General features: G+C 64.3%; 42 protein-coding genes (1 of these 42 only partly in view). 28 read left to right on the top strand and 14 right to left on the bottom strand.

The genetic code is table 11. The annotated features are described in order from the left end of the window. From CRO75_RS13065 to CRO75_RS13055, 3 genes are all read left to right on the top strand, one after another. A partial coding sequence (locus CRO75_RS13065; protein ID WP_143503916.1) for an IS3 family transposase occupies positions 1-272 on the top strand: 272 nt, incomplete at its 5' end. Between the two features lie 320 nt (positions 273-592). Further along, positions 593-1,567, top strand: coding sequence for a hypothetical protein (locus CRO75_RS13060; RefSeq protein ID WP_097135805.1), 975 nt, complete (start codon positions 593-595; stop codon positions 1,565-1,567). Beyond that, positions 1,567-2,253 carry a hypothetical protein gene (locus CRO75_RS13055; RefSeq protein WP_097135802.1) on the top strand — a complete coding sequence of 229 codons (687 nt, stop codon included), beginning with the start codon at positions 1,567-1,569 and terminating at the stop codon, positions 2,251-2,253. The genes CRO75_RS13060 and CRO75_RS13055 overlap by 1 nt, the downstream gene beginning before the upstream one ends. A 99-nt stretch (positions 2,254-2,352) precedes the next feature. On the opposite strand, the gene CRO75_RS13050 is transcribed toward CRO75_RS13055, so the two are convergent. The 7 genes from CRO75_RS13050 to CRO75_RS13020 form a co-directional block, all read right to left on the bottom strand. Then, complete coding sequence (locus CRO75_RS13050; protein WP_097135801.1) at positions 2,353-2,823, bottom strand: GNAT family N-acetyltransferase; 471 nt, start codon at positions 2,821-2,823, stop codon at positions 2,353-2,355. A 66-nt stretch (positions 2,824-2,889) separates the two neighbouring features. Then, entirely contained in the window at positions 2,890-3,543 is a 654-nt protein-coding gene (locus tag CRO75_RS13045; RefSeq protein ID WP_097135799.1) for a DUF2931 family protein, read from the bottom strand. A gap of 77 nt (positions 3,544-3,620) precedes the next feature. Continuing rightward, the gene (locus tag CRO75_RS13040) at positions 3,621-4,274 is read right to left on the bottom strand and encodes a DUF2931 family protein (RefSeq protein WP_085531413.1); all 654 of its coding nucleotides are present in this window, start codon (positions 4,272-4,274) and stop codon (positions 3,621-3,623) included. Further along, a complete protein-coding gene (locus CRO75_RS13035; protein ID WP_097135797.1) occupies positions 4,274-5,848 on the bottom strand; it encodes a DUF2235 domain-containing protein in 1,575 nt (524 codons plus the stop codon). The genes CRO75_RS13040 and CRO75_RS13035 overlap by 1 nt, the downstream gene beginning before the upstream one ends. A gap of 198 nt (positions 5,849-6,046) precedes the next feature. After that, positions 6,047-6,871 carry a sulfite exporter TauE/SafE family protein gene (locus CRO75_RS13030; RefSeq protein WP_097135795.1) on the bottom strand — a complete coding sequence of 275 codons (825 nt, stop codon included), beginning with the start codon at positions 6,869-6,871 and terminating at the stop codon, positions 6,047-6,049. Continuing rightward, positions 6,868-8,145, bottom strand: a complete 1,278-nt coding sequence (locus tag CRO75_RS13025) for an FAD/NAD(P)-binding oxidoreductase (protein ID WP_097135793.1) — start codon at positions 8,143-8,145, stop codon at positions 6,868-6,870. Before CRO75_RS13025 ends, CRO75_RS13030 begins: the two co-directional genes overlap by 4 nt. A 34-nt stretch (positions 8,146-8,179) precedes the next feature. Further along, positions 8,180-9,064 carry an MBL fold metallo-hydrolase gene (locus CRO75_RS13020; protein WP_097135791.1) on the bottom strand — a complete coding sequence of 295 codons (885 nt, stop codon included), beginning with the start codon at positions 9,062-9,064 and terminating at the stop codon, positions 8,180-8,182. 240 nt (positions 9,065-9,304) lie between these two features. Here CRO75_RS13020 and CRO75_RS13015 point away from each other — a divergent pair, with 240 nt between their 5' ends. Then, the gene (locus CRO75_RS13015) at positions 9,305-10,627 is read left to right on the top strand and encodes a sigma 54-interacting transcriptional regulator (protein WP_097135789.1); all 1,323 of its coding nucleotides are present in this window, start codon (positions 9,305-9,307) and stop codon (positions 10,625-10,627) included. Positions 10,628-10,915: 288 nt separating this feature from the next. On the opposite strand, the gene CRO75_RS13010 is transcribed toward CRO75_RS13015, so the two are convergent. Further along, positions 10,916-11,470 carry an N-acetyltransferase gene (locus CRO75_RS13010; protein WP_009043361.1) on the bottom strand — a complete coding sequence of 185 codons (555 nt, stop codon included), beginning with the start codon at positions 11,468-11,470 and terminating at the stop codon, positions 10,916-10,918. A 191-nt stretch (positions 11,471-11,661) separates the two neighbouring features. Here CRO75_RS13010 and CRO75_RS13005 point away from each other — a divergent pair, with 191 nt between their 5' ends. From CRO75_RS13005 to CRO75_RS12995, 3 genes are all read left to right on the top strand, one after another. Continuing rightward, positions 11,662-13,161, top strand: a complete 1,500-nt coding sequence (locus CRO75_RS13005) for a helix-turn-helix transcriptional regulator (protein WP_097135787.1) — start codon at positions 11,662-11,664, stop codon at positions 13,159-13,161. A gap of 165 nt (positions 13,162-13,326) precedes the next feature. Continuing rightward, positions 13,327-13,578 (top strand): CsbD family protein, encoded by a 252-nt coding sequence (locus tag CRO75_RS13000; protein ID WP_097135785.1) that lies wholly within the window; start codon positions 13,327-13,329, stop codon positions 13,576-13,578. A gap of 11 nt (positions 13,579-13,589) precedes the next feature. Next, positions 13,590-13,838 (top strand): DUF1652 domain-containing protein, encoded by a 249-nt coding sequence (locus tag CRO75_RS12995; protein ID WP_097135783.1) that lies wholly within the window; start codon positions 13,590-13,592, stop codon positions 13,836-13,838. Positions 13,839-13,868: 30 nt separating this feature from the next. Here the strand turns inward: CRO75_RS12995 and CRO75_RS12990 are convergent, their stop codons facing one another. Together CRO75_RS12990 and CRO75_RS12985 are read right to left on the bottom strand one after the other, a co-directional pair. Continuing rightward, a complete protein-coding gene (locus CRO75_RS12990) occupies positions 13,869-15,263 on the bottom strand; it encodes a HAMP domain-containing sensor histidine kinase (RefSeq protein WP_085531397.1) in 1,395 nt (464 codons plus the stop codon). After that, entirely contained in the window at positions 15,241-15,924 is a 684-nt protein-coding gene (locus tag CRO75_RS12985) for a response regulator transcription factor (RefSeq protein ID WP_009043366.1), read from the bottom strand. Before CRO75_RS12985 ends, CRO75_RS12990 begins: the two co-directional genes overlap by 23 nt. Before the next feature lie 183 nt (positions 15,925-16,107). Between CRO75_RS12985 and CRO75_RS12980 the strand changes: the two genes are divergently transcribed. The 5 genes from CRO75_RS12980 to hcnC all read left to right on the top strand — a co-directional run bounded on the left by CRO75_RS12980 (position 16,108) and on the right by hcnC (position 20,259). Then, positions 16,108-16,446 (top strand): hypothetical protein, encoded by a 339-nt coding sequence (locus CRO75_RS12980; RefSeq protein ID WP_097135781.1) that lies wholly within the window; start codon positions 16,108-16,110, stop codon positions 16,444-16,446. Between the two features lie 90 nt (positions 16,447-16,536). Then, positions 16,537-17,076, top strand: coding sequence for a hypothetical protein (locus CRO75_RS12975; RefSeq protein ID WP_085531393.1), 540 nt, complete (start codon positions 16,537-16,539; stop codon positions 17,074-17,076). A gap of 210 nt (positions 17,077-17,286) precedes the next feature. Then, the gene (gene hcnA, locus CRO75_RS12970; RefSeq protein ID WP_097135779.1) at positions 17,287-17,604 is read left to right on the top strand and encodes a cyanide-forming glycine dehydrogenase subunit HcnA; all 318 of its coding nucleotides are present in this window, start codon (positions 17,287-17,289) and stop codon (positions 17,602-17,604) included. Then, positions 17,601-19,010: a cyanide-forming glycine dehydrogenase subunit HcnB gene (gene hcnB, locus CRO75_RS12965; RefSeq protein ID WP_097135777.1), complete on the top strand. Its 1,410-nt coding sequence runs from the start codon at positions 17,601-17,603 to the stop codon at positions 19,008-19,010. Before hcnA ends, hcnB begins: the two co-directional genes overlap by 4 nt. Beyond that, complete coding sequence (gene hcnC / locus CRO75_RS12960) at positions 19,003-20,259, top strand: cyanide-forming glycine dehydrogenase subunit HcnC (RefSeq protein WP_097135775.1); 1,257 nt, start codon at positions 19,003-19,005, stop codon at positions 20,257-20,259. The genes hcnB and hcnC overlap by 8 nt, the downstream gene beginning before the upstream one ends. Positions 20,260-20,340: 81 nt before the next feature. Here the strand turns inward: hcnC and CRO75_RS12955 are convergent, their stop codons facing one another. Together CRO75_RS12955 and CRO75_RS12950 are read right to left on the bottom strand one after the other, a co-directional pair. Next, a complete protein-coding gene (locus CRO75_RS12955; RefSeq protein WP_097135773.1) occupies positions 20,341-20,946 on the bottom strand; it encodes a glutathione S-transferase in 606 nt (201 codons plus the stop codon). Between the two features lie 374 nt (positions 20,947-21,320). Then, positions 21,321-21,788, bottom strand: a complete 468-nt coding sequence (locus CRO75_RS12950; protein WP_097135771.1) for an NUDIX hydrolase — start codon at positions 21,786-21,788, stop codon at positions 21,321-21,323. A gap of 270 nt (positions 21,789-22,058) precedes the next feature. On the opposite strand from CRO75_RS12950, the gene CRO75_RS12945 reads away from it, so the two are divergent. Next, a complete protein-coding gene (locus CRO75_RS12945) occupies positions 22,059-22,925 on the top strand; it encodes a patatin-like phospholipase family protein (RefSeq protein WP_097135769.1) in 867 nt (288 codons plus the stop codon). A 3-nt stretch (positions 22,926-22,928) separates the two neighbouring features. On the opposite strand, the gene CRO75_RS12940 is transcribed toward CRO75_RS12945, so the two are convergent. Together CRO75_RS12940 and CRO75_RS32540 are read right to left on the bottom strand one after the other, a co-directional pair. Beyond that, a complete protein-coding gene (locus CRO75_RS12940; RefSeq protein WP_009043375.1) occupies positions 22,929-23,849 on the bottom strand; it encodes a MurR/RpiR family transcriptional regulator in 921 nt (306 codons plus the stop codon). Positions 23,850-23,936: 87 nt separating this feature from the next. After that, positions 23,937-24,173 carry a hypothetical protein gene (locus CRO75_RS32540; RefSeq protein ID WP_143503914.1) on the bottom strand — a complete coding sequence of 79 codons (237 nt, stop codon included), beginning with the start codon at positions 24,171-24,173 and terminating at the stop codon, positions 23,937-23,939. Here CRO75_RS32540 and iolC point away from each other — a divergent pair. From iolC to CRO75_RS12865, 15 genes are all read left to right on the top strand, one after another. Then, positions 24,172-26,127 carry a 5-dehydro-2-deoxygluconokinase gene (gene iolC / locus CRO75_RS12935; protein WP_097135766.1) on the top strand — a complete coding sequence of 652 codons (1,956 nt, stop codon included), beginning with the start codon at positions 24,172-24,174 and terminating at the stop codon, positions 26,125-26,127. The genes CRO75_RS32540 and iolC overlap by 2 nt on opposite strands. 225 nt (positions 26,128-26,352) lie before the next feature. Beyond that, positions 26,353-27,246: a myo-inosose-2 dehydratase gene (gene iolE / locus CRO75_RS12930; RefSeq protein ID WP_097135764.1), complete on the top strand. Its 894-nt coding sequence runs from the start codon at positions 26,353-26,355 to the stop codon at positions 27,244-27,246. Next, positions 27,243-28,067, top strand: coding sequence for a 5-deoxy-glucuronate isomerase (iolB, locus tag CRO75_RS12925; protein WP_092418353.1), 825 nt, complete (start codon positions 27,243-27,245; stop codon positions 28,065-28,067). The genes iolE and iolB overlap by 4 nt, the downstream gene beginning before the upstream one ends. Positions 28,068-28,111: 44 nt before the next feature. Next, positions 28,112-29,611 (top strand): CoA-acylating methylmalonate-semialdehyde dehydrogenase, encoded by a 1,500-nt coding sequence (locus tag CRO75_RS12920; RefSeq protein ID WP_097135762.1) that lies wholly within the window; start codon positions 28,112-28,114, stop codon positions 29,609-29,611. Positions 29,612-29,646: 35 nt separating this feature from the next. Beyond that, positions 29,647-30,468 (top strand): TIM barrel protein, encoded by an 822-nt coding sequence (locus CRO75_RS12915; protein WP_097135759.1) that lies wholly within the window; start codon positions 29,647-29,649, stop codon positions 30,466-30,468. 147 nt (positions 30,469-30,615) lie between these two features. After that, positions 30,616-32,550 carry a 3D-(3,5/4)-trihydroxycyclohexane-1,2-dione acylhydrolase (decyclizing) gene (gene iolD / locus CRO75_RS12910; RefSeq protein WP_097135757.1) on the top strand — a complete coding sequence of 645 codons (1,935 nt, stop codon included), beginning with the start codon at positions 30,616-30,618 and terminating at the stop codon, positions 32,548-32,550. Between the two features lie 34 nt (positions 32,551-32,584). Continuing rightward, positions 32,585-33,595 (top strand): Gfo/Idh/MocA family oxidoreductase, encoded by a 1,011-nt coding sequence (locus tag CRO75_RS12905; RefSeq protein WP_097135755.1) that lies wholly within the window; start codon positions 32,585-32,587, stop codon positions 33,593-33,595. 182 nt (positions 33,596-33,777) lie between these two features. Continuing rightward, entirely contained in the window at positions 33,778-34,161 is a 384-nt protein-coding gene (locus tag CRO75_RS12900) for a sugar phosphate isomerase/epimerase (RefSeq protein ID WP_097135753.1), read from the top strand. A gap of 226 nt (positions 34,162-34,387) precedes the next feature. Then, complete coding sequence (locus CRO75_RS12895; protein ID WP_097135751.1) at positions 34,388-35,446, top strand: Gfo/Idh/MocA family oxidoreductase; 1,059 nt, start codon at positions 34,388-34,390, stop codon at positions 35,444-35,446. Between the two features lie 142 nt (positions 35,447-35,588). After that, entirely contained in the window at positions 35,589-35,786 is a 198-nt protein-coding gene (locus CRO75_RS12890; RefSeq protein ID WP_097135750.1) for a hypothetical protein, read from the top strand. Between the two features lie 54 nt (positions 35,787-35,840). Beyond that, the gene (locus CRO75_RS12885) at positions 35,841-36,767 is read left to right on the top strand and encodes a sugar ABC transporter substrate-binding protein (RefSeq protein ID WP_009043386.1); all 927 of its coding nucleotides are present in this window, start codon (positions 35,841-35,843) and stop codon (positions 36,765-36,767) included. 85 nt (positions 36,768-36,852) lie between these two features. After that, complete coding sequence (locus tag CRO75_RS12880) at positions 36,853-38,433, top strand: sugar ABC transporter ATP-binding protein (protein ID WP_092418580.1); 1,581 nt, start codon at positions 36,853-36,855, stop codon at positions 38,431-38,433. Between the two features lie 70 nt (positions 38,434-38,503). After that, the gene (locus CRO75_RS12875; RefSeq protein WP_007923642.1) at positions 38,504-39,526 is read left to right on the top strand and encodes an ABC transporter permease; all 1,023 of its coding nucleotides are present in this window, start codon (positions 38,504-38,506) and stop codon (positions 39,524-39,526) included. 350 nt (positions 39,527-39,876) lie between these two features. Continuing rightward, positions 39,877-40,281, top strand: coding sequence for a TraR/DksA C4-type zinc finger protein (locus CRO75_RS12870; RefSeq protein WP_023968960.1), 405 nt, complete (start codon positions 39,877-39,879; stop codon positions 40,279-40,281). A gap of 215 nt (positions 40,282-40,496) precedes the next feature. Then, positions 40,497-41,975, top strand: partial view of a methyl-accepting chemotaxis protein gene (locus CRO75_RS12865; RefSeq protein WP_097135748.1) — the 5' portion only. It continues 147 nt past the right edge of the window; the window shows 1,479 of its 1,626 coding nt (coding positions 1-1,479); the start codon lies at positions 40,497-40,499; its stop codon lies beyond the right edge, outside the window.

Below are 41,975 nucleotides of genomic sequence, written 5' to 3'. Positions count from 1 at the left end.
ATTGGCGCAGTTTTTTGAAGGCGAATAATTTGGTTGCCAGCATGAGTCGCCGAGGCAACTGTCATGACAACGCCGTAGCCGAGAGCTTTTTCCAGCTTCTAAAGCGGGAGCGTATCAAGCGGAGAATCTACACCACGCGGCAAGATGCTCGTAGCGATGTGTTCGACTACATCGAGATGTTCTACAACGCAAAACGCCGTCATAGTTTCAACAATCAGCTGTCACCGGTAGAGTTTGAAAAGCGTTACGCAATGAGCTTGCAAGGTGTCTAGAGAATCCGGGGCGATTCAAACTATAGGTCTGGGCTGCTTTAGGAACAACGGCGGGGCTGTAGGAAAGGTCTCGATTGTGGGTAGGGCGAGGCTGAGTCGTTGATCCTTGTCGCAAGCAGAATGGTTGCTAACGCTCCGTAGCGGTTACCGCAGGTCCAGGCCGTGACGCCATTCAGCTGTTGAGGTGTAGCTGGATAATCGGGGTGTGCCGGTTTGGGGGCGCTGCGCGCCCCATCGCAGCCTCGCGGGCTCGGCAGCGGCTACAGGGCGTAAGACTTTGCTATCCTGCGCGCCTTTTACCCATTGCAAGGAGCGCAGGCATGACCCAGTCCGTTGGTGGCGGGAGGCGAGTAGGGGCAGGGACGCGGGGTGGTGTGTCTCGCCTGGGGCATTTTCTATCCCGGTTGGCGCCGGCGCTTTTAGTGGGTTGGGCGCTGAGTGTGCCCACGGCCAGCGCCAACCCGGTCACCACTTATCGCGGCACGCTCGGCGATACGCCGGTGGAGCTGGCACTGGTGTATGACTCGCAATATGGCGGCGGGATGTCCGGCTACTGGTTTAGCGGGGCCGAGCGCTTGCCGATGCCTTTGGAGCTCACGCCGTTTTGGCCGGACAGGGGGCTGTTGATCAATATCATGGATAACCCGACGCTGCCGGCGGCGGCTGTGTCGTTGCAGCCCTTTGCCGAGGGGGCCGAGGCGTTGCAGGGGGCCTTGGTCGATTTGCGTACGGGCGTACAGCAGCCGTTGCAGTTGCAGCGGGTGATGCGTTTTGGCGGGAGTCAGCGCGAGGCTTTTGACGGTGAGTTGTTGCAGCCGGCGGCCGACCAGCAGTTCTATTTCAGTGTGCATGCCGTGCGCAATGCCGGGGAGGACAGGGGGCGGGTGGACACTATCCGGGTGCTGAGCCGGGCTACCGGCGAGGTGGTGCAGGAGGTGGGCGGGCAGTGGTGCCTGGCTCCGACCGGGACCCGCACCCTGACCTTCGAGCATTTCGATGCCGATTCCACCCTTGATTTCCAGGTGCAGGGCTACAGCTTGAACGGCCCGTACGGCAGTGTGCTGTGCGCGCCGACCCAGTATTACCTGTACCACCCACAGACCCAGGCGTATCTGCGCCATCCGCAGTTGGAGCAGTTGGCCGTCGAGGGCACTGTGCGCTTTGCCGGCGGGCAGATGGAGTTTAGCAAGCAGGACTTTATCAACTTCAGTGCGGGCACCCAGCGTAGGGACTATTACCGCGTGATCAGCCCTGACCGGCTGGAATTCATTCAGTCTCTCGAGGGGCGTTTCTGATGCGGCGGGTTAATGTTTTTCGCGGGTTGGCGGCGGTGCTGCTGGTGTCGTGGCTAGTGCCGGCGCAAGCGGCCCATGGGGTGTACCAGGGCACCTTGGGCAAGCAGGCCATTGTGCTGACGCTGGGCAGCCAGAACGCGCTGTACCAGGGGACCTATGCCTACCAGCGCTATCGCACGCCGATCCGCCTCAAGCCGACCTTCAGTTTCAGCAACAAGGTGCTGGCCATGGACGAGCTGGACGAGCAGGGCCTGCCGGTGGCGCGCTTGCAGTTCAACGACCTGATGGTCAGCCGCCAGAGCGAGCAGGTGCGTGGCAGTTGGACCAGCTATCGCACCGGCAAGACCTTGCCCATCAGCCTGAAGCTGGTGGCGCTGGTGGACTCGGACCGTTCGTGGCCGCAGCCGAACACCACGCTGTTGCAGAGCGCATCCACCAAGCGCTGGTATTTCCAGGTGCCGATGCAGGGCAATGACCAGCGGATAACGGCGATCGAGGTGGTGGACAAGGCCAGCGGCAAACCGCTGCAGACCCTGACGCTGGCGGCGCCGGGTTGTCTGTATCAAGGGGTGGATATGTTGCAGGTGCAGGCCGAGGGGCAGAGCCTGCGGCTCAGTTTGAGCGACTGCAAGTTGCCGGGGTTTCAGTGGAATGAGGGGAGTGGGCGGTTTGAGGCTTTGCCTTGAGGTGTTGTCGGTCGACTTGGTGTCTATTCAGATAGATCGTATTTGCAGGTTTGGCGACTGCTGCGCAGCCGATCGCAGCCTCGCGCTGCTCGGCAGCGGCTACAGGGTGTGCGTTGTCTGACCCAGCTCGCGTTGCATGATCAGGGTGCGTTCTTCGCCGTGGTATTGCTCGCGCAGGGTGCGAAAGCCCAGGTTGGCGTAGAAGCCTTCGGCGGTGATCGAGGCGGGCACGGTCAGCTGGGTGAGGCCGGCGCCCAGAGCCTGGCGCTCGAGTTCGGCCATCAGTTGGCGGCCGACGCCCTGGCCTTGCCTATCCGGGGCGACGAAGACCGAGCGCACTACAGGGCCGTCGAGGCTGGCGGTGCCGACGATTTCACCGGCCGCCTGTGCCACCCAGACCTGGCGTTTGCTCAATAGCTGGCGCACGGCGTGCGGGCTGAAGTTTTCCTGTACCTGGGCAATCACCGCGGCGGGGTAGTCCCGGGCATTACTGGTCTGCAGGGCGGCGATGATCAGGCGGCTGATGGCGTCGGCGTCCTGCGTGTGGGCGGGGCGGATTTCACAGTCCATGTGGAGGAGTCCTTTGAGGGGTAGGTCTGGACACTAGCCTTGGTGGGGATTGTTCGCTAGGGGGGGTTACCAACTGCCATAGGGAATGCCGTATTTCTCTATGTAGCGTTTGGAGTTCTCGGGTAGCGGGTAATAGTGTCCGTTGGATTTACCCAGGTGCGGTCCCAGCGGTTCAATCTCCGCCTGGACACGAGCGACCTTGACCGGACGATAGCATTCATCTCTGATCCACACTTGAACTATGCCGCCAGGGGCCAGCCCCAAATAGAGGGATGCCAGATAAGAAGAGCTACGTTCAGGGTACAGAGAGCAGCGTTGGGCAGTTGCCTTGCGCATGATCTGTAGGGCTTCTTCCGGGATATCCACCCACGCCCGATACGTCTGTGGCTCTACCACGGATTGCCAACGGACAAAAATACGTTTCGGGAGATCAGCCCCCACCACTGGTTTGCCAGTATCCCCAACGGCATCCCAGCCTCTGGCCCATTCCTTGTTGTAGCCTGGGTTGCCGCCAGCAGCAGAAGCACTGCCAGTCCGGCGGAACAGTATGCCGTTGATATCCTCTACCGCTGTGTCTTCAACCCATACCTTCATGTAATACGGCTCGGTGAAGTTCAGGCTCCACCAAGGCAAGTGTGGGTCATTCTTTCCGGATAATGGGTGGGTGACTTGACAGCCAGTCAACAGCAGTGCACCCAGCAGAGCGATGAATGCTCTCATTACCAAAGCGTCCAGTCAGTTGCATGAGTGGATAGGGTTTATTAGCAACCTGCTCTTCATATACAGAAGGAAGTTGATTACCAACTGCCATAGGGAATGCCGTACTTCTCTATGTAGCGTTTGGACTCTTCACTGATCTGGTAGGCGTAACGGCCATTGGTTTTGCCTTGGCTCGGCCCTAAAGGCTCAACGTCGGCTTGGACGCGGGTGACTTTGATCGGGTGATGACATTCATCTCTTACCCAGACCTGAACAATGCCCCCTGGCGCCAATCCCAGATTGACTGAGGCCATATAGCTGGCGGTTTGCTGTGGCGTTTCTGGACACCGACGGGCGGTGGTCTTGCGCATGATCTGTCGGGCCTCTTCCGGGATGTCGATCCATACCCGATAGGTTTGCGGTTCAACCACCGATTGCCAGCGCACGAAAATGCGTTTGGGCAGGTCGGCACCGACCACGGACTTGCCATCAATACCAACTCCGTCCCAACCTCTGGCCCATTCCTTTTTGTAACCAGGGCGGCCACCCGCAGCAGTCCCACCCGTGCGGTGAAACTGTTTTCCGTTGATGTCCTCTACCGCGCTGTCCTCGACCCAGACTTTCATGTAATAGGGTTCGGTAAATCCAAGTTCCCACCAAGGGTTTTTTGGGTCGTTTTTACCTGAAAGTGGATCGCTGGCCAGGCAGCCAGTCAACAGCAGTGCGCCCAGGAGGGCGATGAATACTCTCATTACCAAAGCGTCCAGTCAGGTACGTGAGGGTGTTGCACACGCACGGCATCCGCCGTGGGGGCGTTGATATAGACGACTTTAAGGCTGCCGCCATCCTGCTTGCCAAGCGGGTGGTTCCAGTGGGCCGAGAGATGGATGTAACGCAGCTTGAGCAGGGTCTCCTCGGCTGGAGTTGTACTGTAGTCACCGGCGATAAATCTGTCACAAAGCGCTTGAAGCTCCAATGGAATCGCATATTCGGTTGTTTCTGGGATGTCCTCGAACTGCACACCGTTCTCCTTGGCCAGTTCATACATGACGCGCAGATACACCTTCGCCAGCTTGTTGCTCATGGGCCTCTTGAGCTGTACACCGACATACACCCGCTTTTGTCGTAAGCCGAGGCGATCCTGTGAATTCTGCGGCAGAACCATCGGCTCCGGTGTGATGATTTCCAGCCATTGTGCGGGCCAGCCCTTGGCCAACCAGCGTTTTCTGATCTGGGTTGCGTCCCGGTAAATCGAGGTCTGGGTCACGTCAGTATTGAGTGGTACCTCCAGCGCCTGCATCGGACTGACCAGTACACATTCCTGCACCTCATCCAGATAACCGCCGCCGATATCCGAATGCGCACCGGGCAGGGTGATCTCCATATGGTCGGGTTTGACTCGGCTCAGGGCGAAGTTGGATCGATGCTCATCCCGGGCGACCAACTGGACGACTGAGCGAAAGTAGCGGCGGTCGAGGTGCAGCTTGATACCCGGAGCAATGGCGCTGCGCACGTTGCCCAGATTACTCACGCCGGCAACCGACGGCACCGTATCGAACAGGCCGATAAAACCCATATCAACATCGTGGCCGTACTGCCGGTTGAAACGGGGGCTGAAGGCATTGGAGTGGTCGTGCAGAATCAGTTCAAGCGGCCCCAGCCAGCGCACGACTTCATTGGCAAAGTGCCGAGCCGCTGCGGCGCCTCGGCTAAAGCCGAAAGTGTCAAAGGTCAGGGATAAGATTTCGCTGTCCGGGTTCTGCTCGAAGAAAAGACCAATACGTTGCTTGATCGCAATAAATGCCTTCTGCACACATCCTGATATTCCCGTATCGCCGCGCCCTGTTCCCGAGGTAATCAGACTGTCCTTTTCGCCAGTCCGCGTTCCGATACCTTCGATATAAATGGAGTGAAAGGCACGTTTTTGCAGACCTTCACCCTCAGGCGTCTGAGTGGAATAGTACAAATCACTCAACCGCTTAACATTGCTCACATCATTCCCATAACTACTCTCCGGATCCCTCATATACGGCTTGCAGCTGCCATCGATATCCCTGGTTTCAATGGCATGCTGCGCGCCGCAAAGCTGGCCCATGGCCGAGTTGCTGGCGTTGTTACCGGTACCGTCAAAGAACACGCCGATGCGCAGCGCCACCTGGACCTTTTCAGGCGGTGGCGCAGGCTCTTTGGCGTATTTCTCGTACTGGGCCCAGAGCTGTTCGCCGTAGCTGGGTTGGTCGGTTTCGGCGGCGCGTTCGGCGGGGCTTTGGTTGGGATTGGCGGGCCGTAGAAGATTGGGCATCGGCCCGGGTCCGTTGCTGGCCATGGCAGGTCCTGGTTCAGGCGAAAGGGGCGCTGGAAACCGTACCGGGAATGGCGGGGCAGGGATTTAGGAGGATTCTGCAAGCGGCGACGCAGTGGCTGATTTGGTTGTAGGAACGGTTTATTGCCGGGATGTTTTTGTCGTTTGAGTGGACGCTATCGCGAGCAAGCTCGCTCCCACAGTGGGAGCGAGTTCATGAGCTCAGTGCCAGGCGCCGAGTGCGCCGAGGCTGAGCATCACCGCCGCCAGCATCCCCACCAAGGCAAACAGCTGCTGCAACCGCGGCCCCGCCAGGTAGCGGGCGACCTGACGGCCAGCGATCAACCCCAGCACCGCGCCAATGGCGAAGGGCGCGCCCACCGTCCAGTGCATCACGCCGCTGAGGCTGGCGGTGATCACGCTGCCGGCGGACACCAGGGCGATCACCGCCAGGGAGGTGGCGACGATGCTTTTGCTGTCCAGGTTGGTGTAGCGGGTCAGCGCCGGGATGATCACGAAGCCGCCGCCGACCCCGAGCAGCCCGGAGAGCAGCCCCGAGAGCAGGCCGGTGACGGTCAGCGCGCGGGCGCAGGGCAGGGTCCAGCGCAGCCGGCCCTGCAAGGGGTTGAGCACGCAGGGCTGGAAGGCCGCGCGGGGTGCCGGCTGGCCGTGGCGCAGTTCGCGGGTGGCCTTGAGCAGGATGCGCCCGCAGGCGTACAGCAGCACCGCGGAAAACAGCAGGGCCAGCGGCAGGTTCGGCAGGCGGTGGGCCAGCCATAGGCCCACGGGCGCCATGAGGATGCCGATGGCGGCGACGAAGCCGGCGGCGCGGTAACGTACGATGCCTTCGCGCAACCCCAGCACCGCGCCCACGGCGGCCGCCAGGCCCACCGCGAGCAGGCCGATGGGCGCCGCCTCGACCATGCTCAGGCCGAGGCCGAACACCAGCAGCGGCACCGCGAGAATCCCGCCGCCGGCCCCGGTCAATGCCAGAATCGCTCCGATCAGTGCGCCGAGCCCGGCGCCCAGCAAGCTGTACTCACTCATGATTCCGGCAGGTCCGTCACCAGGCTCGGCCGCGCCAGCCATTCATGGCCCTTGAGCATGCCGCGCCAGTACAGCGGCGGCAGGATGCGTTCCTTCAGCCACCAGGCGCGCCGGGTCGGCTGGCGACCGTCGAGCAGCCAGGCCGGAAAGCTCGGCGCGACCTTGCCGCCGTAGGTGAATTCGGCGAGGACGATCTTGCCGCGCTCCACGGTCAGCGGGCAGGAGCCGTAGCCGTCGTACTGTGCCCGGGTCGGCAGGCGCTTGAGGTTCACCAGCACGTTGGTGGCCACCACCGGCGCCTGCTTGCGCGCCGCCGCGGCGGTTTTCGCGTTGCTGGTATTGGTCCCGTCGCCCAGGCCATGGATGTTGCTGTAGCGCTTGTGTCGCAGGCTGTGCGGGTCGACATCGATCCAGCCGGCGGCGTCGGCCAGCGGGCTGTTGCGGATAAAGTCCGGGGCGGTCTGTGGCGGCACCACGTGCAGCATGTCGAAGGGCAGTTCGATGCGTTCCTGCTGGCCATCGGCACCGTTGCGGACGAAGGTCGCCCGTTTACCAGGGCCGTCCACCGCCACCAGGTTGTGGCCGAAATCCAGGGCGATGCCGTATTTCTTCACGTATTCCATCAGCGCTGGCACATAGTCCGGCACGCCGAACAGCACGCCACCGGCATTCAGGAAACGGGTGTTGATCTGCCCCAGCCGGCCGTTGCGCAGCCAGTGGTCGCAGGACAGGTACATGGCCTTCTGCGGCGCGCCGGCGCATTTGATCGGCATCGGCGGCTGGCTGAACAGCGCCTGGCCCTGCTTGAGGTTCTGCGCCAGCTGCCAGGTGTAGGGCGCCAGATCGTAGCGGTAGTTGGAGGTCACGCCGTGCTTGCCCAGGGTTTCGCTCAGGCCGTCGATGGCGTTCCAGTCGAGCTTGAGGCCCGGGCAGACCACCAACTGGTCATAACCCAGCACACGACCGTCGTTGAGCAGCAGGGCGTTGTGCTCCGGCTCGAAGCTGCTCACCGCCGCCTGAATCCACTTCACCCCCTTGGGGATCAGCGAGGCCATGCTGCGGGCGGTGTCTTCGGCGCGGAACACCCCGGCGCCGACCAGGGTCCAGCCGGGCTGGTAATAGTGGGTGTCGGCCGGGTCGATGATGGCGACGTCCAGGTGCGGTTCGCGGCTGATCAGGCTGGACGCGGTGGCAATGCCGGCCGCGCCGCCGCCGACGATCAGCACCTGGTGGCTGCCGTTGACGGCTCGTGGGATGGGGGAAATGGGGCGCATGGCAGCGTCTCCTGGTGGAGTGGCGTTATAGGTGTTAAAGGGCGTTCAGCGGGATCTTCAGGTAGCTCACGCCGTTGTCGTCGGGCTCGGGGAACTGGCCGCTGCGCATGTTGACCTGCACCGACGGCAGGATCAGCACCGGCATTTCCAGGGTGGCGTCGCGGGCTTCGCGCATGCGCACAAAGGCGTCTTCGTCGATCCCTTCATGGATATGGATATTGTGGGCGCGCTGTTCGGCGACCGTGGTCATGTATTGCAGCTCGCGGCCGTTGGGCAGGTAGTCGTGGCACATGAACAGCCGGGTCTGCGCTGGCAGGGCGAGGATCTTGCCGATGGAGCGGTACAGGGTGCGCGCGTCGGCGCCGGGGAAGTCGCAGCGGGCGGTGCCGTAGTCGGGCATGAACAGGGTGTCGCCGACAAAGGCCACGGTCTCTTCAGCGACCTGTACCAGGTAGGTCATGCACGCCGGGGTATGGCCGGGGGTGTGCAGGGCACGGGCCTGGAGGTTGCCGATGGCGAAGCGGCTGTCGTCTTCGAGCAGCACGTCGAACTGGCTGCCGTCGCGGGCAAAGCCCTGGCCTTCGTTGAACAGCCGGCCGAACACCTGCTGCACCACGGTGATCTGGTTGCCGATCGCCACCCGGGCGCCGAGCTGGGCCTTGAGGTAGGCCGCGGCGGACAGGTGATCGGCGTGCACGTGGGTCTCGAGGATCCAGTCGACCTGGGCGTCCAGTTCCCGTACCCGGGCAATCAGTTTGTCGGCGGACTCGGTGCGGGTGCGGCCGGACTTGGGGTCGTAGTCCAGCACGCTGTCGATCAGCGCGCAGCGCCGGGTGTCGAGGTCCATCACCAGGTAGCTGATGGTCCACGTCTGGCTGTCAAAAAAGGCTTCTACGCACAGCGATGCGCCGATGATCATGGGGCTCTCCGAACAATAGGGTGACGCCGGCCAAGGCGGGCAGTCGTCCCTTGGACTGTCAATAAGCGTGCCAACCGGCGCGCGCTGCTTTTACCGCCCATTCATTGAATTCAAAGGCCTGGGGTGGGCGTTCTGGCTGTCACTGTCAATTGTAGGTGGCAGTCGATTGGCAGTTTATGGCAGGAAATGGCAGAACCCGGGCCCATGGTTTAAGCTGCCGCGCAACGCCCAGGAGTTGCCATGCCCCAGTCCCCGAATGCCCTCGCCAATCCTGAAATGTTAGCCCTGATGTCCTATCTGGAGCATGACGCGCAGCCGACGATCCTGCTGGACACCGACTACAACATCCTCGCCGCCAACACCGCCTACCAGCGCCAGTTCGGCGTCGAGGGCAAACCCCATGTCGGCGCCAAGTGCTACCGGGTGTCCCACCAGTTCGCGGTGCCTTGCGACCAGGCCGGCGAGCATTGCCCGATGCGCAAGGCCTTCGAGACCCGCCTGCCGGAGCGTCTGCTGCATATCCATCACACCCCGCGCGGGCCGGAGCATGTGGACGTCGAGTTGCGGCCGATCCTCGGCGACACGGGGCAGGTGGTGGCCTATGTCGAGCGCCTGAGTTCGGTGGCGGTGGCCTCGGTGCAACCGCAGCAGAAGGGGCTGGTGGGGCGTTCGCCGGCCTTCAATGCGGCCTTGAGTGCCCTGCAGCGGGCGGCGCCGTCGCAGATCCCGGTGCTGCTGCAGGGCGAGTCCGGCACCGGCAAGGAACTGTTCGCCCGCGCCCTGCATGACGGCAGCCCACGTGCCGGCGGGCCGTTGGTGGTGGTCGATTGCACTGGCCTGACCGAGTCGCTGCTGGAGAGCGAACTGTTCGGTTACGAGAAGGGCGCCTTCACCGGCGCCCTGCAACGCAAGATCGGCCTGGCCGAGGCGGCTCATGGCGGCACCCTGTTTCTCGACGAGATCGGTGAAGTGCCGCTGGCGATGCAGGTCAAGCTGCTGCGGTTGATCGAGTCTGGCAGCTTTCGCCCGGTGGGCAGCCTGCGCACCGTGCATTCGGACTTCCGCCTGGTCTCGGCGACTCACAAGCCGCTCAAGGAAATGGTCGCCGCCGGCACTTTCCGCCAGGACCTGTACTACCGCATCAGCGCCTTCCCGATCCGCCTGCCGGCCCTGCGCGAGCGCAGCGACGACCTGCCGCTGCTGATTGACAGCCTGCTGCAACGCCTGGCGCCGGGCGCGGTGCCGCGGGTCGCGCCAGAGGCCCTGGAGCGCCTGGGCCTGTATGCCTATCCGGGCAATATCCGCGAGCTGCGCAATATCCTCGAACGGGCGCGGCTGTTCAGCGACGACGGGGTGATCCGCGTCGAGGACCTGCCCGAGGAATTGCGCGCCGGCAGCGGCGCCGCCACAACGCCGCCGAGCCGGCGCCGCGCGGGCAAGGACCTGGAACAATTGGCCCATGCCCTGGAAGTGTTCGAAGGCTCGCGCAGCGAACTGGCCAAGGCCCTGGGCCTGAGCGAGCGCACCCTGTACCGACGCTTGAAAGCCCTGGGCATTTCCTGAGCCACGGCATATCGCCCCCCTCAACATTCCGCTCCCGCGCAATGCCTGTGTAGCCGCTGCCGAAGGCTGCGATCGAGCGGCACGCTCGCGGCGATCTTGCCGGCGCCGGAGACCCTTCGGGTCTATCGCAGGCTGCGCCAGCGGCTACAGGGATATGCGCCCCCTCGATATTCCGGCCCTGCTCAATGCTTGTGTAGCCGCTGCCGCAGGCTGCGATCGAGCGGCACGCTCGCGGCGATCTTGCCGGCGCTGGAGACCCTGCGGGTCTATCGCAGGCTGCGCCAGCGGCTACAGGGGCGAGCGGGGTGACAAGCGGTTGCTGCGGCCGGGCAGGTCGCAAGCCATCACCCACATCCCTATCTGCTCCAGGTCGGTGTTGAAGGGCACCTCGCCTACCTGACGCAGGCCGGCGCTGGCATAAAAACGCTGGGCGCCAATGTTGCTCTTGAGCACGTCCAGCCACAGGCAGGGTTCACCGGCATCGGTGGCGCGCTGCAGCACATGCTCAAGCAAGCGGCGACCATGCCCCTTGCCGGCCTGGGATTTGAGCAGATAGATCTTCTGCAACTCGGCACCGGGAATGCCGCTGCCCGGAGTGGGCCGCGCCCAGTTGAGTTTGGCGAAACCTATGGGGTGCTGTTGCTCGTCCAGGGCCAGCAGCCACAGATGCTCGCTCTTGGCGGCAAGAGAGTCTCGTAGGGTATGGAGGGAGAAGTCCTGGTCGAGAAACTGCTGTATGCCTTCAGCGGTCCAGATCGAGGAGAAATGCTCGCGGTAGGTGGCGCATCCGATGGCTTGGAGGGCATCGATATCGCGGCTGTCAGCTTCACGGATGGTGATCATGCTTCACTCCTTGATGGCATTGGCGGATTGGGCCGGGTGCGGCAGCTTAGCCTCTGCGCAGGCGAGGCTCCAGTACTCCGCTGGCATTGGCGCATCGGCTCCAGGGCACGATGGCGAAGCGCCGTGGTCGTAGTTTCTGCCCGCCTTTTTTCGACGTCACGCCAGTGGCGCCGGGCTTTTGAGGAGTCGCCATGAGCCAGGACCTACTCGCCACCGAAACCAATCGCCGGCAATTGCAGCAGATCATTTCCGGACTGTCCGACGGGGTCATCCTGCTCGAGGCGGACCGGCGCATCGTCTGGGCCAACGAGGCGGCGCTGGCCATGCACGGGGTCGAGGAGATCGCCGAGCTGGGCGCCGACGACCAGCAATACGCCGAGCGTTTCGCCCTGCGTTATCGCAACAACCACCCGCTGGCGCTGGACAGCTACCCGATCAACCGGGTCGCCGCCGGGGAAACCTTCAGCGATGTGGTGGTGGAGGTGCGCAGCGGCGAGGGCGAGGAAGAACGCACCTGGGTGCATCGGGTACGCAGCATGATCCTCACCGACCGCGCCGGCGAGGTGGAATCCCTGGTATTGATCCTCAGCGACGCTACCGAGTGGGCCAGCGCCGAACAGCGCTTCGAAAAGACCTTCAATTCCAACCCGGCGCCGGCGGTGATCTGCCGTCTCAGCGACCTGCGCTATATCAAGGTCAACCAGGGCTTCCTGGAAATGACCGGTTATGCCCGCGACCAGGTGATCGGCCGCTCGGTGTACGAAGTGGATGTGCTGGAGGGCGCCGAGCGCAAGGACCTGGCCATTGAACGCCTGAACCAGGGCGCGACCATCCCGCAGATGCAGGCCGAACTGCGCCTGCCCGAAGGCGGCAGCAAGCTGGTGATCGTCGCTGGCCAGCCGCTGGATATCAACGAAGAAGACTGCATGCTGTTTTCCTTCATGGACCTGGAGCCGCGGCGCAAGGCCGAGACCGCCCTGCGCCAGAGCGAGGAGCGCTTTGCCAAGGCGTTTCGCCTGACGCCGGTGCCGACCCTGGTCTGTGGCGCCGACAGCCAGCAGATCGTCGACGTCAACGAGGCCTTTCTCGACAGCACCGGTTATGCCGCCGAGGAGCTGCTGGGCAAGACAGTGGAGGAGGTCGGTTTCATCGCCAGCCCGCAGGCCTGCGCCAGCCTGTTCGGCGCCCTGGAGAAAAGCGCCGATGTGCGCAACGTCGACCTTCGGGTGGCGAAGAAGGGCGGCGAACTGCTCGACTGCGTGGTCTCGGCCGACACCGTGGATATCCAGGGCAAGCCCAGCTACCTGCTGGTGCTGATGGACATCACCGAGCGCAAGCGCTCCGAGCTGGAGCTGGTGTCGGCGATCGAGGAGGTGATGCGCGATGCCTCGTGGTTCAGCCAGACCCTGATCGAAAAGCTGGCCAATGTGCGCAGCGCCAACCAGGCCGAGCAGCCCAGTGCGTCCTTTACCGACCTGACCGCCCGCGAGCGCGATGTGCTGGGGCTGATCTGCGAGGGCCTGGCCGACAAGGAGATCGCCGCGCGCCTGCAACTGGCGCCCAGCACGGTGCGCAATCACGTGGCCACGGTGTATTCCAAGTTGGCGGTGCACAGCCGCGCCGAGGCCATTGTCTGGGCTCGCGAGCGCGGGCTGTTCAGCGGCGATCGCCGCGGCAAGGCTCAGCGCTGACAGGTGCAGCGCTGACAGGTGCAGCGCTGACAGGTGCAAATGCACCAGTGCCATCAGTACAAATGGCGCTTTTGCGGCGTGACGGGGTTTTTTAGGCTGGGTGATGTGCGGTGCCGTGGCGGACACGGGCCGTGCACCGAAAATCATCAGCTGAAGGAATGCACGATGCGTAGCGAACAGATCAAAGGTGCGGTGGGCACCGCGGCCGGCAAGGCCCAGGGGGCAGTAGGCGAGCTGCTGGACGATCAGCAGATGCGCCTGGAAGGCGCCGCTCGCCAGGCCGCCGGGCAGTTGCAGGAAACCTATGGCGATGCGCTGGACAGCGTCTCCCGCTTTGTCCGTGACAAACCTTTGGCCAGCGTCGCCATCCTCGCAGGGATCGGCCTGCTGGCCGGCCTGTTGTGGCGTCGCCGCTGAGGAAGGCCTGGGTGATTTCCCGGGCGCAGTTGCGCCGCTACATCGAACAGGGCTTCGCGCCCCTGGCCTGTGCCTTCAGCACCGGCGCCGACTCCACCTTCACCCTGCGGATCTACGAACCGCAAAGCGGCCGGGTCGACCTGGTGGTCACCGGCATCGACCCGCGGCTGCTTGAGACTGAAGCGGACGTGCTGGCGATGATCGAGGAGCTGCGGTACGAGTTGCGCAGCAACTCCATCAGCCTGGTGCATCTGTCCTGATCGCACCCGGCATTCTTCTGTAGCAGCCGTTCAGTCTTTGCCGATCAGGCTCGGCCGGCAATCGAGGCTCAGGCGCGCGCCGCCGCGGTCGCTGCTGCCGACGTCGAGCTTGAAGCCGTGCAGGCTGACGATGGCGGCGACGATGGACAGGCCCAGGCCGAAGCCGCCATGGGAGTTGCTGTCGTCGACCCGGTAGAAGCGCTGGAACACCGCCTTGCGCTCGGCCTCGGGAATGCCAGGGCCGGAGTCGAGGACTTCCAGGCGCGTACAGCCGCCATCCTCGACACCGCGCAGAATCACTTCGCCGCCCGGCGGGGTGAACTTAATCGAGTTGCTCAACAGGTTGGCCAGGGCTTCGAACAGCAGGGCGCGGTCGCCGGTCAGGCTCGGCAGCGTGGCGGGCACATCCAGGGTCAGGGTCAGCTGGCCTTCCTCGGCCAGCGGCAAATAAAAGTCATACAGCTCGCGCAGCAACGGTAGCGGGTCGAGTTCGACAAAGCCCGAGCGACGCTGGTGATCCTCGATCTCGGAAATCCGCAGCAAGCCGCGAAAACGCGCCATCAACCGGTCGGCCTCGGCCAGCACCTGGTCCAGTTGCAAGGCTTCCGGCGTGCCCTCGACCGCCTGTTGCTGCATGCGGTACAGCTGGGCGCGCAGGCGGGTCAGGGGGGTGCGCAGGTCGTGGGCGATGTTGTCGCACACGCCCTTGACCTCGTTCATCAGCCGCTCGATGCGGTCGAGCATGGCGTTGACGATGGCCGCCAGCATGTCCAGCTCGTCGCGGCGGTTGGACAGCGGCAGGCGGTGGGTCATGTCGCCGGCGACTATCGCCTCGGCGCTGGCCTGCAGGGCGCGGATCCGCCGCAGCGGCCGGCGCCGGAGCAGATGCCAGCCGGCGGCCCCGGGAATGATGGTCAGCGACACACCCCACAGCAGCGCGTGGAGGATGATCCGCGTCACCGCGAACAGCGAGCCGTTGTCGCGCACCAGGATCAGCCAGCGGCCATCGCGGGTGTAGGTGGCCACCGCATCGCAACTGTCGCGGGGCAGGTTGGGGTCGTCGGAGTCGATGCAGCTCTTGAGCTCGTGGATCTGCCCGTCCAGCGGCAGGTCGTCGGGGATCTCGCGGATCGGCCCGCTGAGGTAACGCCGTCGCTCGTCGAACAGGCCGTAGGCGTCGATGGCGCGCATGTCGAAGGTCATGCTGGTGGTCAGGGCCTCTTCCAGCTGTTCGCCCTGGAAGCGCGCGAACAGGTGCTGGCGCTGCATCAGCGAGTGCTTGGCGAGGCTTTCCAGGTAGCCGGACACCTCGTAGTACATGACGCCCATGAGGATGCAGCTCCAGGCCACGAACAGCGAACTGTAGAGCGCCAGCAGGCGGCTGCTGGAGGAGCGCCAGCCCTTAGAGGGGTTCAGCAATGACATAACCCGAGCCTCGCACGGTGCGGATCAGCGGGGTCATGCCAGGCGGATCGATTTTTTTACGCAGACGGCCGATATGCACGTCGATCAGGTTGGTGCCCGGGTCGAAGTGATAGCCCCAGACTTCCTCGAAAATCATCATCCGCGAGAGGATCTGGCCGGTGTTGCGCATGAGGAATTCCAGCAGTTTGTATTCGGTGGGCAACAGGCTCAGCAACTGGTCGGCGCGGGTCGCTTCGCGGCTGATCAGGTTCAGCTCCAGGTCGGCGACCCGCAGGCAGGTTTCGAATTCCTGCACCGTGCTCTTGCGCCGCAGCAGCACCTCGACCCGGGCCGCCATTTCATCGGAGGCGAAGGGTTTGGTCAGGTAGTCGTCGCCGCCGGCGCGCAGGCCGCGCACGCGCTCGTCGACGTCGGACAGGGCGCTGATCATCAGGATCGGCGTCGACACGCCGATGGTGCGCAGGGTGGTGACGATCGCCAGGCCATCCAGCTCGGGCAGCATGCGGTCCAGGGTGATCAGGTCGTAGTCGCCGCTGACAGCGCGCACCAGGCCTTCGCGACCGTTATCGACCCAATCCACGTCCAGCCCGTGGCTGCTCAGTTCGGCCACGATTTCGCGGGCTGTTACGGCATCGTCTTCGATGGTCAGAATGCGGGTCATAGGGGCTTACCTGATTGGGATTTCATGACACAGGCCGGCATTTTGCCAAGAAATGGCCGCGGGCTTTCTAAAAAATCTTTCATCTTCGCGCCAGTGCCCTGGCCAACGCAGGGTAGCAGGCGGGCCGGGTCGGGCAATCGTTGATATCATCCAGCTACTACTGGCTGGCAGGGACGCTACGCAATGCACCGACCTCATGACCTCGACTGGAAAGCCCTGGGCATTTGCCTGTTGCTGCTGGCGGCGGCCCCGGCGTTCGCCGCCAATCAACCCTGCTCCGGCAAGAAGGGTGGAATCGCCGGTTGCGACGGCGAGCTGTTCCTGTGTAACGACGGCTCCATCAGCGGCTCCAAGAAGAACTGTTCCGCGCGCTACGGCGACCCGGGCCAGGCGGCGCGTCCACAAACCCTGTTGCGCAGTAGCGACGGCTGCTCCTGTGGCAGTGGCAGTTTCTGCACCGGGCCACGGGGCGGGGTCTATTGCCTGACCCCCAGCGGCAGCAAAAGCTACAAGCGCAAATAACCCGCGCAGACACCGATTGGACAGGCCCGGGTGCCTCTACTAGCGTTGCCGGCACGGCGCCGCCGGGGGCCACTATCGGGGACAATACGGATGGACAAACAGCAAGCCAAGCGCCAAGTCATCGCCAGCCTCGAGGCCGGGCGCTCCAAGGGCGAAACCTTTGCCGCGTTCGCCGGCAGCGGGATCAAGGAGCGGCTGCTGGCGTTCTGGATCGCGGCCTATTCCGACCCCGCGCTCTATGCCCGGCACCGGCGCAAAATCCAGATCCTGCTGGCGGTGATGTTGCTGCAGGCGGTGGTCGGCGCGGTGGCGGGGTTCTTCCTCGGCTCGGTCATCGGCCCCAAGGCTGCCTGGGTATTCGCGCTCTTGGGTGGGGTGGTGCCGCTGCTGTTTGCCTGGGGCTTCCATAAACCTTCGGCGAACGCCTACACCTTCTATGCCCTTCTGACCCTGTCGCAATTTCCGCGGTTGTTCGAAGGTTATGCCGAGGACCCGTTGGGGACCCTGATCGGCGCGGCCATTACCTTGGGGGTGGTGTTTTTCGCGATGTACGTGCGCAGCCTGATCTTTCCGGATTTCGCTTTTATCGGGCCGCGCAAGGTCAAGGGCCGCTACGTGTTTTCCAGTTAGGGCAGGGCGGCGCAAGGCGCATTCCAGAGCCTTGCGCTTTGCTTGGCCCAGATCAATGTTGTTGTTCGACAAACCTACTAGATTGGCCCGGTGTTCAGCCCCGAGGAGCTGGCGTCGCGCAACCGTGATCCGGGTCGAAGTCCAGGTTCACGGCGATGCACAGCAGGACGCTGGCATTCCTCTTCACTCCGTTCAAGGACGAATTTCCTGATGCGCCATACCGAACGAACCTTCGATATCCAGCCACTGCAACAGGCGGATATGACCATCAGCCTCAATGGCCAGCCGGTGACGGCGGCGATTGGTGAAACCGTACTCAGCGTCATCCAGTCCCTCGGGCTGCGTCAGGTGGCGCGCAACGACCACGGCCAGCTGGCCGGCGCCTATTGCGGCATGGGCGTGTGCCATTGCTGCCTGGTGCAGATCGACGGCCGGCACAAGCGCCGGGCTTGCCAGACCCAGGTGCGGCCGGGCATGCAGGTGCAGACCGAGGTCAACCGCATCCGTGCGGTGGAGGAGGTGCTATGAACCTCAATCCACTGATCGTCGGCGGCGGTCCCGCGGGCATGGCCGCGGCCATCGAACTGGCCGAGCACGGGGTGCGCAGTACCCTGATCGACGAGGCCTCGCGCCTGGGCGGCGTGGTCTATCGCGGACCGCTGCGCGACGGCGTGCAGCTGGACTATCTGGGGCCGCGTTATTGCGAGGCCCTGGCGAAACTGCACGGCGCCTTTTCCGACTGCGAACAGATGATCGATGTGCGCCTCAACCACCGGGTGGTGGGGGCCGAAGGCAAGGGCAGCCTGGTCCTGCTGGATGCCGACGAGCAGTTGCAGGAAGTGGCCTATCCGCAGTTGCTGCTGGCCGCCGGTTGCCATGAACGCAGCGTGCCGTTTCCCGGCTGGACCTTGCCCGGGGTGATGCTGCTGGGCGGCTTGCAGTTGCAGATCAAGAGCGGCGTGGTCAAGCCGCGCGGGCCGGTGGTGATCGCCGGCAGCGGGCCGTTGCTGCCGCTGGTGGCCTGCCAGCTGCACGCCAGTGGCGCGAATGTAGCGGCGGTCTACGAGGCCTGCACCTTTGGCCGGATCGCCAAGGAAAGCCTGGCGCTGCTGAACAAGCCGCAGCTGTTCCTCGACGGCCTGAGCATGCTCGCCTACCTCAAGTTGCACCGCATCCCGATGCATTACGGCTGGGGCGTGGTCGAGGCCCAGGGCAGCGACGGGTTGGAAAGCGTCAGCGTGGCACCGTACTCGGCGCGTTGGGAGCCGGACCTGAGCCGCCTGCAACCGGTCGCTGCGCAGACCCTGGCGGTGGGCTACGGCTTTATCCCGCGCACCCAGCTCAGCCAGCAGATGGGCCTCAACCACGGCTTCAGCCATGACGGCTACCTGCGGGCCACGGCCAACGTCTGGCAGCAAAGCAGCGAGCCGCACATTCACCTGGCCGGCGACATGGGCGGGATTCGCGGCGGCGAGGCGGCGATGCTCACCGGGCGCATCGCCGCGCTGTCGATCCTGATGCAGCGCGATGTGCTGAGCAACGAGGAGGCCCTGGCGCGGCGCCAGAAGTACCAGAACAAACTGGCCTCCATCACCCGTTTCCGCGCCGCGGTGGACCGCTACACCGAACGCGGCACCGGGCAGATCGAACTGCCGGCCGCCGACACCCTGATCTGCCGTTGCGAACACGCCACCCGTGGCGATATCGACCGCGCCCTGGAGCAGGGCGTGCAGGATATGGCCAGCCTGAAGATGCGCACCCGGGTGAGCATGGGCGACTGCCAGGGCCGCATGTGCGTGGGCTATTGCAGCGACCGCCTGCGCCAGGCCACCGGGCGCCAGGACGTGGGCTGGTTGCGCCCGCGTTTCCCCCTGGACCCGATTCCTTTTTCCGCCTTCCCTCAACCGAGCAAGGATGCTGTGAATCATGAGTAAGTTCTACGACGTGGTCATCGCCGGCGGCGGTGTGATCGGCGCTTCCTGCGCGTACCAGTTGTCCAAGCGCAAGAACCTGCGGGTGGCGTTGATCGACGCCAAGCGTCCGGGCAATGCCACCCGTGCCTCGGCCGGCGGCCTGTGGGCCATCGGCGAGTCGGTGGGGCTGGGCTGTGGGGTGATCTTCTTTCGCATGATGTCGGCGCGCAACAAGCGCCAGGCCCAGGGTTCGGCGGTGCTGGTGGACTCCAGCACGCCGCATATCCTGCCGCAGTCGTTCTTCGACTTCGCCCTGCAATCCAACGGCCTGTACCCGCAGTTGCATGAAGAACTGCGCGAGCGTCACGGCATGGACTTCAAGTTCGAGCGCACCGGGCTGAAGTTCGTGATCTACGACGACGAGGACCGGCTCTACGCCGAGCACATCGTGGCCTGCATCCCGCACCTGGCCCATCAGGTGCGCTGGCTCGACCAGGCGGCGCTGCGCCAGGCGGAGCCGAACGTCAGCCATGCCGCCCAGGGCGCTTTGGAATTTCTCTGCGACCACCAGGTCAACCCGTTCCGCCTGGCCGACGCCTACACCGAAGGCGCGCGGCAGAACGGCGTGGACATGTACTTCAACACCAACGTCACCGGGGTGCTGCATCAGGGCAGCCGGATCAGCGGGGTGCAGACGGCGGAGGCGGGGTTGTTCCATTGCGACACCCTGATCAACGCCGCTGGCGCCTGGGCCGCGGAGCTGAGCCTGCAAGCCACCGGCGCGAGCATTCCGGTGAAGCCGGTCAAGGGCCAGATCCTGCTGACCGAGCGCATGCCACAACTGCTCAACGGTTGCCTGACCACCAGCGACTGCTACATGGCGCAGAAGGACAATGGCGAGATCCTGATCGGCAGCACCACCGAGGACAAGGGCTTCGACATCAGCACCACCTACCGGGAAATCCAGGGCCTGGTGCAGGGCGTGGTGCGCTGCGTGCCGCAGCTCGAACAGGTCAACCTCAAGCGTTGCTGGGCCGGCCTGCGCCCGGGCTCGCCGGATGAGCTGCCGATCCTCGGGCCGATGTGCGGGGTGGAGGGTTACCTCAATGCCTGCGGGCACTTCCGTACCGGCATCCTGACCTCGGCGATCACCGGGGTGCTGCTGGATCGGTTGGTGAATGAGGAGCCGTTGCCGCTGGACATCACGCCGTTCCTCGCCGAGCGTTTCGGCTTGCAGGCGGTGGCGCCGTTGCAGGTGGCGCTGGCCTGAGGCATCGCGCCTCCCTGAAGTTTTTACGATGAACCTGAACGGTGACGCGGTGCTGCAGTAACACCGCGTCGCCTGGTGGCCTCAAACTATCGGCGTACTGACAAACAACGCCAACCCTTCGGCATACTCCGCAAACGCTTTGACCCTTGGAAACCGCGCGGCATCCAGATGCTCGGCCACCAGCAGTTGGGTAAAGCTCCAGGCCACGGCCAGGCTGATACCGGCCTGATCGATATCGCCATCGGTGGCCAGCGGGCGTTTCTCCAGTTCTTTTTCCAGCTCGCCATAGGCCGCCGCCAGCTGCCCGCGAACCCGCTCCAGCCACGGTTCGTGCCGCTTCTCGGCGGGGCGCAGCTGGTACTCGTAGTAGATCTGCACCGACTTCTCGCACGCCGCCAGCGCCAGGCCGATCAGCCGCAGGTCATGGGCCCGCGCCTGGGGCGCCGCCGGCAACAGGCTACGGCCGGCCAGGGCTTCCAGGTAGTCGATGATCAGGCTCGAATCCATCAGCACCGTGCCGTCGTCGCAGATCAGGGTCGGCGCCTTGACCACCGGGTTGATGCGCTGGAACTGCTCGAAGGTGCGAAACACCGACAACGCCTCATGCTCGAACGGGATATCCAGGCACTTGAGGGTAATGGCGACACGGCGAACATAGGGTGAATCGAGCATACCGATGAGTTTCATTGAGCATTTCCTTGTGCGGAACAACGAGACAGGGGGAGGGCAGCGGCTAATTTAGCGACAAATGTCCGGGGTTGGCTATCGGGGGCCTGGTTATTGCTGTCAATCCTATCGATGACCTGTGTTCCAGGTGTCATGAGGCGAGGGTGAACGTTCTCTGGCAGCCTGGCGCAGGGGCTGAAACAGGCGAGCGGTTATATGAGTGCGAAGTTGTAAAAGGCCCGCCAGGCACTGCTACCTGTGTATCGGCGATAACGATTGGAAACCCGCAGCCGGGTGTTGCACTGCGGGTTTAAGCGTGCGAAGCGATATCGGCTGAGTTCTACCGTTGCGGTACGACAGGCTCGATAAAACGCCGTGCGTCTCACTGCGCGTGTTTATTTCTCACTCCAGGCGATTGCCTTATTGAACGCCTCATAGGTTTCCGACTCGGTAAACTCCACGGTCGGAACGATCTTGAGGGATTTGAGCAGGTCCTCGACATCGTCCTGCTGCCCGACTTGAACGAAGAACTGCTGGATACTGCTCATCTCGCTGTTGGTCAGGCTGCCGAGGAAGTTCTTTCCCTGGTAGTTCTCGGCTATATAAAAGCTGTAGTTATTGTTGCCGACCCGGGACTTGTATATCGACGTCAAGCCGCCGGCGCCCAAGGTGATTTTACCGTCGCTTTCCTCTTTCATCTCCCGGGCGATAGTGTCGTGATCCGTTTCTCCCGCATTCTTGGTGCCGCCGAAAAACTGCGGCATGCCGCCATACACGAGATTGTTTCGTTTAATGGGGAAGTAAAGGTAACCATTATCCTGGTCTTCGGAATGGAGAAGAATTGCGTATGCTTTGTCGGTCATGATGCGCTCCTTGCGTGAGTTTGAACCTCAAACTTCCCTGGTACTGCGAGGGACTTGTCCTGATGCCCATGACCAGCACTTGATTGAACGGCGCAAGCACAATTGTGCTGTGGAGCATCCGTTACCCAGCGTAGGTGAGCGACGTACCCGCTGCCGGTCTTTCGGATGAAAAGCATGTCATGGCGAGGGAGCCGCCAGACGGCTTCGTAGCCGGGTGCGACAGCGCTATTGTTTAGAAAACAATGGCCGAACATCGGCAGGAGAAGCGCTATGCATCCCACCCGAACTGCCCTTGTCCTTGCCGGTGGCGGTAGCCTCGGGGCTGTCCAGGTGGGGATGCTGCGGGCGCTGCTGGAAAAGCATGTGGTGTTCGACCTGGTGGTCGGCGCGTCGGTCGGCGCCCTCAATGGCGCCTACTTTGCCGCCAGGCCCAATGCCCGTGGCGTCGCCGAACTGGCCGATTTCTGGCGTGGCTTGCGCAAGGCCGATGTGTTTCCGTTTTCCTTGATTGACGCGCTGTCGTCCGTGCTCAAGCGTCGCGGCTGCCTGTTGCCCTCGTCGGCGCTGGCGAGCCTGGTGCGCCGGGTGCTGCCGGTGACCCGCATCGAAGACACCGAACTGCCCCTGTATATCGTCACCACCAACCTGCTCACCGAGGCCGAGGAGCTGTTATCCAGCGGCAGCGTCGAGCAGGCCCTGCTGGCCAGTGCCGCGATTCCGCTGGTGTTTCCCTGGGTGCAGATCGGCGACAAGCTGCTGGTCGACGGCGGCGTCGCCAGTAACACCCCGATCGCCGCGGCGGTGTCGCTGGGCGCGACCCGGGTCATCGTGGTGCCGACGGGATTCGGCTGCGCCTGCCCGCGACCGCCGAGCGGCTTGATCGCCCTGGCCTTGCACACCCTGAACCTGATGAGCATGCGCCAGCTGGTGCGGGACATTGAGCTCCATTCGCCACAGGCGGCGATCCATGTGGTCGCGCCCTTGTGTCCGCTGGGTATTTCGGTGTTCGACTTCAGCCAGACCGAGCAACTGCTGCAACGGGCCCACCAGCAGACCCTGGCCTGGGTCGAGGAGGGCGGCTTGATCCGTACCGGCGTGCCGGGGGCGTTGCGGGCGCATACACACGCGGCGGGGTGAGGGTCAGTCCTCGAACCCCGCCTGTTCGTGAATCTCGTCGACCTTCAGTTCCAGGCGGTAGGCCACGGCGATGAACAGCGCCTGGCACAGGCACAAGGTCGCGCTCAGGGAGCGGAAGGCGAAGGAGCTGCCTTCGTTGACCAGCAGCACGGTATTGGCGCGCTTGGCCAGGGGCGACAGGTTGCTGTCGGTGATGATCAGGGTCTTGGCCTGATTGTGCTGGGCGATGCGCAGGCAGTGCTGGGTTTCCTTGGCATACGGGGTGAAGCTGATGGCGATCACCAGATCGTTGGGGCGGATGCTGCGCATCTGCTCGCGGTAGCTGCCGCCCAGGCCCGACACCAGGTGAATGCGCTTGTTGGTGTGCTGCAGGTTGTACACCAGGTAGTCGGCCACGGCGAAGGAGCGGCGCACCCCGACCACGTAGATGTTGTCGGCGTTGACCACCAGGTCCACGGCCTTGTCGAAGGCCGCGTCGTCCAGTTCCAGGCCCAGGCGCTCGATGCCCGACAGGGTGGCGTTGATGCACTCGCGCGCCAGATCGCCGCCGCTGGCCTTCTGCGACTTGTTGGCGATCATGCTGCGGATGCGCTGCTGGTAGTTCTGTACGGGGGTGGTCTTGTGGGTATAAGCCTCGCGAAACAGCGCCTGCATTTCGCTGAAGCCGCTGAAGCCGAAGCGCTGGGAGAAGCGCACGATGGCCGAGGGGTGCACCTCGCATTCGCCGGCGATGTCGCTGATGCGGTCGACCATGATCCGGTCGCTCTGCTGGCTCATGTAGCTGGCGATGCGTTTGAGCTGGCGCGGCAGGCTTTCGTATTCCTGGGTGATCAGCTGCAGCAGGCGCTCGGCATTGATCGGGGGGCTGGCGAGGTCGCTGTCTTGCGGGCTCTCGGTCGTGGCCGGCTGATCGGTGCGGGACATAGGCAATCCTTCTGTGCTTACTGGCTTGTACTTAATGGGAGCGGGCGGGTTGATCCACTCCCTGACAATAGGTGGGCTGTGCGCAGTCTACAGGGTCGGCGCGGGGAAAATCTTGAGCCGCACGGCCACGGGACGCTTGCTGAAACGATGCAGGCTGCCTGGAGCGGCCTTGAGAAAGTTTATTGGAAAAAATATTCCACGTAAAAATTTTATAGAAAAAATATTGATTGGCGCCGGTGAACGTTTTAGTCTGCATCCACCAAGAGCGTTCGGCGCCTTCCTCGGTGCCACGCGCAGGCTGATAAAAATAACAGGAGCCAGCATGGGCCAGACTCGTTTTGCCAGTGGGCGTCAATTGGATCTGATTTGCCTCGGACGCCTGGGCGTCGACCTTTACGCGCAGCAGGTCGGGGCCCGGCTGGAAGATGTCGTAAGCTTCGCCAAATACCTCGGCGGCTCCTCCGCCAACATCGCCTTCGGCACCGCGCGCCTGGGCTTGCGCTCGGCGATGCTGAGCCGGGTCGGCGACGATCACATGGGGCGTTTCCTGGTGGAGTCCCTGGCCCGCGAAGGCTGTGACGTCAGCGCGATCAAGGTCGACCCGCAGCGCCTGACCGCCCTGGTCCTGCTCGGGCTCAAGGACCGCGAGACCTTCCCCCTGGTGTTCTACCGCGAGAACTGCGCCGACATGGCCCTGCGCGCCGAGGACATCAATGAAGCCTTTATCGCCTCCAGCAAAGCCTTGCTGATCACCGGCACCCATTTCTCCACCGACGGCGTGTACCAGGCCAGCCTGCAGGCCCTGGAGTACGCCGAGCGGCACGACGTCAAGCGCGTGCTCGACATCGACTACCGCCCGGTGCTCTGGGGCCTGGCGGGCAAGGCCGATGGCGAGACCCGGTTTGTCGCCGACCAGAACGTCAGCGCTCATGTGCAGAAGATCCTGCCGCGCTTCGACCTGATCGTCGGCACCGAAGAAGAGTTCCTTATCGCCGGCGGCAGCGACGATCTACTCAGCGCCTTGCGCACCGTGCGTTCGCTGACCGCCGCGACCCTGGTGGTCAAGCTCGGTCCCCAGGGCTGCACAGTGATCCACGGGGCGATCCCGGCGCGCCTGGAAGACGGCGCGATCTACCCTGGGGTGCGGGTCGAAGTGCTCAATGTGCTGGGGGCGGGCGATGCCTTTATGTCCGGCTTCCTCAGTGGCTGGCTGGAGGACGCCAGCGACGAGCGCTGCTGCCAGCTGGCCAATGCCTGCGGCGGCCTGGTGGTGTCGCGCCATGCCTGCGCGCCGGCGATGCCGACCCGCGCCGAGCTGGATTACCTGTTCAACAGCCCGGTGCCCATCACCCGGCCGGACCAGGACAGCACCCTGCAGCGCCTGCATCAGGTCAGCGTGCCGCGCAAGGCCTGGAAGCAGCTGTTCATTTTCGCTTTCGACCATCGCGGGCAGTTGGTGGAACTGGCGCAGAAGGGCGGGCGCGAGCTCAGGGCCATCGGCCAGCTCAAGCAGCTGTTTATCCAGGCCGTGGAGCGGGTCGAGGCCGACTTGCGCGTGCAGGGCATCGAAGCCGATGTCGGCCTGCTGGCCGACCAGCGTTTCGGCCAGGATTCGCTGAATGCCGCCACCGGCCGTGGCTGGTGGGTGGCACGGCCGGTGGAAGTCCAGGGCTCGCGGCCGCTGGCCTTCGAACACGGGCGTTCGATCGGCAGCAACCTGATCGCCTGGCCCCAGGAGCAGATCATCAAGTGCCTGGTGCAATACCACCCGGACGACGAGCCGCTGCTGCGCCTGGAGCAGGAAGCGCAGATCAAGGGCCTGTACCAGGCGTCCCAGGTCAGCGGCCATGAGCTGCTGCTGGAAATCATTCCGCCCAAGGACCATCCCTCGACTCACCCGGACGTGCTCTACCGCGCCCTCAAGCGCCTGTACAACCTGGGCATCTTCCCGGCCTGGTGGAAGATCGAGGCGCAGAGCGCCGAGCAGTGGAAGCGGCTCGACGAGCTGATTGAGGAGCGCGACCCCTATTGCCGTGGCGTGGTGCTGCTGGGCCTCAACGCCCCGGCGGCGACCCTGGCCGAAGGTTTCCGCCAGGCCGGCAACAGCCGCACCTGCCGCGGCTTCGCCGTGGGCCGCACGATCTTCCACGAACCGAGCCGGGCCTGGCTGGCCAGCGAGATCGACGACGAAACCCTGATCCGCCGGGTGCAGGCGACCTTCGTCGAGCTGATCGACGCCTGGCGCACGGCCCGGCCCCAAACGCAAACCCGAACGTAAACCTGGCACAAACCCCTGTAGCCGCTGCCGAGCGTAGCGAGGCTGCGATCGAGCGCGTAGCGCTCGCAAAACCTGACAACGCGTAGTGTCAGGTACAACGCTTGCGGTGGCTGCGCCACCGATCGCAGCCTCGCTACGCTCGGCAGCGGCTACAGCGGCTACAGCAGTAGGTACGAGGCCGGGAATTTTTCAGAACTGCTTTAGAAAACAATAAAAGGTGCAGCCATGCCCGCAATCCGAATTGGCATCAACCCGATTTCCTGGAGCAACGACGACCTGCCGTCCCTCGGCGGCGAAACGCCTTTGAGCGCCGCGCTGAGCGAGGGCAAGGAAATCGGCTACGAAGGTTTCGAGCTCAACGGCAAGTTCCCCAAGGATGCCAAGGGCGTCGGCGATGTGCTGCGGCCTTATGACCTGGCGCTGGTCTCGGGCTGGTATTCCAGCCGCCTGGCCCGGCGCTCGGTGGCCGAGGAGATCGACGCCATCGCCAGCCATGTGCAGGTGCTGGTGCAGAACGGCGCCAGCGTGCTGGTCTACGGCGAGGTCGCCGACTCGATCCAGGGCCAGCGCATTGCCCTGGTGGAGCGCCCGCGTTTTCACAGCCAGCAGGCCTGGCAGGAATACGCCGACAAGCTCACTGAGCTTGCGCGTTTCACCCTGTCCCAGGGCGTGCGCCTGGCGTACCACCACCATATGGGCGCCTACGTCGAATCGCCGGCGGACATCGACCAGCTGATGAGCCTGACCGGCAGCGAAGTCGGCCTGCTGTTCGATTCGGGCCACTGCTACATGGGCGGCGGCGAACCGCTGCAAGTGCTGCGCAAGCACATCGGGCGTATCTGCCACGTGCACTTCAAGGATGTACGCAAGCCGGTGGTGCAGCTGGCGCGCAACCACCTGTGGAGTTTCCCCGACTGCATCATCAACGGCACCTTCACCGTGCCGGGGGATGGCGACATCGATTTCGCCGCGCTGCTGGACGAGCTGCTGGCCGCCGATTACCAGGGCTGGCTGGTGGTGGAGGCCGAGCAGGACCCGGCGGTGGCACCGAGTTATGTCTACGCGAAGAAGGGTTATGACACCTTGCGCGCGCTGCTTAACGAGAGGACGGGACAATGAGCCTGCTGGTAAAAAGCGCGGCCAAGGGCCGGACCATGGTCCAGTTGGCCGAGGGCCGATTGCAGTACGTTGGGTTCGCCGCCTACCGCCTGAGCCTCGGCGAAAGCCTGCCGGTCAATGCCGGCGACCGGGAGTTGTGTCTGGTGCTGCTCAGCGGGCGCATCGGCATCCAGGGCGAGGCACCGGGGCAGGGCGCGTTCGGCTGGGACAACCTCGGCGACCGGCAATCGGTGTTCGAGGACAAGTCGCCCTTCGCCGTCTACCTGCCGCCCGGCAGCCAGGCCCAGGTCACCGCCCTGAGCGATGTGCAGATCGCCGTCTGCGCCGCGCCCGGCGCTACTGCAAAAAGCTCCGCCACCAACGGCCTCGGCCCCCGGCTGATCCTTCCCGAGAGCATGAAGCGCAGCGTGCGCGGCAAGGGCGCCAACACCCGCTATGTGTGCGACATCCTGCCGGACAGCGAGCCGGCCCATTCGCTGCTGGTGGTGGAGGTGCGCACGCCGTCCGGGCATTCCTCCAGCTACCCGCCGCACAAGCACGACACCGACGACCTGCCGCACCAGAGCTTTCTCGAAGAGACCTATTACCACCAGGTCAACCCGCCCCAGGGTTTTGTGTTCCAGCGGGTCTACACCGACGACCGCAGCCTCGACGAGGCCATGGCCGTGGAGCACGGCGACCTGGTGGTGGTGCCCAAGGGTTACCACCCGGTCAGCGTGCCCTATGGCTACGAGTCCTATTACCTGAACGTCATGGCCGGGCCCAAGCGGGTCTGGCAGTTCCATAACGACCCGCGGCACAGCTGGCTGCTGGATCTGTGATTTCCAGCCTCTGAATTCCAACATTCGAACGGAGAACAAGAACAATGAGTGACGCCCCGGTAATCGGCCATTACATCGACGGTCAGGTGCAGGACAGCGGCGAGCGCTTCGCCAACGTGTTCAACCCGGCCACCGGCCGCGTGCAGGCCCGGGTCGCCCTGGCCAGCCAGAAGACCGTGGACGAGGCCGTCGCTTCGGCGATGAAGGCCTTCCCGGCCTGGGCCGAGCAGTCGGCGCTGCGCCGTTCGCGGGTGATGTTCAAGTTCAAGGAACTGCTGGACCAACACCACAACGAGCTGGCCGAGATCATCACCCGCGAGCACGGCAAGGTGCTGTCCGACGCCCATGGCGAAGTGACCCGCGGCATCGAGATCGTCGAGTTCGCCTGTGGCGCGCCGAGCCTGCTGAAAACCGACTTCAGCGACAACATCGGCGGCGGCATCGACAACTGGAACCTGCGCCAGCCCCTGGGCGTGTGCGCCGGGGTCACCCCGTTCAACTTCCCGGTGATGGTGCCGCTGTGGATGATCCCGCTGGCCCTGGTCAGCGGTAACTGCTTCATCCTCAAGCCGTCCGAGCGTGACCCGTCCGCCAGCCTGCTGATGGCGCGCCTGCTGACGCAAGCCGGGCTGCCCGATGGCGTGTTCAACGTGGTCCAGGGCGACAAGGCGGCGGTGGACGGGCTGTTGCAGCACCCGGACATCGAAGCGATTTCCTTTGTCGGCTCGACGCCGATCGCCGAGTACATCCACCGCCAGGCCACGTCCCGCGGCAAGCGCGTGCAGGCCCTGGGCGGGGCGAAGAACCATATGATCGTGATGCCCGACGCCGATCTGGACCAGGCCGCCGACGCGCTGATCGGCGCGGCCTACGGCTCGGCCGGCGAGCGCTGCATGGCGATCTCCATCGCCGTGGCGGTGGGCGAGGTGGGCGACCGGCTGATCGAGAAACTGCGGCCGCGCATCGACCAGCTGAAGATCGGCAACGGCATGCAAGGCGACAGTGACATGGGGCCGCTGGTGACCGCCGAGCACAAGGCCAAGGTCGAAGGTTTTATCGACCAGGGCGTGGCCCAGGGCGCGCAACTGCTGGTGGACGGCCGGGGCTTCAAGGTGCCGGGGGCGGAGCAGGGCTTTTTTGTCGGCGCCACCCTGTTCGATGGCGTGACCACCGAGATGAGTATCTACCAGGAAGAAATCTTCGGCCCGGTGCTGGGCATCGTCCGGGTACCGGATTTCGCCAGCGCGGTGGCGCTGATCAACGCCCATGAATTCGGCAACGGCGTGTCTTGCTTCACCCGCGACGGCGGCGTGGCCCGGGCCTTCGCCGGCGGCATCAAGGTTGGCATGGTCGGCATCAACGTGCCGATCCCGGTGCCCATGGCCTGGCATTCCTTCGGTGGCTGGAAGCGTTCGCTGTTCGGCGACCACCACGCCTATGGCGAGGAAGGCCTGCGCTTCTACAGCCGCTACAAGAGTGTGATGCAGCGCTGGCCGGACAGCATCGCCAAGGGGCCCGAGTTCAGCATGCCGACCGCCAAGTAAAGCCCTTCAACCCGTTGCCCTGGAGAACAAGAATAATGAGCCAGCCCCTGCGTTTCGCCCTGAATCGTATGGTTGCCCCGCGTTTGAGCCTGCCGGCGTTCATCGAGCTGGCGGTGACCCTGAAAGCCGATGCCATCGAGATCCGCAATGACCTTGCGGGCGTGGAAATCGAAGACGGCACACCGCCGCAACAGGTGCGCCAGCTGTGCGCGACCCACGGCATCCAGGTGCTGTCGATCAATGCGCTGTACCCCTTCGATGTCTGGAACGCCGAGCGTCGCGCCCAGGCCCTGAAGCTTGCCGCCTACGCCCGCGATTGCGGCGCCCGCGGCCTGGTGATGTGCCCGCTGAACGACCGCGCCGATGCGCGCAGCGACGCCGAGCGCGGCGCTGGTTTGCGCACCGCCTTGACTGAGCTGGCGCCGATCCTGCGCGAGCACGGGATTCTCGGTTTTATCGAGCCCCTGGGCTTCGAGGAGTGTTCCCTGCGGCGCAAGCGCACCGCGGTGGAGGCGATCCGCGCCAGCGGCGGGCTGGATGTGTTCCGTCTGGTGCACGACACCTTTCACCATCACCTGGCCGGCGAGCAGGAGTTCTTCCCCGAGCTGACCGGGCTGGTGCATATCTCCGGGGTCGAGGACCGCGAGGCGCCCCTGGCGAGCATCCGCGACGGCCACCGGGTGCTGGTGGGCGAGGGCGACATCCTCGGCAACGCGGCGCAGATCGAGGCCCTGCTCGAGCGCGGCTACAGCGGCCACCTGTCGTTCGAGCCGTTCGCCGACAGCGTACATGGGCTGGCGGATATCGAGCGGGCGATCGGCGCCAGCATCGCCCACCTCAAGCACGCCCTGGCATAACACCGTTCCCTGTAGCCGCTGCCGCAGGCTGCGATCGACCGCGTAGCGGGCGCGCTCTTCAAGATCGCCGAAGGTCCTGCGGACCTTATCGCAGCCTGCGGCAGCGGCTACAGAGCAGCAACCTTCACCCTATTCAAAGGTGCAGATATGACTACGACACGACTGACCATGGCCCAGGCCCTGGTGAAATTCCTCGACAACCAGTACGTCGAGATCGATGGGGTGCAGAGCAAGTTCGTCGCCGGGATCTTCACCATTTTCGGCCACGGCAACGTACTCGGCCTGGGCCAGGCCCTGGAGCAGGACAGCGGCGAGCTGCTGGTGCATCAGGGCCGCAACGAGCAGGGCATGGCCCACGCCGCCATCGGTTTCGCCAAGCAACACCTGCGGCGCAAGATCTACGCCTGCACCTCGTCGGTGGGCCCGGGGGCGGCGAACATGCTGACCGCCGCGGCGACCGCCACCGCCAACCGCATCCCCTTGTTGCTGCTGCCCGGCGATGTCTACGCCAGCCGTCAGCCCGACCCGGTGCTGCAACAGATCGAGCAGTTCCACGACCTGAGCATCAGCACCAACGATGCCTTCAAGGCGGTGAGCAAATACTGGGACCGCATCAACCGCCCCGAGCAGTTGATGACCGCGGCGATCCACGCCATGCGCGTGCTCACCGACCCGGCGGAAACCGGCGCGGTGACCCTGGCCTTGCCCCAGGACGTGCAGGCCGAGGCCTACGATTACCCGGATTACTTCCTGCAAAAACGCGTGCACCGCATCGAGCGCCGGCCGGCCACCGCGGCCATGCTCGAGGATGCCGTGGCGGCCTTTGCCGGCAAGCGCAAGCCGCTGATCGTCTGTGGCGGCGGGATCAAGTACTCCGGGGCCAACGAGGCGCTGCTGGCCTTCGCCGAAGGCTTCGGCATTCCCTTCGCCGAAACCCAGGCCGGCAAGAGCGCGGTGGTCTCCAGCCACCCGCTGAATGTCGGCGGCATCGGCGAGACCGGTTGCCTGGCGGCTAACCTGCTGGCGAAAGAGGCGGACCTGATCATCGGCATCGGTACCCGCTACAGCGATTTCACCACCGCCTCGAAGTCGCTGTTCCGCGCCGATGCGCAGTTTCTCAACCTCAATATCAGCCCCTGCGATGCGCTGAAGCTCGATGGCGTGCAGCTGCTGGCGGATGCCCGGGAAGGCCTTGGCGAACTGACCAAGGCCCTGGCGCGCAGCGATTACCAGGCCGCCTGGGGCGAACAGATCGGCCAGGCGCGGGCGCAGCTGGACGCGGAGGTGGACCGGGTCTATCAGGTCGAATACCACGCCGACGGTTTTGTTCCGGAGATTAACGACCATATGGACCCGGCGGTGCTGCGCGAATTCATCGAGCTGACCGGTTCCTGCCTGACCCAGAGCCGGGTGCTGGGGGTACTAAACCAGACCCTGGCCGACGACGCGGTAATAGTCGCCGCCGCCGGCAGCCTGCCCGGCGACCTGCAACGCAGCTGGCGCAGCAAAGGGGTCAACACCTATCACGTCGAGTACGGCTATTCCTGCATGGGCTACGAGGTCAACGCGGCCTTGGGGGTCAAGCTCGCCGAGCCCCAGCGCGAGGTCTATGCCCTGGTGGGCGACGGCTCCTACCTGATGCTGCATTCGGAGCTGGCCACCTCGATCCAGGAGCGACGCAAGATCAACGTGGTGCTGCTGGACAACATGACCTTCGGCTGCATCAACAACCTGCAGATGGAACACGGCATGGACAGCTTCGGCACCGAGTTTCGTTTCCGCAATCCCGAAACCGGCAAGCTCGACGGCGGCTTCGTACCGGTGGACTTCGCCATGAGCGCGGCGGCCTATGGCTGCAAGACCTACAAGGTCAAGACCGTGGCAGAGCTGCAGGCGGCCTTGGCCGATGCGCGGACCCAGAGCGTGTCGACCCTGATCGATATCAAGGTCCTGCCCAAGACCATGATCCACAAGTACCTGTCCTGGTGGCGGGTCGGGGTGGCGCAGGTGTCCACCAGTGCCCGCACCGACGCGGTGGCCAGGCAACTCAACGAACGCCTGGCCAAGGCCCGGCAGTACTGATTGCTCTCAAACGAACAACAACAGGAGTAGCACCATGTCTTTGAAACTGGGTGTCATCGGGACCGGGGCCATCGGCCAGGACCATATCCGTCGTTGCAGCCAGACCCTGCTGGGCAGCCAGGTGGTGGCGGTCACCGACATCAATCTTGCGCAGGCGGCGAAGGTGGTGGCCGAGCTGAAGATCGCCGCCGAGGTTTATCCCGACGGCCATGCGTTGATCAAGGCGCCGGAAGTCGAGGCGGTGCTGGTTACCTCCTGGGGGCCGAGCCATGAAGAGTTCGTGCTGGCCGCCATCGCCGCCGGCAAGCCGGTGTTCTGCGAGAAGCCGCTGGCGGTGACCGCCGCCGGCTGCCGCAAGATCGTCGAGGCCGAGATGGCCCACGGCAAGCGCCTGGTCCAGGTCGGCTTCATGCGCCCCTACGATGCCGGCTACCGCGCCCTGAAGGCGGTGATCGACAGCGGCCGGATCGGCGAACCGCTGATGCTGCACTGCGCCCACCGCAACCCGCGGGTCGGCGAGAACTACAAGACCGACATGGCGATCACCGACACGCTGATCCATGAGCTGGACGTGCTGCGCTGGCTGCTGGCCGACGACTATGTGTCGGTGCAGGTGGTGTTCCCGCGCAAGTCGAGCAAGGCGTTGGCGCACCTGCGCGACCCGCAGGTGGTGCTGCTGGAAACCGCCAAGGGCACGCGCATCGACGTCGAGGTGTTCGTCAACTGCCAGTACGGCTACGACATCCAGTGTGAAGTAGTGGGCGAAACCGGCATCGCCAAGTTGCCGGAGCCGTCCCAGGTGCAGCTGCGCAGCGAGGCCAAGTTGTCCAACGCGATCCTGATGGACTGGAAGGACCGCTTTATCGCCGCCTATGACGTCGAGCTGCAGGCCTTTATCGACGGAGTGCGGGCCGGGCAGGTCGGTGGCCCTTCGGCCTGGGACGGCTATGCCGCGGCGGTGGCCGCCGATGCCTGCATCGAGGCGCAGAACAGCGGGCAGATCGTCAAGGTCGAGCAACCGCCGCGCCCGGCGTTCTACGGCTGATTCTGTAGGAACGGCCGGTCGACGCTCCTACAGGTTACACAGCAACCCTGTAGCCGCTGCCGAAGGCTGCGATAAGGCCGCAGGCCTTCAGCGATCTTGAGGTCCTACGCGCCCTTCGGTCGCGATCGCAGCCTGCGGCAGCGGCTACAGGTCACTACTTCAGATTCGGGGAGAACATAAAAATGCGTATCGCACTGGACCCCTACATGTACCGCCACCTGCCGCTGGGCCAGATGACCGACAAGGCCGCCGAACTGGGCTATGAGTACATCGAGCTGTCGCCGCGCGAGGATTTCCTGCCGTTCTACAAGGCGCCACGGGTCGACCGGGCGCGGATCAAGGCGTTTCGCAAGGCCCTCAGCGACAACCCGCCGGGCGTCACCGCCACCGTGCACCAGCAGCTGGACATCGGCCAGGGCGAGGTGGACTGGACGGCGTTCTTCGGTACCCTGCGCGAGATCCGGTTCGACGGCATCGCCACGGTCTCGGTGTTCGCCTGGGAAGACCGCCCGGACGAGTCCAACCGGATGATGCTGGAGCGGGTCAGCAGCGAACTGTGCCGCTGACACAAACGCAGCCGCCTGTAGCCGCTGGCGCAGCCTGCGATCGAGGACAAGGTCCTCGCAAAACCTGGCGGCACGGATCGAGCTGAAAGACCGCATGTGCCGTGATTGCGACCACTGCGTGGTCGATCGCAGGCTGCGCCAGCGGCTACAGGGCTACAGGGCTACAGGGCTACAGGGCTACAGGGCTACACGGCTACATCGAGTTCTATATAAGGAGGGCTTTGCGATGCGCATTGGTTTGGTGGGGTACGGCCATGGTGGCCGACATTTTCACGCGCCGCTGATTGCCAGCCTGCCCGGCGCGACCTTCGTCGGCGTGGTCACCCTGTCGGCCGAGCGCCGACAACTGCTGGCGGCGGAGCACCCCGGGGTGCGGGCCTTCGACAGCATCGAGCAACTGGTCGCGGCCGGGATCGACGGGCTGGTGATTTCCACCCCGCTGGAGGGCCGTGCGGCGCTGGTGCTGGAAGCCATCGAGCGCGGTGTCCCGGTGGTCAGCGACAAACCCTTCGCCAGCGACCTCGAACAGGCCAAGGCGCTGATCGAGGCCGCGCAAACCCGCCGGGTGCCGCTGAGCGTGTACATGAACCGGCGCTGGGATTCGGACTTCCTCACCCTACGCAAGCTGATCGCCAGCGGTGCCCTGGGCAGCGTCAGCCGCTTCGAGTCGCGGGTCGAGCGCTATGTGCCGCAGGCCGTGGGCAATACCAGCGGCGGCGGGTTCCTGCGCGACCTGGGCAGCCATCTGGTGGACCAGGCCTTGCAGCTGTTCGGCCCGGTGACCCGGGTCTACGCCGAGTTGCAATACGCCCCCCAGGCGCCGACCTGCGACCACGGGTTTTTCCTCGCCCTGAGCCATGCCAACGGCGTGGTTTCACATTTATCCGGTAGTTGTCTGCAGAACTGCCAGGGGCCACGGTTCCGGGTCAGCGGTTCGGCCGGCAGTTATACGGTCGAGGGCCTGGACGGCCAGGAGCAGGCGCTGGTCGCCGGCCTGTCGCCGCAGACCGAGGGCGAGCGCTGGGGCGTCGAGGAACACCGGCGCTGGGGCTGGTTCGAGCAGGGCGAGGTCCGCGAGCGAGTGGCTTCCGAGCGGGGCGACTGGTTGCAGTTCTATAAACAGTGGCAGGCGGCGCTGCAAGGGCAGGGGCCGCTGCCGGTGACAGCGGCCGAGGCCCTGGCCACCACCCGCGTGCTGGACGCCGCGCGCCTGAGCTGGCGCCAGCGCCAAGTGGTGGAAATGGCCGATTTCCGGCTGCAGAATGAATTTGGAATAAAATTCTAAAATGAGTTGATATAGAAATTATTTTCCAATAAAGTCATTTCCAGGTTGCCGACTAGCAGGGTTTCGCCAGCGTCACGGGCCGATTTCAGATCCGCCTTGAACCGAGTGAAACCCGCCAACAAAAACAAAACAGGTACCGTCGATGAAAACCTTCAGTTCCGTTGTGCACCTGCTTCGCCGCGCATTGCCGCGCCGCCATCCATTGTCCAGTCGGACACCCCGCCAAACACCCCGGCATGCCTTTGTCGTCCAGTCCCTGGTCCGCCTGCTTTGCGTCGAACGCAAGGGCGCGCTGGTGTGCCGCATGCCCGGCGCGCCGATCGTGCGTCTGCCTCACTGAGTGGTTTCTGCGCCTTATCCATAAAACCTACAAGAATGTGGAGAAAGACCTTTCATGAAGACCAAGACCCGCTTCGCCACGCTTGCCCTGTCCCTGCTGCTGGGCAGCGGCACGGCGTTCGCCGACCTGAAGATCGGCGTGAGCATGTCGCAGTTCGACGACACCTGGCTGACCTACCTGCGTGAATCCATGGACCAGAAAGCCAAGTCGCTGCCGGACGGCGTCACGCTGCAGTTCGAGGACGCCCGGGCCGATGTGGTCAAGCAACTGAGCCAGGTGGAAAGCTTTATCAGCCAGAAGGTCGACGCCATCGTGGTCAACCCGGTGGACACCGCGGCGACCCGCAAGATCACCGAAGCGGCGGTCAAGGCCGGGATTCCGCTGGTCTACGTCAACCGTCGGCCGGACGACCTGAACCTGCCCAAGGGCGTGGTCACCGTGGCCTCCAACGACCTGGAAGCCGGGCAGATGCAGATGCAGTACCTGGCCGACAAGATGGGCGGCAAGGGCGAGGTGGTGATCCTGCTGGGCGACCTGGCGAACAACTCCACCACCAACCGCACCAAGGGCGTCAAGGAAGTGCTGGCCAAGTACCCGGGGATCAAGGTCGAGCAGGAACAGACCGGGATCTGGCTGCGGGACAAGGCCATGACCCTGGTCAACGACTGGCTGACCCAGGGCCGCCAGTTCGATGCGGTGGTGGCCAACAACGATGAAATGGCCATCGGCGCCGCCATGGCGCTGAAACAGGCCGGGGTGGAGAAGGGCAGTGTGCTGATCGCCGGGGTCGACGGCACGCCCGATGGCCTGCGCGCGGTGCAGAAGGGCGACCTGGCGGTCTCGGTGTTCCAGGATGCCAAGGGCCAGGCCGACGGCTCGATCGACACCGCGGTGAAGATGGCCAGGCACGAGCCGGTGGAGCAGGCGGTGTGGGTGCCGTATCGCCTGATCACCCCGGAAAACGTCGCCCAGTTCAAATAGGCCTGGTTCAAAAGAGCCCGCCCGTTCCACAACAACCATAAGCCGGCGGGGTGGCCCAGCTGCCCCGCGGATGGAGTACCTGATCATGTTCGCTTCAGCGACTGCTTCGAGCATCCCGACGGCGGCTGCGCAGCCCGCCGCTCAGTCTGCCCAGTCTGTGTCCGAGCAGCAGCCTTACCTGCTGGAAGTCATCAACGTCAGCAAGGGTTTCCCCGGGGTTGTCGCTCTGTCCGATGTGCAGCTGCGGGTGCGTCCCGGCACGGTGCTGGCGCTGATGGGGGAGAACGGCGCGGGCAAGTCGACCCTGATGAAAATCATCGCCGGGATCTACCAGCCGGACGCCGGCGAGCTGCGCCTCAAGGGCCAGCGGGTGAATTTCGAGACGCCGCTGGCGGCCTTGCAGGCGGGGATCGCGATGATCCACCAGGAACTCAACCTGATGCCGCACATGAGCATCGCCGAGAACATCTGGATCGGCCGCGAGCAGCTCAACGGCCTGCACATGGTCGATCACCGCGAGATGCACCGCTGTACCGCGCTGCTGCTGGAGCGCCTGCGCATCAACCTCGACCCCGAGGAACAGGTGGGCAACCTGAGCATCGCCGAGCGGCAGATGGTGGAGATCGCCAAGGCGGTGTCCTACGACTCCGACATCCTGATCATGGACGAACCGACTTCGGCCATTACCGAGAAAGAGGTGGCGCACCTGTTCTCGATCATCGCCGACCTCAAGGCCCAGGGTAAGGGCATCATCTATATCACCCACAAGATGAACGAAGTGTTCGCCATCGCCGATGAAGTGGCGGTGTTCCGCGACGGCGCCTACATCGGCCTGCAACGGGCCGACAGCATGGACGGCGACAGCCTGATCTCGATGATGGTCGGCCGCGAACTGAGCCAGCTGTTCCCGGTGCGCGAGAAGCCCATAGGCGAGCTGCTGATGTCGGTGCGCGACCTGCGCCTGGACGGGGTGTTCGAGGGCGTGTCCTTCGACCTGCACGCCGGGGAGATCCTTGGCATCGCCGGGCTGATGGGCTCGGGCCGCACCAACGTGGCCGAGACGATTTTCGGCATCACCCCCAGCGACGGTGGCGAGATCCGCCTCGACGGCCAGCCGGTGCGCATCAGCGATCCGCACATGGCGATAGAGAAGGGGTTTGCCCTGTTGACCGAGGACCGCAAGCTCAGCGGCCTGTTTCCCTGCCTGTCGGTCCTGGAAAACATGGAGATGGCGGTGCTGCCGCACTATGCCGGCAACGGTTTCATCCAGCAGAAGGCCCTGCGCGCCCTGTGCGAAGACATGTGCAAGAAGCTGCGGGTCAAGACCCCGTCCCTGGAGCAGTGCATCGACACCCTGTCCGGCGGCAACCAGCAGAAGGCCTTGCTCGCCCGTTGGCTGATGACCAACCCGCGGGTGCTGATCCTTGACGAGCCGACCCGCGGCATCGACGTCGGCGCCAAGGCCGAGATCTACCGGCTGATCGCCTACCTCGCCGGCGAAGGCATGGCGGTGATCATGATTTCTTCGGAGCTGCCGGAAGTACTGGGCATGAGCGACCGGGTGATGGTCATGCACGAGGGCGAGCTGATGGGCACCCTCGACCGCGGCGAAGCGACCCAGGAGAAGGTCATGCAACTGGCTTCCGGGATGTCCCTGGTCCACTAGCCGGTAAATGTATCAAGGCCATCGGCGAGGTGTGTTCGCCGCCGGCCATACAAGAAGAAGGTGAAGGCTTATGAACGCGATACTGGAAAACAAACCCGCGGCGGCGCCAGCCAGAACGCGCCGACGCCTGCCCACCGAGCTGAGCATCTTCCTGGTGCTGATCGGCATCGGCCTGGTGTTCGAACTGTTCGGCTGGATCGTGCGCGACCAGAGCTTCCTGATGAATTCCCAGCGCCTGGTGCTGATGATCCTGCAGGTGTCGATCATCGGCCTGCTGGCCATCGGCGTGACCCAGGTGATCATCACCACCGGCATCGACCTGTCGTCCGGCTCGGTGCTGGCGTTGTCGGCGATGATCGCCGCCAGCCTGGCGCAGACCTCGGACTTCACCCGCGCGGTGTTTCCGTCGCTGACCGACCTGCCGGTGTGGATTCCGGTGGTGGCCGGGCTGGGGGTAGGGCTGCTGGCGGGGGCGATCAACGGCAGCATCATTGCCATCACCGGCATCCCGCCCTTTATCGCCACCCTCGGCATGATGGTCTCGGCGCGTGGCCTGGCACGCTATTACACCGAAGGCCAGCCGATCAGCATGCTCTCGGATTCCTACACGGCCATCGGCCACGGCGCCATGCCGGTGATCATCTTCCTGGTGGTGGCGGTGATCTTCCATATCGCCCTGCGCTACACCAAGTACGGCAAGTACACCTATGCCATCGGCGGCAACATGCAGGCGGCTCGGACCTCGGGGATCAACGTCAAGCGCCACCTGGTGATCGTCTACAGCATCGCCGGGCTGCTGGCGGGGCTGGCCGGGGTGGTGGCTTCGGCGCGGGCGGCGACCGGGCAGGCGGGCATGGGCATGTCCTATGAACTGGACGCCATCGCCGCGGCGGTGATCGGGGGCACCAGCCTGGCCGGCGGCGTGGGGCGCATCACCGGCACCGTGATCGGCGCGCTGATCCTCGGGGTGATGGCCAGCGGGTTCACCTTCGTCGGCGTCGATGCCTATATCCAGGACATCATCAAGGGCCTGATCATCGTGGTGGCGGTGGTCATCGACCAGTACCGCAACAAGCGCAAGCTCAAGCGTTGATTCCTTCTCTATAGCGTCAGGCGCACCTTGCGCCACGGCAGCGGCAGGCCTTTTTTCGGGCCTGCCGCTGCCGTTTGTCTTCTAAAAGACCCCGGCCGATGGAATTTCTTGTTATAAACGCACTCCGATAACCGCCGCCAAAGCCAGCCCTGGCGGGCTTTCAGGGCTTATCAGACAAATCTGATGTCATTTCAGTTGCTGACGCCTCGAACCGGCCTTAGACTGCCGCCCCTCGTAAATTGAGTGCCGGGTGGCGCTTGGAATGTATGGCGCCTTTCCGATGCCCCGAAAGGGGGCGCGGAAAACAGCTTTAATTCGCCTTAATGCACGTATTTTTTATAGAGAAATCAATGACAAAGGAAAAGTTGCTGGCCATGCCGGCGGATGACTACATGAACGCCGAGCAGCTGGCTTTTTTCACTGAGCTGTTGCAGGCCATGAAGGTCGAAACCCACGAGCGCATCGAACAGAACCGAATCGCCATTGAGAGCCTGGACACCCCGGCCGACCCTGCCGACGCGGCCTCCGTAGAGGAAGAGCGGACCTGGCTGGTCAACGCTATCGACCGTGACCAGCGCATGCTGCCGCAGCTGGAGCAGGCCCTGGGCCGTATCAGCGACGACAGCTTCGGCTGGTGCGACGACAGCGGCGAGCCGATCGGCCTGAAACGCCTGCTGATCAGCCCGACCACCAAGTACTGTATCGAAGCTCAGGAACGTCACGAGCAGATCGACAAGCACCAGCGTCAGGCCTGATCGCCAAGACTTCTTTCCCTCGCGGGCAAGCCCCATCCCAAGGTCGTCGAGACGCCTGGGATCGGCGGCTTGCCCGCGAGTCGTTTGTGGGCGTCTTTAAAGCCCGCGCCTTTCTATTGATCTGCTGCAAAGCTGCGACTAATGGACCATGGATAATGGCTTTTTAGTGGCGTTCAATGCAGGCCAAATAATTAGAAAAGCGTGGGGTAATCCAGATGACGCAAGACGGATCTTCGCCGGCTGCCATGGCACAACCGCTGCCGACAGGCCAAAACACCCGGCGCTGGCAGGTTCCAGCCCTGCAAAGCGGCGCCTTGCTGCTAGAGCTGTACGTCCTGTCCCAGGGGCTGCTTGCTTTCTACCTCGCCGTGCCGCTGATGCTGCTGATCGTCTGGCTGCCGCTCTTGCGCAGGTCCAAGGCCGCAGCGCCGGCGAGCAGCGTCGATAACCGCGAGATCGCCGCGCTGACGCGCGACCTGTCCTGCAGCACCAGCCATAACGCGCTGTCGGCCGCCGGCGTGGCCTATTCGGTCCGGCAACTGGCCGGGCGGGTGCAGTCGCAACTGGACTCGGCGGCGCGCATCGTCAGCAGCGCCGAGGCGATGATCCACACCGAGCAACTGGCCGCGCAGCTCAGCCAGCAGGCCCTGAGCGCCGCCAGCGAAGCCCACCGCAGCAGCGCCGAAGGCAGCGCGGTGCTGGGCGAGTCGATCACCCGCATGCACCGTCTCAGCCAAAGCGCCAACGACAGCCGGCAACTGATCGAAGCCCTGAGCCAGCGCAGCGAAGACATCCAGCGGGTGGCGCTGGTGATCCAGTCGATCGCCAGCCAGACCAACCTGCTGGCGCTGAATGCCGCCATCGAGGCGGCGCGGGCCGGCGAGCATGGCCGCGGGTTCGCCGTGGTGGCCGATGAGGTGCGTGGCCTGGCCGGGCGCACGGCCACCGCCACCGACGAAGTCGGGGTGATGGTCGGCGATATCCAGCAGCGCACGGCCCAGGTGGTGGAGCAGATCCGCCAGCTGTCCAGCGACCTGAACACCGGGGTCGAGCAGGTCGAGTCCACCGGCCAGCACCTGCAGAACATCGCCCGGCTGGCGGCCGGAGTGGAAAGCCAGGTCGGCGAGATCGCCCGCGGCGCCGAGACCAACCGCCAGCAACTGGACAGCCTGTTCCATGCCGTGGAGCAGGTGCGCGGCGATCTGGCGGTGAGCGACCAGCAGACCCGCCGCCTGGCCGAGGCGGCGGCGCAGATGGAAGGGCAGGCGGAGATCATCAGCGAACGCCTGGCTGAGGTCGGCCTGGATGACTACCACCAGCGCATCTACGACCTGGCCCAGGAAGGCGCCCGGCGCATCGCCGAGCAGTTCGAGGCGGATCTTGCGGCCGACCGCATCAGCCTCGACGACCTGTTCGACCGCAGCTACCAGCCGATCGCCAATACCCAGCCGGTGAAATACCAGACCCGCTTCGACCGTTACGCCGATCAGGTGTTGCCGGCGATCCAGGAACCGTTGCTGGCGCGTCACGAAGGCCTGGTGTTCGCCATCGCCTGCACGCCCCAGGGCTACGTGCCGACCCACAACAAGGTGTTCTCGCAGCCGCTGACCGGCGACCCGCAGGTGGATACCCTGCACAACCGCACCAAGCGCAAGTTCGAGGACCGCACCGGCCTGCGTTGCGGCAGCCACCAG

The organism is Pseudomonas sp. LAMO17WK12:I10 (assembly GCF_900215185.1).
Classification (GTDB): domain Bacteria; phylum Pseudomonadota; class Gammaproteobacteria; order Pseudomonadales; family Pseudomonadaceae; genus Aquipseudomonas; species Aquipseudomonas chlororaphis.
Note: the sequence above shows the minus strand (reverse complement) of the source record. Positions and strands in the feature narration are given on the sequence as shown.

What these genes read in the sequence shown, in the direction of transcription:
- CRO75_RS13060 (WP_097135805.1), top strand. Translation starts at nt 593, where the DNA reads ATGACCCAGTCCGTTGGTGGCGGGAGGCGAGTAGGGGCAGGGACGCGG.
- CRO75_RS13055 (WP_097135802.1), top strand. Translation starts at nt 1,567, where the DNA reads ATGCGGCGGGTTAATGTTTTTCGCGGGTTGGCGGCGGTGCTGCTGGTG.
- CRO75_RS13050 (WP_097135801.1), bottom strand. Translation starts at nt 2,823, where the DNA reads ATGGACTGTGAAATCCGCCCCGCCCACACGCAGGACGCCGACGCCATC.
- CRO75_RS13045 (WP_097135799.1), bottom strand. Translation starts at nt 3,543, where the DNA reads ATGAGAGCATTCATCGCTCTGCTGGGTGCACTGCTGTTGACTGGCTGT.
- CRO75_RS13040 (WP_085531413.1), bottom strand. Translation starts at nt 4,274, where the DNA reads ATGAGAGTATTCATCGCCCTCCTGGGCGCACTGCTGTTGACTGGCTGC.
- CRO75_RS13035 (WP_097135797.1), bottom strand. Translation starts at nt 5,848, where the DNA reads ATGGCCAGCAACGGACCCGGGCCGATGCCCAATCTTCTACGGCCCGCC.
- CRO75_RS13030 (WP_097135795.1), bottom strand. Translation starts at nt 6,871, where the DNA reads ATGAGTGAGTACAGCTTGCTGGGCGCCGGGCTCGGCGCACTGATCGGA.
- CRO75_RS13025 (WP_097135793.1), bottom strand. Translation starts at nt 8,145, where the DNA reads ATGCGCCCCATTTCCCCCATCCCACGAGCCGTCAACGGCAGCCACCAG.
- CRO75_RS13020 (WP_097135791.1), bottom strand. Translation starts at nt 9,064, where the DNA reads ATGATCATCGGCGCATCGCTGTGCGTAGAAGCCTTTTTTGACAGCCAG.
- CRO75_RS13015 (WP_097135789.1), top strand. Translation starts at nt 9,305, where the DNA reads ATGCCCCAGTCCCCGAATGCCCTCGCCAATCCTGAAATGTTAGCCCTG.
- CRO75_RS13010 (WP_009043361.1), bottom strand. Translation starts at nt 11,470, where the DNA reads ATGATCACCATCCGTGAAGCTGACAGCCGCGATATCGATGCCCTCCAA.
- CRO75_RS13005 (WP_097135787.1), top strand. Translation starts at nt 11,662, where the DNA reads ATGAGCCAGGACCTACTCGCCACCGAAACCAATCGCCGGCAATTGCAG.
- CRO75_RS13000 (WP_097135785.1), top strand. Translation starts at nt 13,327, where the DNA reads ATGCGTAGCGAACAGATCAAAGGTGCGGTGGGCACCGCGGCCGGCAAG.
- CRO75_RS12990 (WP_085531397.1), bottom strand. Translation starts at nt 15,263, where the DNA reads ATGTCATTGCTGAACCCCTCTAAGGGCTGGCGCTCCTCCAGCAGCCGC.
- CRO75_RS12985 (WP_009043366.1), bottom strand. Translation starts at nt 15,924, where the DNA reads ATGACCCGCATTCTGACCATCGAAGACGATGCCGTAACAGCCCGCGAA.
- CRO75_RS12980 (WP_097135781.1), top strand. Translation starts at nt 16,108, where the DNA reads ATGCACCGACCTCATGACCTCGACTGGAAAGCCCTGGGCATTTGCCTG.
- CRO75_RS12975 (WP_085531393.1), top strand. Translation starts at nt 16,537, where the DNA reads ATGGACAAACAGCAAGCCAAGCGCCAAGTCATCGCCAGCCTCGAGGCC.
- hcnA (WP_097135779.1), top strand. Translation starts at nt 17,287, where the DNA reads ATGCGCCATACCGAACGAACCTTCGATATCCAGCCACTGCAACAGGCG.
- hcnB (WP_097135777.1), top strand. Translation starts at nt 17,601, where the DNA reads ATGAACCTCAATCCACTGATCGTCGGCGGCGGTCCCGCGGGCATGGCC.
- hcnC (WP_097135775.1), top strand. Translation starts at nt 19,003, where the DNA reads ATGAGTAAGTTCTACGACGTGGTCATCGCCGGCGGCGGTGTGATCGGC.
- CRO75_RS12955 (WP_097135773.1), bottom strand. Translation starts at nt 20,946, where the DNA reads ATGAAACTCATCGGTATGCTCGATTCACCCTATGTTCGCCGTGTCGCC.
- CRO75_RS12950 (WP_097135771.1), bottom strand. Translation starts at nt 21,788, where the DNA reads ATGACCGACAAAGCATACGCAATTCTTCTCCATTCCGAAGACCAGGAT.
- CRO75_RS12945 (WP_097135769.1), top strand. Translation starts at nt 22,059, where the DNA reads ATGCATCCCACCCGAACTGCCCTTGTCCTTGCCGGTGGCGGTAGCCTC.
- CRO75_RS12940 (WP_009043375.1), bottom strand. Translation starts at nt 23,849, where the DNA reads ATGTCCCGCACCGATCAGCCGGCCACGACCGAGAGCCCGCAAGACAGC.
- iolC (WP_097135766.1), top strand. Translation starts at nt 24,172, where the DNA reads ATGGGCCAGACTCGTTTTGCCAGTGGGCGTCAATTGGATCTGATTTGC.
- CRO75_RS32540 (WP_143503914.1), bottom strand. Translation starts at nt 24,173, where the DNA reads ATGCTGGCTCCTGTTATTTTTATCAGCCTGCGCGTGGCACCGAGGAAG.
- iolE (WP_097135764.1), top strand. Translation starts at nt 26,353, where the DNA reads ATGCCCGCAATCCGAATTGGCATCAACCCGATTTCCTGGAGCAACGAC.
- iolB (WP_092418353.1), top strand. Translation starts at nt 27,243, where the DNA reads ATGAGCCTGCTGGTAAAAAGCGCGGCCAAGGGCCGGACCATGGTCCAG.
- CRO75_RS12920 (WP_097135762.1), top strand. Translation starts at nt 28,112, where the DNA reads ATGAGTGACGCCCCGGTAATCGGCCATTACATCGACGGTCAGGTGCAG.
- CRO75_RS12915 (WP_097135759.1), top strand. Translation starts at nt 29,647, where the DNA reads ATGAGCCAGCCCCTGCGTTTCGCCCTGAATCGTATGGTTGCCCCGCGT.
- iolD (WP_097135757.1), top strand. Translation starts at nt 30,616, where the DNA reads ATGACTACGACACGACTGACCATGGCCCAGGCCCTGGTGAAATTCCTC.
- CRO75_RS12905 (WP_097135755.1), top strand. Translation starts at nt 32,585, where the DNA reads ATGTCTTTGAAACTGGGTGTCATCGGGACCGGGGCCATCGGCCAGGAC.
- CRO75_RS12900 (WP_097135753.1), top strand. Translation starts at nt 33,778, where the DNA reads ATGCGTATCGCACTGGACCCCTACATGTACCGCCACCTGCCGCTGGGC.
- CRO75_RS12895 (WP_097135751.1), top strand. Translation starts at nt 34,388, where the DNA reads ATGCGCATTGGTTTGGTGGGGTACGGCCATGGTGGCCGACATTTTCAC.
- CRO75_RS12890 (WP_097135750.1), top strand. Translation starts at nt 35,589, where the DNA reads ATGAAAACCTTCAGTTCCGTTGTGCACCTGCTTCGCCGCGCATTGCCG.
- CRO75_RS12885 (WP_009043386.1), top strand. Translation starts at nt 35,841, where the DNA reads ATGAAGACCAAGACCCGCTTCGCCACGCTTGCCCTGTCCCTGCTGCTG.
- CRO75_RS12880 (WP_092418580.1), top strand. Translation starts at nt 36,853, where the DNA reads ATGTTCGCTTCAGCGACTGCTTCGAGCATCCCGACGGCGGCTGCGCAG.
- CRO75_RS12875 (WP_007923642.1), top strand. Translation starts at nt 38,504, where the DNA reads ATGAACGCGATACTGGAAAACAAACCCGCGGCGGCGCCAGCCAGAACG.
- CRO75_RS12870 (WP_023968960.1), top strand. Translation starts at nt 39,877, where the DNA reads ATGACAAAGGAAAAGTTGCTGGCCATGCCGGCGGATGACTACATGAAC.